The following is a 51,481-nucleotide window of genomic DNA, read 5'->3' as shown; positions in this document are numbered from 1 at the left end:
GCTCCTCGGTCGTCCACATGACCGGCGGCGTGGCCGCCCTGGCCGGCGGCATCGTGCTCGGACCCCGGCTTGGCAAGTTCCGCGAGGACGGCACTCCGGTGGCCATTCCCGGACACCACATCCCCATGGCCGTGGCCGGCTGCTTCATCCTGGCCTTCGGCTGGTTCGGCTTCAACGCCGGCTCGACGCTCGCCGGCACGGACCTGCGCATCGGCGTCGTGGCCACCAACACCATGCTGGCCTCGGCCGCCGGCGCCTTTAGCGCCATGCTCTACATGTGGACCTTCTACGGCAAGCCCGACATCTCCATGGTCGCCAACGGCCTGCTGGCCGGTCTGGTCGCCATCACCGCCCCCTGCGCCTTCGTCAACTCCGTTTCGGCCGTCATCATCGGCGCCATCGCCGGCGTGCTCCTTTGCCTCAGCGTCTTCTTCGTCGAACGCACGCTCAAGATTGACGACCCGGTCGGCGCCATCTCGGTCCACGGCGTCAACGGCGCCTTCGGCGTGCTCTCGGTCGGCCTTTTCGCCGACGGCACCTACGGCGACGGGTTAAACGGCGTGACCGGCACGGTCAAAGGCCTCTTCTACGGCGACGGCGGCCAGCTCATGGCCCAGATCCTCGGCATCTGCACCAACTTCGTCTTTGTCTTCATCGTCATGTACGCCTTCTTCAAGGTCCTGGACCTCGTCATCCCGCTTCGTGTAAAGCCCGAGCACGAACTCGAAGGCCTGGACCAGCACGAAGTGGCCGTGTCCGCCTACCCGGAATTCGTCCTGCAGAAAACGCACCGATAACACGCGGGGGATGCCATGAAAAAAATCGAAGCCATCATCAAGCCGTTCAAGCTCGACGAAGTCAAAGACGCCCTGGACAAGCTCGGCATCCACGGCCTGACCGTCACCGAGGTCCGCGGCTACGGCCGCCAGAAAGGCCACGTCGAGGCCTATCGCGGCATCGAGTACCAGGTGCAGTTCAACGCCAAGGTCAAACTCGAAGTCGTGGTCTCCGACAGCCTGGCCGAAAAAGCCGTGACCGCCATCCGCGACACGGCCAACACCGGCAACATCGGCGACGGCAAGATCTTCATCTACCCGCTCGAAGGCGTGGTCCGCATCCGCACCGGCGAATCCGGCGACGCGGCTATTTAAGAGAAGAAAAGACGTGGGAGGAAACGCTTTTGAAAAGCGTTTCCTCCCACACCCTCCTTCGAAACAAGGGGACGGGCGATTGTCCGTCCCCTTTTCGTTTGTTGGGGCGGATGCGGTTGTCGGCAGGAGGGAGAGGGAGGGACGCCATGGGCATGATTCGGTTTTTGACTTAGGTCATACCTGGGCACGTCCGGATTCGGGCAGGCTGCCCGCAGGAGGAACGACCATGGCTCACGAACACCCCCGGGCCGTCGGCCCGGACGCCCTCGCCGTCGAGGACATCCTCGACGCCATGCGCCACATCGGCGGCTACATCGACGTGTCCCCGGCCGACGCCCTGGCCCTCTACCGGCTGGCCTACGCCCATGCCGCGGCCCGGCTGGCCCGCGATCTGCCGGTCGCCGACATCATGACCCGCGACGTGGTGACGACCGGCCCCGGCCGCACCGTGCTCGAGGCGGCAAGGGCCATGGCCCGGGCCGGCGTGTCGGGCCTGCCGGTCACGGACGGTCCGGCCGTGGTCGGGGTCCTGTCCACCAAGGACCTGCTCGGCCTGCTCGGCCTCGACGCCGCGGCCCGGCCGGCCGCCCTGCTCGCCCGGCTCCTCGATCCGGACGCCTGCCAGGCTCCGGCCGTTTCGGGACGCGGCGACACCCGGGTGGCCGAGGTCATGACCGCCCCGGCCCTGACCGTCGGCCCGGACAGGCCCCGGTCCGAGGCGGCGGCCCTCATGGCCGAACGGCAGGTCAACCGGCTGCCTGTCCTCGATGCCGGCGGCCGGCTCGTTGGCATCGTCAGCCGGGGCGACGTGGTCCGGTCCTGCCGGGGCATCCTCGGCGGGACCGGCGAAAGCGCGGGGTGTCCGGCATGAACTTTTTCCAAAAGATGCGCGGCGCGGGCCAGAGTCCGCCCCGGGTCGGCTGGTCGGAAATCGTCTGGTCGTTCGCGGGGGCCTTTGGCGGCATCGGGGCCGTGGCCTGGCTGCACCAGGCCGTGGCCGATCCGGCCGGGCTGTCCATGCTGATCGGCTCGTTCGGGGCCTCGGCCGTGCTGCTATACGGCGCGCCCAAAAGCCCGCTGGCCCAGCCGAGAAACCTGCTCGGCGGGCATGTCCTGTCCGCCCTTTTCGGGGTCACGGTCCGGCTGGCCGTGCCGGGTCCGGCCTGGCTGGTCTGCGCCCTGGCCGTGGCCGGGGCCATCGCCCTCATGCACGCGACCAAGACCCTCCATCCGCCGGGCGGGGCCACGGCCCTCATTGCCGTGACCGGCGGCCCGAAGCTGGCGGCCCTCGGCTACCTCTACGTCCTTATGCCGGCGTTAAGCGGCGCGGCCGTCATGCTGGTCGTGGCCCTTCTCGCCAACAACCTGGCCCGTGGCCGGCGCTATCCCGAATACTGGCTCTAGCCCCGGACCGCTCCCCATGCCGTAAAGGCTTGCCACGCCCCGCCCCCGGGACTATCCCACCCAAGAGCGCACCGCCGGGGCGCGCTCTTTTTTCCGTCACGCCTCCCCCGACCCGGGGAAAAGCCGCACCCGCCCTTAAAAAAAGAAAAAAATGGATTTCACCTCCCCTGCCCAACTTGTCGGCTACGTCGCCTTCGTGCTTGGCGTGGCGGCCTTTGCCCAGCGCATCGACTGGCGGCTCAAGCTCCTGGTCGCCACCGAATGCGCCGTCTACACCCTGCACTTCTACCTGCTCGGCAACAACGCGGCCTCGCTCTCGGCCGGGCTGTCGACGCTTCGCATGTTCGCCTCGCTCAAAACCCGCTCCCCCTGGGTGGCGGCCTTTTTCCTGGTCTCCAACATCGGGCTCGGCGCGGCGCTCGCCACCTCGGCCATGAGCTGGTTTTCCATCGCGGCCGGGGTGTGCGGCACGGTGGCGGTCTTTTTCCTGACCGGCATCGGCATGCGGGCCGTGCTCTTCCTGGCCACGCTGTGCTGGCTGGCCAACAATATCCTGTCGGGCTCGATCGGGGGAACGCTGCTCGAATCGATCATCGCCGTGGTCAACGGCGCGACCATGCTGCGGCTGTGGCGGGGAAGGCGCTCGCGGCCCAAAGCAAAGACGCGGGGGAAACGCTTTTAAAAAGCGTTTCCCCCGCACCCCCTTCGAAACGACGGGACGGACGTTCGCGGTCCCGCGAAGGCGCCCCCTCCCCTTTCCAGGGGGTCCGGGGGGGTGTGACGCCCCCCGGCGGAGAGGTCCAGGAGAGGCAGAGCCTCTCCTGGCCGCCGGAGGCATCTTCCTTCTTACAACACCGGGTCCATGGGCAGGATAAAGAAGAAGTTGTTGCCAAGCGACGTGGCTTCGTAGCCTTCGACCCCGCCGTGCAGGCGGACCACTTCGCGGATGAAGTAGAGGCCGTGGCCGGTGCCGTATTCGCCCGAGGCGTTCTCGCCCCGGACGCCCTCCTCGAAGAGGTGGGCGGCGGTTTCCGGCGGGATGGGCGGGCCGGACGTGAAGACGTTGAGCTTTATGCCGTCGCGGCCCGGGCCGAAGAAATTTTCCTTGCGCTCCCAGCCAAAGGAGATGAACCGCCGCTTGCGGCCGGTGGCGTCGGTCACCTCGCGGGTGTACTTGACGGCATTGGAAAAAAGGTTGGCGTAGACCTGGCTGACGAGCCCTATGTCCACCACCACCTCGATCTCCTGGTCCGGCACCCCGCCCAGGGAGGTGTCGATCTCGATGCCCCGCTCCTCGAACCGGGGCCGGTAGCGTTCGAGCTGCAGGTCGATGACCTGCTTCTTGAAGTTGCAGGCCCGCTTTTCCAGCACGTACCGGCCTTCCTCGAAGTGCGACCGCCGCAGGAGCGTCTCCAGAAAGAGGCTCGTCTGCTCGTAGTGGGTGAGGATCTGGCGGTACTGGTCCATGAGGCCTTCATGGATATAGCCGAGATCCCGCAGGAGCTTGTCGTGGGCGGGACTTAACGCCTCGCCGGGCGGCGTCTCGCCCTCGAAAGTCTGCTTGAGCTTCCACTCGAAAAATTTCAGCAGGTCGATCTTGGAGCGCAGCCGCTTGTAGTAGAGCTTGAAATAGATGTTGGGGACAATGACGTTGTGCCCGATGTCTTTCACCAGGCTGCGGATGAACTGCAGGTGCTCCTTGTTCTTGTTGGCCAGGATGCGGTTGTGGAGCTGGTAGCCGAACCGGTTGGCGTAGCGTTCGAAAAAGAGCCGGTCGTGCTCGGTCAGCCGGCTGACCGGAAAGATCTCCAGCATGCCGAAGACATCCTCGCGGGGCGTGAACGGCAGTTGGGAAATGAGCTCGTGGTTGCCCTTGATGGGAATAAGGAGCCGGTCCTCGCGGATCACGGTCTTCTGGGGAAAGGGCAGATCGGCCAGCTCCCCGGCGTCGGCGTCCAGGCACCGGTAGGCGCAGCGCCGGATGGCCCCGCTTTTGTTGTCCAGGACATAGAGGTTGCACTCCATGTCGAAAAACATCTTCGGAATGAGCAGGCACACGGCATACAGGTGTTCGACGGTCGGGAACTCCTGGGCCAGGTCGAAAAAGATGTTGAGCGAGATGCTCTGGAGGGCCGTGAAGCTGTAAGCCTCGTAGTCGTCCATCTTCTTGTGGATGCGCCGGGCCACGGCCTCGAGCACATGCCGGTCGAGCACGGAGGGGTCATCCGAAGCGCCGGCGCTCAGGACCGTGAGGGTGTCGACGACGTCCTTGGCGCTCATGCGGCTCCTCCGGGAAACAAATGCGGTCTCATCCCCCATACCCGCGATATCCGGTGAAGACAATACGCCTTTCCGGCGCACGCGGGAAAAGCCCGGGCGGATCGGGACGCCGCCGGCCAGCCGATTCCCGACTGGCCGGCGACGCCTCCCCACCCGCCGGCGACCCGGGGTCAGCCGATGCGGATGGTGATCGGGCCCGGGGAAAAGCCCTTCAGTTCGGACAGCAGGCCCCGGATGCCGGACCGCAGGATGCGTTCCACAAAGGGGTTGAGTTCCAGGGACCGGTCGCCGACGGTGACGGTCATGGCGGCGGCCCGGGTGGCGCAGTCGGCAACGGTCGCCCGGCCGGCCAGGATGTCGGCGGCGAGCGTCCCGCAGTCCTCGCGGCCGCAGGCCCCGCAGTCCAGGCCCGGCAGCACGAAGCCCCGCTCCAGGACCAACTCGGCCAGGGCGTCCACGTCGGTCATGTGGGGCAGCCCGGGCACGGCCACCGGGCCGAAGACGGCCAGGACCAGCCCCGGGTCCGACAGCTTTTCCGCCTCGGCCGCATCGTGAAGCACCAGGACCCGGGGAGCCAGGGCGTGCTCGCGGCCGCCTTCCATGACCAGGACATCGCCGGCCAAAAGCGATACCATGTCGGCCACGTCGCGCTGCCCCTGCCAGAAGATGGCGCTCTCCTGCCCGGCAATGGCCCCCACGGCCCGGCAGTGGGGCAAGAACCGGTCCGTGTCCGTGTCTTCCTTGTCCAGGCCCGGGTTGTGCGTGCACTTGAGCGCGCAGGCGGCCAGGCCCTTTTGGGCGAACCGCCGCAGCAGGTCCTCGCACAGGGTGGTCTTGCCGGATTTCTTGAATCCGAGAATCTGCACGCCTTTCATGGTTTTTCTCTCCCTTGGCTGTCGGTTGCGGCGGCCCGGCGCCCGGGCCCCCTGTCCCACTCGCCCGCCGGCGGGGCGGCCAGCGCGCCGTCGCGCAGCCACAGCATGTCGTCCTGGATGGCCCGCAGCCAGGGATGGTCGTGGCCGCTGACCACAAGGGTCGTGCCATGCTCCTCCCGGGCCGCGACCACGGCCTGGCGCACCAGCTCCGCGCTGTCGCGGTCCAGGTTGGCCGTGGGCTCGTCGAGCAAGAGCACCCGGGGCCGCAGGGCCAGCCGGGCGGCCAGGGCCACCCGTTTGACCTCGCCCCCGGACAGCTGGTGCCACAGCCGGCCGCCGAAACGGGCCGGATCGAGGCCCACGGCGACGAGCGCCGCGTCCACCCGGGCCCGGGCGTCCGGCACGCCCCGGATGGCCAGCCCGTAGCCCACGTTGGCCCGGACCGAGCGCTTGAGCAGATACGGTTCCTGGGGGAAATAGGTGACTTCCCCGCGCAGGTCGAATTCCCGGCCGGCCGTCTCCCGGCCCTGGTAGCGGATGGTTCCCCCGGCCGGGGCTTCGAGAAAGGCGAGCAGGCGCAAAAGCGTGCTCTTGCCGCCGCCGTTGGGGCCGGCCAGGCAGGTGATGGTGCCCGGGGCGATGGACAGTGCGGGGATGCGCAGCACCTGCCGGCCGCCGTAGCGTTGCGTCACGTCCGTGAGTTCGTAGAGGGCGGTCATGCGGCCGACCTCCGGCGAAAGGCCGTGGCGGCCAGGTTGACCAGGAAGGCGATGGCCATGAGCACCATGCCAAGCGCGATGCCGGTGGCGAACTCGCCCTTGCCGGTCTCAAGGGCGATGGCCGTGGTGATGGTGCGGGTGTCCCACTTGATGTTGCCGCCAAGCATCATGGAAATGCCGATCTCCGAGACGATGCGGCCGAAGGCGGCGGTGGTGGCCAGGAGCATGCCGAAGCGGGCCTCGGACAGGGTGGCGAAGAAGACGTGGCGCGGCCTGGCCCCGAGCGTCAAAAGCGTCGGCCGCAGCCTGGCGTCCAGGCTTTCCACGGCCTGGGCGGTCAGGGCGATGACGATGGGGAGCCCGAGGATGGTGAGGCCGACGGCCATGCCCGGGACCGTGAAGAGAAGCCCCCAGTCTCCGAGCGGCCCCCGCCTGGAGATCAGGGCGTAGACCACGAGGCCGATGACGACCGTCGGGAAGGACAAAAAGGTCTCCACGCAAAGCCGCACCGCCCGCTTGCCCGGAAAGTCGGCATACCCGAGCAGGAACCCGGCCGGGGCCCCGAGCGCAAGCGTCGCGGCCATGGCCTCGAAGGTGGTGGCCAGCGTGGTCCAGACCGCGGAAAAGGTTTCCGGATCGCCGTGCAACAGCAGCACGAACGCCTGATACAAACCGCCTAGGATATAGTCCATGGGTGTCTTTGGCGGTCCGGCCGGCCCAGGCGAAAGCGGCCGGCCGGACGCTGGCATGCGCCGTTACGGCTTGGCGGCGTTAGGCGTGAAAAGCGGCTTGCCCTTGAGCGTGAAGGCGCCGACAACCTGCTGCCCCTTGGCCGAGGCCAGCCACTTGCGGAACGTTTCGGCCGCCTCGAACTTGACGGCCTTGCACTTCTCGGGATTGACCGAGAGGACGCTGTACTGGTTCAGAAGCGGCTTGTCGCCCTCGACCAGCACGACCAGGGCCGGCTTGCCCTTGGCCTGGTCCTCGTAGGCGATGTAGGTGCCGCGGTCGACCAGGGTGTAGGCCCCGCGCTCGCCGGCCATGGTCAGCGTGGCCAGCATGCCCTGCCCGGCCGAGGCGTACCAGGACTCCTTGTCCGGCAGGGGCAGGTTCGCGACCTTCCACAGGGACTGCTCCATCTTGTGGGTGCCGGAATCGTCGCCCCGGCTGACGAACGAGGCCTTGGCCCCGGCGATGGCGGTTAGCCCCTCGGCCGTGGTCTTGCCCTTGATCTTGGCCGGATCGGCGGCCGGGCCGACCAGGACGAAATCGTTGTACATGACCTGGGTCCGGTTGATGCCGTAGCCCTCTTCCACGAACTTCTTCTCCGCGCCCGGGGCATGGACCAGGAGCACGTCCACATCGCAGTTCTTGCCGTGCTCGAGCGCCTTGCCCGTGCCCACGGCCACCCACTTGAGTTCGATGCCCGTGTCCTTCTTGAAGGCCTCGGCCATGACCGGGAGGAGTCCCGTGTCGTCGGTGCTGGTGGTGGTGGCCATCATCAGCACCTCGTCCTTGGCCGTGGCGGCCGCCGCCGGCCCGGCACACACAAAGACCAGGGCAAGTCCCAGCAAAAGCCACTGCGTGGTTTTCAAGCGCATTGTGTCCTCCTCTGTTTTGTTTGACTTAGCATAACAATTACTATGACATGCCCGCTTTTCCCAGGCAAGGCGGGTGGCGGGTGGAAATGTGCCGGCCCGGGAAAACTTTTGGGAAAAAGCCCTAAAGGGTTTTCGCGGCAGGCCGATAAGAAGGCTGAACAAGCCTTGTTCTGCAGTATTGCCGTCCTCCCCCTGCAGTATCGCCACAACACCCTCATATTTCACGCACCACCCCAGTCCATTCCCGCAAAATCCCGGGCCTTGCCCTGGATACGGAATCCTTGTGGCCATTTTCCCTCCAAAAAAATCATGCATTTTTTCCTAAAGGGTTTTCGCAGGGGGCCGATAAGGGAGTCAAAGCTGCCGCGAATGAAAGCAACGCCGCAGAAAAGATTTCCTGGCAAAGGAGGCTCACCCGAATGTTCACCCAATGGAGCAGGCCGGCGCAAGCCACAAACCGAACCGTCTGACCCCCATGCCGCCGGCGAGCTCTTCGCCTTCATGGGCAACTAGCTGGATGCACAATCTTTTCACGGAGGAAAAGCCATGTCTCTCGTAATCAACCACAATATGATGGCCGCCACCGCTTCCCGCAACCTGTCCAACTCGTACAGCGCCCTGGCCACCTCGACCAACCGCCTGTCGTCCGGACTGCGCATCACCACCGCGGCCGACGACGCCGCCGGCCTGGCCATCCGCGAACTCATGCGCTCGGACATCGCGGCCACCAACCAGGGTGTCCGCAACGCCAACGACGCCATCTCCATGATCCAGACCGCCGACGGCGCGCTCCAGGTCGTGGACGAAAAGCTCATCCGCATGAAGGAACTGGCCGAGCAGGCCGCCACCGGCACCTATACCTCGGACCAGCGCCTGATCATCGACTCGGAATACCAGGCCATGGCCTCGGAAATCACCCGAATCGCCAATGCCACGGACTTCAACGGCATCTATCTTTTGAACGGCAACCTGTCCGGAGCCACCCACAGCGGCGCCGGCCTCAATGCCACCGGCAAGATGAAGGTCCATTTCGGTGCCAGCAACAACAGCGCCGAGGACTACTACTACGTCCAGATCGGCACCTCCACGGCCTCGGCCCTGGGCGTCGGCATCGGCGCGGCCTCGTCGGCCGCGGGCCGCAGCATCTCCACCCAGGAACTGGCCCAGAAGGCCCTTGACGCCATCACCTCGGCCATCGTGTCCAAGGACAAGATCCGGGCCAACCTGGGCGCCTTGCAGAACCGCCTGGAGAACACCATCTCCAACCTGCAGATCCAGAGCGAAAACCTGCAGGCGGCCGAGTCCCAGATCTCGGACGTGGACGTGGCCACGGAAATGACCCAGTTCGTGCGCAACCAGATCCTGACCCAGTCGGCGGTGGCCATGCTCTCCCAGGCCAACTCCCTGCCCAAGATGGCCATGCAGCTCATCGGCGGCTAGTGAACCGCTTCCGCCTCGATCCAACAAAAAAGGCCTGCTCCGGAATTCCCGGGCAGGCCTTTTTTCATGGGCAGCGGCTGTCACAGCTCGCAGCAGGCGGCCAGAAAAAACCGCAACGCCGGGAACATGTAGCGCCGCCCGTGGTGCACGGCGTAAAAACTGCGCCGCATGTCGAGCTCCGGGGCCGCGAGCAGGGATACCGTCCCGCGATCCAAATAGGCCCGGGCCGCCATGTGGGAGACGACCGAAACGCCGAGCCCGGCTTCGACGCACTCCAGCACCGCCAGGGAGGAATGGACCTGGAGCACGGCGCGCAGGTCCCGGATGTCGATGTCGGCCTGGGCCAGGGCCCGCTCCAGGGCCAGCCGGGTGCCGGAACCGGACTCGCGCATGACCCAGGGGAGCCGCACCAGCCTGGCCCGCCAGTCCCCGCCGTCCAGGGACACGGCCCCCATGTCCTTGGGCGCCACCAGCACCAGGGAGTCTTCCAGGATCGGCCGGCTGACCAGCTCCGGCTGGGCCGCCGGCGCGCCGACGATGCCGAGATGCGCGTCCCCCGCCACGATCATGGCCGTGATCTCCCGGGTGTCGCCGCCCTTGAGGTCGATGCGGACTTCGGGGTAGGCGGCCAGGAACCCGGCCACCAGCTTGGGGATGATGTACTGGGCCGGAATCGTGCTGCCGCCGACGGCCAGTTCCCCGGCCACCCGCTTGGACAGGGCCAGGATGTCGGCCCGGGCGTGGTCGAGCTGGCTGAAGATGGTGGTGCAGTACCGGTAGAGGACCTCGCCGGCCTGGGTCGGCAGGACGGTACGGCCGAGCCGGTCGAACAGCTGGGTGTCGAGCTCTTCCTCCAGGGCCAGGATATGGGCGCTGATGGTCGGCTGGGACAGCAGCAGGTCTTCGCCCGCCCGGGAAAAGCTGCGCAGGTCATAGACCTTGGCAAAGGCCTGGAGCCGGCGAACATCCATAGACTATATTCTTTCCATAGATAAAAACTATAGTACGGAACAAAAAAAAGCAGGGTCCAAGGGACCCTGCTTGTGCTTACGCCTGGGGAGCGGTCTCGGTCGGAGCAAGGGAAGCCTGCTGCTCGACCGGGGCCTCTTGGGGAGCCTTGGCCGGGGCGGTTTCGCCGGCCATGCGGGTCAGTTCGATGACGGCCATGGGGGCGCAGTCGCCGGCCCGGGGCAGTCCCATCTTGACCACGCGGGTGTAGCCGCCGGCCTGCCCGCGGAAACGGGGGCCGATCTCGTCGAAGAGCCGGGCCACGAGCTGGTGGTTGGCCAGGAACTTGTAGGCCAGCCGGCGGGCGTGGAGGCTGTCGGTCTGGGCCAGGGTGATGAGGCGTTCGACAACGCCGCGCAGTTCCTTGGCCTTGTGTTCGGTGGTGCGGATGCGCTCGTGGATGACGAGCGAACGGGCCATATTGCGCAGCATGGCCTCCCGGTGGGAGGAATTCCTGCCGAATTTGCGTCCGGATTTCTTATGTCTCATCGACCTGCTTCCTCTTCAGCCATTCCTGGTATTTTTGTTCGAAGTTCTCGATGCGCATGCCGAATTCAAGGCCCATGTCCTCAAGGACCCGGCGGATTTCCTCAAGGGATTTCTTGCCGAAGTTCTTGGTCTTGAGCATCTCGTTTTCGGTTTTCTGCATCAGCTCGCCAACGGTCTGGATGTTGGCGGATTTGAGGCAGTTGGTGGCGCGCACGGAAAGCTCAAGCTCGTCGATGCTCTTAAACAGGCTGGGATTGAGTTCGATGTCGTCACGGCGGCGCGCCTTGTCCGCTTCGGATTCCTTCTCGTCGAAATTGATGAAGACCGTGAGCTGGTCCTTGAGGATCTTGGCGCTGTAGGAGATGGCGTCATCGGGCGAGATGGAACCGTCGGTGCCGACCTCGAGCACGAGCTTGTCGTAGTTGGTCATCTGACCGACACGGGCCTGCTCGATGGTATAGGCCACCTTCTTGACCGGCGAGAAGCTGGAATCGAGCAGAATGAGCCCGATCTCGGAATCCAGTCCCTCGTGCATGTCGGCCGGGACATAGCCCTTGCCCATGCGGACCTCGAGGTCGATGCGGAAATCGCGGTCCTCGGACAGGGTGGCGATCAGCACATCGTCGCTTAAGACCGTGACGTTCTGGTTGCCCTGGATGGCGCTGGCCAGGACTTCGCCCTTCTGGTTGGCGAACAAGGTCAGGCGCTGGGGGTCCTCGGTGGTCATGGCCAGGCGGACCTGCTTGAGGTTGAGGATGATCTCGGTCACATCCTCGATGACGCCCGGAATGGTCGAGAATTCGTGCTGCACTCCCTCGATGCGGGCGGCCACGATGGCCGCGCCCTGCAGGGAGGACAACAGCACGCGCCGCAGCGCATTGCCGAGGGTCGTGCCGAATCCACGTTCCAGGGGCTCGCAGACAAACCGGCCGAACGTGTCCGTGGCGCCGGGGTCCTTCTCGAGCTTTTCCGGCTTGACCAGTTCGGTCCAGTTGCGGGAGTTGATGAGCCTTTGGCCGTTACGAATCAACATGGCGTCACCTTATGCAAAGCGTACTTTGCCGATTACTTGGAGTAAAGCTCGACGATGAGCTGCTCGTTGATCGGGAACTGCACGTCCTCGCGGGTGGGCAGGGCATTGACCTTTCCCTTGAGCTTCTCGCCGTCCACTTCGAGCCAAGCCGGGCAGCCGCGACGGGCGATGACCTGCTGGGCCTCCAGAATGATGGGGGACTGGCGATTTTTCTCGCGCACTTCGATGACGTCCCCGACCTTGACCTGGAGCGACGGGATGGTCACGCGGTGGCCGTTCAAGACGAAAAGGCCGTGGCGCACGAGCTGGCGGGCCTGGTTGCGCGAATTGGCGAAACCCAGGCGGTAGACGACGTTGTCCATGCGGCGTTCGAGGAACGACAGCAGGTTTTCGCCGGTGACGCCCTTTTTCATGTCGGCCCGCTGGAAATAGGCGCGGAACTGGCCTTCCAGGATGCCGTACATGCGGCGGGTCTTCTGTTTTTCGCGAAGCATGACGGCGTAATCGCTCATCTTCTTACGGATGCGGCCGTGCTGGCCGGGCGCGTAGGGCCGGCGCTCGTAGGCGCACTTATCGGTGTAGCAGCGGTCGCCCTTCAAAAAAAGCTTGCCCCCTTCCCGGCGGCAAATGCGGCATTTCGCTTCTGTATAACGTGCCAAGGTAGTTCCTCCTCCGTGTGCCGCGGTCCGTCGCGCGCTGGCGCGGTCCCGCTATCTGTCCGTTTCGTCCAAGCGGGCCGGCCGTTGGCCCCGCGGCGAACCGAATAACAATCCAGGCCTCGCGTCGAGGCCTGGCCTTTCAATCACCATGTTGCCGCCGGCGCAGCCCGCCGGACGCACTTCGCACTAGACGCGACGCCGTTTGGGCGGGCGACAGCCGTTGTGGGGGATGGGCGTGATGTCGCGGATGAAGCTGACCTTGAATCCGGCGTTGTGGATGGCGCGCATGGCCGCCTCACGGCCGGAGCCCGGACCCTTGACCAGAATACCGACGGTGCGCATACCGTTTTCCTGGGCCTTGCGCGCGGCATTCTCGGCGGCGACCTGGGCGGCGAACGGGGTGGACTTGCGCGACCCCTTGAATCCCGCTCCGCCGGAGGTGGCCCAGCTGACCACGTTGCCCTTCTGATCGGTGAAGGTCACGATGGTATTGTTGAACGTGGCCTGGATGTGGGCAACTCCCACGGGAATATTCTTCCGTTCCTTTTTGCCGGTGCGGCGCGGTTTCGCCATACGCGTATCTCCAGAAAGCCCGAGTCGGGCATTTTACCGGGTTAGCTCCGGCGCCCGTTGCCGGGCGCCGGCATCATCTACTTCTTTTTCTTGGCCATCACGCCGCGACGCGGGCCCTTGCGGGTGCGTGCATTGGTGTGGGTGCGCTGGCCGCGGCAGGGCAGCCCGCGGCGGTGGCGCAGGCCACGAAAGCAGCCGATGTCCATGAGGCGCTTGATATTGGCGGTCACATCACGCCGCAAATCGCCCTCGACCTTGTGGTTGGCCTCGATTTCCTTGCGGATGGTGTTGGTTTCCTCAGGGCTGAGGGCGTCCGAATTCTTGGTCCAATCGACGCCGGTCACCTCAAGGATACGAAGGGCCGTTGTCCGGCCGATTCCGTAAATGTAGGTCAGCGCGATATCCATCCGCTTGTTCTTCGGAAGGTCGACTCCCGCGATTCTGGCCACGACGTTCCTCCGTTATCCCTGGCGCTGTTTGTGCCGGGGGTTCTCGCAGATCACCCGCACTACGCCGTGGCGCCGGATGACTTTGCACTTGGGACAAAGTTTTTTGACCGAGGGTTTCACTTTCATCTTGTTGCTCCGTCTCCTGGCGACGGCAACGGCAGGCGCCCGTGGCGTCCGCCGCGTCAATCAGCCAGGCTTAAAATCCGAGGACCGTTTTTGGTCACAGCCACCGTATGCTCGAAATGGGCGGACAGGCTGCGGTCCTTGGTCACGGCCGTCCAATTGTCGGACAGCACTTCGACGTCCGGTCCGCCGGCAGTCACCATGGGTTCAATGGCCAGCACCATTCCGGGCAAAAGCGGGACCCGGGGTGCCCCCTTGGGCTCGAAATTGGGGATCTCCGGCTTTTCGTGGAGTTTCCTCCCGATGCCGTGCCCAACAAATCGTCTTACAACACTCAGGCCATGCTCTTCAACATATTTCTGCACGGCTCGCGAAATGTCGTACAGGTCGTTGCCGGCCCGGGCTTCGGCAATCCCGGCTTCGAGCGACTCCTTGGTCACCCGCAGGAGCTTCTCCCGGTCGCCGTTGACTGCCCCGACCGGGACCGTGGTGGCCGAGTCCCCGTAGAACCCGTCGTAGACCACCCCCATGTCGAAGCTGACCAGATCCCCGTCGACCAGCACGCGTTCCGAGGGGAACCCGTGCACCACTTCTTCATTGACCGAGCAGCACAGGGCATAGGGGAAGCCGTACATGCCGAGAAAGGCCGGCTTCACCTTGAAATCGTCGCACCGCTTGCGCGCGATTTCCTCAAAGACCATGGTCTTGACCCCGGGCTTGACCGCTTCCCGCAATTCGCGCAAAATGATGGCCACAATGCGGCCGGCTTCGCGCATGGAAGCGATTTCAAGGTCGTTTTTGAGGAAAATCCCCCTGACCTTTTTCAACGCTATTGCCTGCCCTTGATTCTCCCCTTCTGCATGAGACCTTCATACTGACGGGAAATCAGGTAAGACTCGATCTGCGACATGAAGTCCATGGCCACGCCGACCACGATCAGAAGCGACGTGCCGCCGAAATAGAACGGCACGTTGAACTGTTGGATAAGGACCATGGGCAAGACGCAGACAACGGATATGTAGAGCGAACCCCAGAGCGTGATCCTGGCCAGAACCTTGTCGATGTATTCCTTGGTCTTGGCCCCGGGCCGGATGCCCGGGATGAAACCGCCCTGCTTGCGGATGTTCTCCGCGATGTCGGCCGGATCAAAGATGATGGCCGTGTAGAAATAGCAGAAGAACACGATCAGGGCCACGAACACGACGTTGTAGGTCATGGTCTGGGGACTGAAAAACGAGGCAACGCTTTTGAGCCACGGCACATGGGAGAATTCCCCGAGGGTGGCCGGGAAAAGCAGGATCGAGGAGGCAAAGATCGGCGGAATGACGCCGGCCGTGTTGACCCGAAGCGGCAAATGGGTGGTCTGCCCGCCGTACATCTTCCGCCCGACCATCCGTTTGGCGTACTGGATGGGGATGCGCCGCTGGCCGCGCTCCATGAAGACGATGGCGTAAAGGACCCCGATCATGAGTGCCCCGATCAGGAGCAGGACAAAGAGCGACAGCTCCCCGGCCTTCACGAGGTCGATGGTCGAGAGGACCGCCCGCGGCAGGCCGGCCACGATACCGGCGTAGATGATCATGGAGATGCCGTTGCCGATGCCCTTCTCGGTCATCTGCTCGCCAAGCCACATGAGAAAGACCGTGCCTGCGGCAAGCGTGATGATGGTCATCAGACGGAAGGCCCAGCCAGACATGAGCACTACCGGCGCGCCCGTGGGGCTGGCCATGCTCTCCAGGCCCACGGCAATGCCGAAGCCCTGGATGACGGCGATCAGCACCGTGCCGTAGCGGGTGTACTGGGTGATCTTCTTGCGGCCGGCCGCGCCCTCCTCCTTCTGCATCTTGGCCAGCTCGGGGCTGACGACCGTCAGCAGCTGGATGATGATGGAGGCGGAGATGTAGGGCATGATCCCCAGGGCGAAGATGGAAAGGTTTCGGAGCCCTCCGCCGGAGAACATGTCGAACAGGCCAAACAGCGTATTCTTGGCGCTCTCGAAAAAATCCGCCAAGGCGGCCGAATCCACGCCGGGCACGGGCACGTGCACCCCGATGCGGTAGACGGCCACGAGCAGGAAGGTCCAGAGGAGCTTTCGTTTCAGCTCCGGCAGACGGGCCAGGTTTTCGACTCCGGTAAGGGCCACGTTGACTTCCGTTATTCGGTTGGGGTTTCGTCGCCGGATTCGACGGCGCCGAGGGTGACGGCCTTGCCGCCGGCGGCGGCGATCTTCTCCAGGGCCTTGGCGCTGAAGCGGTGGGCCTCGACCGTGACCGCGGCGGCGACTTCCCCCTGGGAGAGGATCTTGACCAGAGCCCCGGCCTTGGCCAGGCCGCGTTCGTAGATGTCGTCCAGGCTGATGGCGTCCTGGCCGGCGAAAGCCTCCAGCAGGCGATCCAGGTTCAGCGGCTGGTAGACCACCTTGAACGGGTAGTTCTTGAAGCCGCGCTTGGGCAGCCGGCGAGCCAGCGGCATCTGGCCGCCTTCGAACCAGGGGCGTTCGCTCACACCCGCCCGGGCGTTCTGGCCCTTGTTGCCCTTGCCCGCGGTGCAGCCCTGGCCGGTGGCCCGGCCGCGGCCGATGCGCTTGCGATTGACCCGCTCCTCGGGGAAGGGGTAGAGTTCGTGCAGCTTCATGACTCGGTCACCTCGACCAGGTGCTTGACCTTGGCGATCATGCCGACAACGGTGTCGGTCTTCTCGTAGGATCGTTCCTGATGGATTTTCTTGAGACCCAGGGCGGCCAGGGTTCCCCGCTGCTTGGGCGTATTGCCGTAGCGGCTGCGGGCCAGCTTGACGGTAATGGTTGCCATGGCGGAATTCCTTATTTGCGCGGCGTGGCCAGGGCCTTGCCGCGCATGGTGCCGACGACGTCGGCGCTGCGCAGCGAGGCCAGGCCTTCCATGGTGGCGCGCAAGACGTTGTGCGGGTTGTTGGTGCCGATGGCCTTGGTCAGGATGTCATGGACGCCGCAGGCTTCCATGATGGCCCGCACCGGGCCGCCGGCGATGATGCCGGTACCCTTGGAGGCGGGTTTGAGCATGACGCGGCCGGCGCCGAACTGGCCGAGCACCTCGTAGGGCAGCGTGCCGTCGAGGAGAGGGATGCGGATCATGCCCTTCCTGGCCTGCTCGGTGGCCTTGCGGATGGCTTCCGGGACTTCGTTGGCCTTGCCCAGGCCATAGCCCACGGAACCCTTGCCGTCGCCGACCACGACCAGGGCGCTGAAGCTGAACCGCCGGCCGCCCTTGACGACTTTGGCCACGCGGTTGAGGTACACGATCTTTTCGATCTGTCCGAGATCGGACTGCTGGTCCATGCCGTCTTCCTTCCCGCGCTTAGAATTTAAGGCCGCCATCCCGGGCTCCGTCGGCGAGGGCTTGAATCCTGCCGTGGTAAATGTAGCCGTTGCGGTCGAACACCACGGCTTCGATATTGCGTTCCAGGGCCTTTTGCGCCAGATCCTTGCCGACCTTGGCGGCGGCGTCCTTGTCGGCCTTGAGCGCTTCCCCTGCCTTGGACAGGGTCTGGCTCGAGGAAGACACCAACGTCTGGCCGGTGAGGTCGTCGATCACCTGGGCGTAGATGTGCCGGTTGGACCGGTACACGACCAGACGGGGACGCTCAGCCGTGCCGGCCAGCTTCTTGCGGATGCGGACTTTCCGGCGCGCGCGCGCCAGGGTCTTGGTCATCTTCATATGCGGTCCCTATTTCTTGCCGCCGGACTTGCCGGCTTTGCGACGAATGACTTCGGTGTCGTATTTGATGCCCTTGCCTTTGAACGGCTCGGGCGGCCGCACGCGGCGGATCCGGGCCGCGGTCTCGCCAAGCACGATCTTGTCGATTCCGGACAAGATGAGCTTGTTTCCTTCGACCTTGGCCTCGATCCCGGCCGGGAGCTTGAAGTCCACCGGGTGCGAGTAGCCGACGTTTAAGGTCACGGTGTCGGCCGAGGCCGCCACCTTGTAGCCGACGCCGATGACTTCGAGCGTCTTGCTGAACCCTTTGCTCACGCCTTCGACCAGATTGGCCAGAAGCGTGCGGCGCAGGCCGTGCTGGGCCCGGGCCATGCGGGTCTCATCGACCCGGGTCAGCTGGACCTTGCCGTCCGTCACCGCGTAGACGATCTTGGGATGGGTCGGCGTGGTCAGCTGGCCTTTGGGGCCTTTGACCGTCACCGCCTCGGGAGCCACCTCGACGGACACGCCGGAGGGAAGCTCGATTTCGCGTTTGCCTATCCTGGACATGACATCTTCTCCGCGACTTGTCTTCTTACCAGATTTCGCACAGGAGCTCGCCGCCGACATTGAGCTCCCGGGCCTTGCCGCCTTCGAGGATCCCCCGAGAGGTGGACAGGATGCTGATGCCCAGGCCGTTTTGGACTTTGGGGATGGCCTCGGCTCCGACGTAGACACGCCGGCCGGGCTTGCTGATCCTTTTGAGTCCGGAGATGAGCGGCTTGCCGCCCTGGTACTTCAGGTTGATGGACAGGCTTGCTTCGCTCACGGAAAAATCGGCGATATAGCCTTCGTCCTTTAATATGACGGCAATAGCGGCCTTGAGTTTCGAGGCCGGAAAAGCCAGATCCGCGTGCAGGGCCCGATGGGCGTTGCGTATACGGGTCAGCATGTCCGAAATGGGGTCGGTCACCGACATGGCGTCCTCTCCTTGCTACCAGCTCGACTTGCGCACACCGGGCATCTCACCGGTCAGCGACATGTTACGGAAGCAAATACGGCACACGCCGAACTTGCGCAGAAACGCCCTGGGACGACCGCAGATGGGACAGCGGTTATACGCTCTGGTGGAAAACTTCGGCTTGCGGCTGGCTTTCACCCTCAACGATTTACGGGCCACGGCCGTTCTCCTTACTTTTTAAACGGCATGCCGAGGAGGTCGAGAAACATCTTGCCCTCCTTGTCGGCCCGGGCCGTTGTGACGATGGTAACGTTCATGCCCTTGACGTGTTCGACGCGATCCACGTTGATTTCCGGAAAAATCGTGTGCTCCCGGATGCCGAGGGTAAAATTGCCGCGTCCGTCGAACCCGCGGTCGGGCACGCCGCGAAAGTCGCGGACCCGAGGCAGGGAAAAATTGATCAGTTTGTCCAGGAAGTCCCACATCCGTTCCCGGCGCAGCGTCACGCGACACCCCACCGGCATGCCCTCCCGGAGCTTGAACGCCGCAATGGACTTCCTGGCCCGGGTCACCACGGCCTTCTGTCCGGAGATGGCGGTCAACTCAACCACGGCTTCCTCGATGAGCTTATTGTTGTTGCTCGCTTCGCCCAAACCCATGTTGAGCGAAATGAAGGAAAGCCGGGGGATTTGCATGCTGGAGGTGTACCCGAACTCCTTTTTCAGCTCCGGGGCTACCTTCTCGGCATAAATTTGTTCCAGGCGGGTCATACCGTTTCCTTTTAACTCAAGCGATTTCGTGGTTGCACTTCTTGCAGAAGCGCACCTTTTTGCCGTCTGCGGTCTCTTTGTAGCCGACCTTGGTCGGCTTGGCGCAGGCGTCGCACAAAAGCGCGACGTTCGAGATGTCAAGCGGGGATTCCTTTTCGACAATCCCGCCCGCGATCTTGGCGTAGGGATTGGCCTTGGTGTGGCGCTTGACCATGTTGACCTTTTCCACCAGCACGGCATTCTTCTTGGGCAGGATCTTGAGCACCTTGCCCACCTTGCCCTTGTCCTTGCCGGCGGTGACCATCACCTTGTCGTCTTTGCGTATCCGATACGTTTTCATGGCGTCCCCGTTGGCGCGGTGCGTAAGTCCTACAGGACTTCAGGCGCCAGCGACACGATTTTCATGAAGTTTTTCTGCCGCAGTTCCCTGGCCACCGGTCCGAAGATGCGGGTGCCGACGGGCTCGCCCTGGGCGGACAAGAGGACGGCGGAATTGGAGTCGAACTTGATGTAGGAGCCGTCGGGACGCCCGACTTCCTTTTTCGTCCGCACCACCACGGCCTTCATCACCGAGCCCTTTTTCACCTTGGAATTGGGCAGGGCGTCCTTGACCGACACCACGATGATGTCGCCCACCGAAGCGTACCGGCGGCGCGAGCCGCCGAGCACCTTGATGCAGAGGACTCTCTTGGCGCCGGAATTGTCCGCCACGTCGAGTTGGGTTTCAACCTGGATCATGACCTGGCTCCTAGACCGCTTTTTCCATGATTTTCACAAGGTGCCAGCGCTTGCGGGCCGACAGCGGACGGTGTTCGATGATGCTGACCGTATCGCCCATGCCGCAGTCGTTTTGCGGATCGTGGGCCATGAACTTCTTGCGGCGACGGATGTATTTTTTATACAGCGGATGCTTGACCAGGGTTTCGACCATGACCACGATGGTCTTGTCGGCCTTGTCGGAAACCACGACACCGGTCAGAACCCGACGGTTGCTTTTATGTTCTTCCATGGCGAACCCCGATTACGCTTGGCGCTTTTTTTCGTTTTGCACCGTAAGGAGCCTCGCGATGTCCTTGCGGACCTGACGCAGGCGGTGCGTTTTTTCCAGCTGCGCCGTGGCGTGCTGGAAGCGCAGCTTGAAGAGCTCCTCGCGGGTCTCGCCGAGCTTTTTGGCCAGGCCTTCGGCGTCGAGTTCGCGCAGTTCAGCGGTCTTCATGGCTAGACGCCCTCCTTGGCCACGATCTTGGTCTTGATCGGCAGCTTGTGCTGGGCCCGGGTCAGCGCTTCCTTGGCCGTGGCCAGGTCGACGCCCTTGATCTCGTAGAGCACGCGGCCCGGTTTGACCGGGGCGAACCAGCCGACCGGCGCGCCTTTGCCTTTGCCCTGCCGCACTTCGGCCGGCTTCTCGGTCTTGACCCGGTCCGGAAAGACGCGGATCCAGACTTTTCCGCCGCGCTTGATGTGGCGCATGATGGCCACGCGGGCGGCCTCGATCTGCTGGCTGGACAGCTTGCCGTGCTCAAGCGCCTTGATGCCGATGTCGCCAAAGTCGATGGAGGCGCCCTTGGTGGCCGGGCCGCGCAGGCGGCCTTTCTGCATCTTGCGGAATTTGGTTTTTTTGGGAGCCAACATTACGCTTCCACCTCATGATCCAAAATCTCGCCTTTGAAAATCCAGACCTTGACGCCGATCACGCCGTATGTGGTCTTGGCGATGGCATAGCCGTAATCGATGTCGGCGCGAAGCGTCTGCAGGGGCACCCGTCCGTCGCGGTACCATTCGGACCGGGCGATTTCCGCTCCGGCCAGGCGGCCGGCGCAGGAGACCTTGATGCCCTCGGCGCCGAACTTGCGCGACAGGCCGACCGTACGCTTCATGGCCCGGCGGAAGGCCACGCGGCGCTCGAGTTGCAGCGCGATGTTCTCGGCCACCAGCTGGGAGTCGATCTCGGGGCGGCGGATCTCGTTGACCTCGACCGTGAACTCGCGGCCGAAACGCTGCTTGAGGTCGCCGCGGACCTTCTCGATCTCCGTGCCCTTGCGGCCGATGACGATGCCGGGACGGGCGGTGTGGATGATCAACCGGATCTTGCCCCCGGCCCGCTCGATTTCAATTTTCGAGATCCCGGCGTGGTACAAGTTCTTTTTCACGAACTTGCGAATCTGATTGTCCTCGAAAACGAACGCGGGATAATCCTTTTTGGAAAACCAGCGGGACAGCCAATTCTTGTTGTACCCGAGCCGAAACCCGTAGGGATGTACTTTCTGGCCCATGTGTCGCTCCTAATTCTCGGCCACGACGACGGTGATATGGCTCGTGCGCTTGACGATCCGGAAGGCGCGGCCCATGGAACGCGTCATGATGCGCTTCCAGGTCGGCCCGGGATTGACGATCACCTGTTTGACCGTAAGGTTGTCGATGTCCACCCCGGAGATCTGTTCGGCATTGGCAACGGCGGAGTGCAGGACTTTGCCGATGATCTTGGCCGACTTCTTGGGTGTGAACTTCAGTATATTCATGGCCTCCTCGACCGGACGGCCAAGGATGTTGGCGGCAACGAGCCTCGCCTTCTGGGGCGACACGCGGATGAATTTGGCTATGGCTTTGGCTTCCATGACTGTGTCCCGACGGGGTTCGTCCCCGACTACTTTTTCACTTTGCTTTTCTTGTCCGCGGCATGGCCGTGGAAGGTCCGCGTGGGGGAGAATTCACCGAGTTTGTGGCCGACCATATTTTCGGAAACAAAGACCGGGATGAATTTCTTGCCGTTGTGGACGGCGAAGGTCAGTCCCACCATCTCGGGCAGGATCATGGAACGGCGCGACCAGGTCTTGATCACGCGGCGATCCTTGTTCTCCAGGGCGTAGCTGACCTTTTTTTCCAGATGCCCGTCAACGAACGGACCCTTTTTGAGCGACCGAGGCATAGGCGTTCCCTCTTACTTTTGTCCGCGCCGCTTGGCGATAAGCTTGGACGAGGCCTTTTTCTTGTTGCGGGTTTTGTAGCCCTTGGTCGGCGTGCCCCAGGGAGTGACGGGATGCCGGCCGCCCGAACTTTTGCCCTCGCCGCCGCCATGCGGATGGTCGACCGGGTTCATAGCCACGCCGCGAACCTTGGGCCGGTTGCCGAGCCAGCGGTTGCGGCCGGCCTTGCCGATGGAGATGTTCTCGTGCATCACGTTGCCGACCTGGCCGACGGTGGCCAGGCAGGAGGCCAGGATGTTCCGGACTTCGCCGGAGGGCAGGCGCAGGAGCGCGTACTTGCCTTCCTTGGCCACGAGCTGGGCGTAGGTCCCGGCGGCGCGGCAGATCTGGCCGCCGCGGCCCGGATTGAGCTCGATGTTGTGCAGCAGCGTGCCGACGGGGATCTTTTTGAGCGGCAGGGCGTTGCCGGGCTTGATGTCCGCGCCTTCACCGGCCGTGATCATGTCGCCAACCGAAATTCCAACCGGCGCCAGAATGTAACGTTTCTCGCCATCGGCGTAATGCAAAAGCGCAATACGCGCGCTACGGTTCGGGTCGTACTCCACGGAGAAGACCTTGGCCGGGACCTCGAACTTGTCGCGCTTGAAGTCGATGATACGGTACAGGCGCTTGTTGCCGCCGCCCCGCCGCCGCGAGGTGATCCGGCCATAACAGTTGCGGCCGGAAGCGCGGGGAAGCCCCTCGACGAGGGACTTTTCGGGCTCGGTCCGGGTGATCTCCTCGAAGGTGGAGACCGTCTGGAACCGGCGGCCGGCCGACGTGGGCTTAAGCTTGCGGATGGACATGACTAAACCCCTTCGAAGAACTCTATTTTATCACCCTGCGCCAGGGTCACGTAGGCTTTCTTGTAGCCCGGAATCCGGCCGGTCACCTTGCCCATGCGCGAGCGGGCAAGCGGGCGGCGGCGCACCACGCGCACGGCGTCGACCGTGACCGAAAACGCCTTTTCCACGGCCTTGGCGATCTCGATCTTGTTCGCCTCGGGGTGGACATAAAAAACCACCTGGTTGGCGGCTTCCTTGATCATCGTGGCCTTTTCGGAAACCAGGGGCCTAAGCAGTATGTTAGCGTACTCCATGACCGAGCCTCTCCTGGACCTTCAGGGCCGCATCCTTGACCATGACCAGATGGTCGTGGCGCAGGATGTCGTAGACGTTTAACATGTCCTCGCGGACAACCTTGATGCCGGGAATGTTCCTGGCGGAAAGCTCGAGATTGTTATCCGAAGCAGGCAGAACAATCAAGGCTTTTTTCAAGCCGAAGTCGGAAGTCACCTTGACCATGAGCTTGGTCTTGACTTCGGGCACGGCCAGGGTGTCGACCAGGACCAGGGACGCGTCCCCGAGCTTGGCCGAAAGGGCCATGCGCAGGGCCAGCTGGCGGACCTTGCGGTTGACCTTGAAGGTGTAGTCCCGGGGTTCGGGACCGTGGACGACGGCGCCGCCGCGCCACAGGGGCGAGCGGGTGGAACCGGCGCGGGCCCGGCCCGTGCCTTTCTGGCGCCAGGGCTTTTTGCCGCCGCCGCTGACGAAGGCCCGGGTCTTGACCGAGTGGGTGCCGGCGCGCTTGGCGGCCAGCTGGGCCCGGACCACCAGGTGCAGCAGTTCGGGCTGAACCTCGACTTCGAAGACCTCGGGATCCAGTTCGACGGTGCCGATTTCCTGGTTACCCTGGTCGTAGAGCTTTATGTTTGCCATGGTTATTCCCGTTATCCCTGCTTGCGCACCATGACCACGCAATTGCGGGGCCCTGGCACCTGGCCTTTGACCAGGATCAGGTTCATTTCCGGGCGGACGTCCACGATCTCGATGCCGAGCATGGTCACGGTGCGCGCGCCCATGTGGCCGGCCATCTTCTTGCCCTTCATGACCTTGCCCGGCTCGGTGTTGTTACCGATGGAGCCGCCGGAGCGGTGGGCTTTTTCCGTACCGTGGGTCTTTTTGAGACCCGCGAAGTTCCAGCGCTTCATGACGCCGGCAAAGCCCTTGCCGATGGAGGTGCCGGTCACCTTGACGGTCTCGCCCGGGGCGAAAATGTCGACGGTCACGTCCATGCCCTGTTCGAAGGCCGAGGGGCCGTCGAGGCGGATTTCCTTGAGCACCCGGTAGTAGCCGCGGCCGGCCTTGTCCAGATGGCCCTTCTCGGGCTTGTTGACCTTGCGTTCCGGGATCTGGTCGAACCCGATCTGCATGGCGTTGTACCCGTCTTTTTCCGCGGTCTTGACCTGCGTGACGGGACAGGGGCCGGCCTCGATGACCGTGACCGGAATGATCGATCCGTCGTCGCCGAAAATCCGGGTCATGCCCAGTTTGCGGCCGAGTATTCCAAGCGTGGCAGCCATGCCAACCTTCCTTAGAGCTTGATTTCCACGTCAACGCCGGCGGGCAGGCTCAGTTTCCCGAGCGCGTCCACCGTCTGCTGGGTGGGCTCCATAATGTCCAGGAGACGTTTGTGAACCCGCATCTCGAACTGCTCGCGGGACTTCTTGTCCACGTGCACGGAGCGGTTGACCGTGACCTTGTGGATGTCCGTCGGCAACGGGATCGGGCCGGCAACGCCAGCCCCGGTGTTGCGGGCGGTATCCACGATCTCGGCCACGGCCTTGTCGAGAATGCGGTAGTCGTAGGCCTTCAACTTGATGCGAATGCGGTCATTTTGCATGGAAACCATGATATTACTCCACGATTTCCGACACGACGCCGGCGCCGACGGTGCGGCCGCCTTCGCGGATGGCGAAGCGCAGGCCCTTTTCCATGGCAATGGGGGCGATCAGCTCCACGTTGAACGTGGCGTTGTCACCCGGCATCACCATCTCGACCCCTTCGGCCAGGGTCACGACGCCCGTGATGTCGGTCGTGCGGAAATAGAACTGGGGACGGTAGCCGGTGAAAAACGGGGTATGGCGGCCGCCCTCTTCTTTGTTGAGGACGTACACCTCGGCCTTGAACTTGCGGTGCGGGGTGATCGAACCCGGCTTGGCCAGCACCTGGCCGCGCTCCACGTCGTCACGCTTGACGCCGCGCAGAAGCACGCCCACGTTGTCGCCGGCCTGGCCCTGGTCCAGGATCTTGCGGAACATCTCGACACCGGTGCAGGTCGTCTTGACCGTGTCCTTGATGCCGATGATCGCCACTTCGTCGCCGACCGTGACGATGCCGCGCTCCACGCGTCCGGTCACCACGGTGCCGCGGCCGGAGATGGAGAAGACGTCCTCAATGGGCATGAGAAACGGCTTGTCGATGTCGCGCTTGGGCTCGGGAATGAACGAATCGCAGGCGTCGAGCAGCTCGAAGATAGGAGCGGCCTCGGGGCTGTTGACATCGGCGGCTTCGAGGGCTTTGAGGGCCGAACCCTTGATGACCGGAATGTCGTCGCCCGGGAACCCGTACTTGGAGAGCAGCTCGCGGACTTCGAGCTCGACCAGCTCGAGCAGTTCCGGATCGTCGACCAGGTCGACCTTGTTCATGAACACGACCAGCTGGGGCACGCCGACCTGACGGGCCAGCAGGATGTGCTCACGGGTCTGGGGCATGGGGCCGTCGGTGGCCGCGACCACCAGGATGCCGCCGTCCATCTGGGCCGCGCCGGTGATCATGTTCTTGATGTAGTCGGCGTGGCCGGGGCAGTCGACGTGGGCGTAGTGCCGCTTGTCGGTCTGGTACTCGACGTGGGCCGTGGCGATGGTGATGCCGCGCTCTTTCTCTTCCGGCGCCTTGTCGATCTGGTCAAAAGGAATATACTCGCCAAAACCCTTCATGCTGGCCAGACGCGTGATGGCCGCGGTCAGCGTGGTTTTGCCGTGGTCGATGTGACCAATGGTGCCGATGTTTACGTGCGGCTTGTTCCGCTCGAATTTCGCCTTGCCCATGTCGTCCCCCTGAACTTCCGCGCTTGCGGTTCGTTGTTGCTACACCCTCGCCCGATGTGCCGCGGGCGTTATTTCTTCTTCATTATTTCCTCGGCCAGACTGGCCGGAACCTTCTCGTAGTGGTCGAACTGCATGGTGAAGGTGGCCCGGCCTTGCGACTTGGAGCGCAGGTCCGTGGCGTACCCGAACATGGCGGACAGGGGCACGTGGGCGGTGATGATCTGGGCTCCGGCCCGGGAATCCATCTTGGCGATGCGGCCGCGACGGCCGTTTAAGTCGCCCATGACGTCGCCCATGTACTCTTCCGGCGTGACCACTTCGACGGCCATGATCGGCTCGAGCAGCACAGGGCCGGCTTTTTGTACGGCTTCCTTGAAGCACTGCGAGGCGCAGATGAAAAACGCCTGCTCCGACGAGTCGACTTCATGGAAGGAGCCGAAGACCAGCTTGGCCCGGATGTCGACCAGGGGGAAGCCGGCGATGACGCCGCCCTTCATGGCATTCTGAATGCCTTTGTCAACGGCCGGGATGTATTCCTTGGGGATGACGCCGCCGACGATGTCGTTGACGAATTCGTAGCCGCCGTCTTCCTTCGGTTCGATCTCGAGCACCACGTGGCCGTACTGGCCGCGGCCGCCGGTCTGCTTGACGTAGCGCAGATCGTTTTTGAGCGGCTTGGTGATGGTCTCGCGGTAGGCGACCTGGGGCGCGCCCACGTTGGCGTTGACGCCGAACTCGCGCATCAGGCGGTCAACGATGATCTCCAGGTGCAACTCGCCCATGCCGGCGATCAGGGTCTGGCCGGAGTCCTCGTCGGTCTTGACCCGGAAGGACGGATCCTCCTTGGTCAGCTTGCCAAGGGCCTGGGACAGCTGGTCGCGGTCGGCCTTGGTCTTGGGCTCGATGGCCACTTCGATGACCGGCTCGGGAATGTCCAGGGACTCCAGGGCGACCGGGCGGTTTTCCGCGCACAGGGTGTCGCCGGTGGAGGTGATCTTCATGCCGACGGCGGCCACGATGTCGCCGGCTTCGGCTTCCTTTATCTCTTCACGCTTGTTGGCGTGCATCTTGAGCAGACGGCCGACGCGCTCCTTTTTCCCGGTGTTGGAGTTGAGCACGGTCATGCCCGACTCGATCCGGCCGGAATAGAGGCGCAAAAACGTCAGGTGGCCGATGAAGGGGTCGCTCATGAGCTTGAAGGCCAGAGCGGCCAGCGGCTGCTTGGGATCGCAGTCGCACACGATCTCCCGCTCCTTGTTGTCCGGATCGCGCCCGACCATGGCCGGGATGTCGACCGGGGACGGCAGGAAGTCCACCACCGCGTCGAGCAGGGGCTGCACGCCCTTGTTCTTGAAGGCGGACCCGCACAAGACCGGGCAGATGGCCAGGCTGATGGTCGCCTTGCGGATGCCGGCGATGAGCTCGTCGGGAGTCAGTTCCTCGCCGCCGAGGTACTTCTCCATCAGGGCCTCGTCTTCCTCGGCAATGGCTTCGAGCATCTGGTGGCGCAGGTCTTCATAGACGTCGAGCAGGTCCTCGGGAATGTCCTTGTAGACATAGTCCCGGCCCTGGCTTTCGGTGTCGAAGTAGACGGCCTTGCCCTGGATCATGTCCACGATGCCCTGGAAGTTCTCCTCGTTGCCGATGGGGATCTGCAGGGGCACGGGCTTGGCGCCGAGGCGGTCGCGGATCATGTCCACGCACCGGAAGAAGTCGGCGCCGGTCCGGTCCATCTTGTTGACGAAGCTCATGCGGGGAACGCGGTACCGCTCGGCCTGGCGCCAGACCGTCTCGGACTGGGGCTCGACGCCGGAAACAGCGTCAAAGACCGCGACTGCCCCGTCGAGGACACGCAGGGAACGCTCCACCTCGATGGTAAAATCCACGTGACCGGGCGTGTCGATGATGTTGATACGGTGGTCGCGCCAGTAGCAGGTGGTGGCAGCCGAGGTGATCGTGATGCCCCGCTCCTGTTCCTGGACCATCCAGTCCATGGTGGCTTGGCCGTCATGGACTTCGCCTATCTTGTGCGACACCCCGGTGTAAAAGAGAATACGTTCGGTGGTGGTCGTCTTTCCGGCATCGATGTGAGCCATGATGCCGATATTGCGTTGCCGCTCAATGGGTACTGTCTTAGACACGACGCTATCCTTGTGCGACTACCACCGGTAGTGGGCAAACGCTTTGTTCGCGTCCGCCATACGGTGCGTATCCTCTTTCTTTTTCACGGCCCCGCCGCGATTGTGATAGGCGTCCAGCAGTTCGCCCGACAATTTGTCCGCCATGCCTTTTTCGCCGCGCGCCCGGGCGATCCCGACCAGCCAGCGCAGGGCCAACGTGAGCTGCCGCTCAGGCCGGACTTCCATGGGCACCTGGTAGGTGGCGCCGCCGACCCGGCGGGGCTTGACTTCCATGTGCGGCTTGACGTTGGCAATGGCCTTTTCGAAGGCCTTCAAGGGGTCTTCGCCCGACTTTTCAGCCAGGACGTCCACGGCCTGGTAGAAAATACCTTCGGCCACGCCTTTGTTGCCATCATACATGAGGCGGTTGATGAACTTCGTCACCAGATGGCTGCCAAACTTCGGGTCGGGCAGCACCGACCTCTTGGAAACTGGGCCTTTACGCGGCATACGCGTCCTCTCCTTGCACCGAAATTACTTGGGCCGCTTGGCGCCGTACTTGGAACGGCCCTGGCGACGATCGGACACGCCGGCGGTATCGAGCGTGCCGCGGATGATATGGTACCGGACACCGGGAAGGTCTTTCACACGGCCGCCCCGGATCATCACCACGGAGTGTTCCTGCAGGTTGTGGCCTTCGCCCGGGATGTAGGACGTCACCTCGATGCCATTGGTGAGGCGCACGCGGGCGACCTTGCGCAAGGCCGAGTTGGGCTTTTTGGGCGTGGTGGTGTACACGCGGGTGCACACGCCCCGACGCTGCGGGCAGGCCTGCAGGGCGGGCGTCTTGCGGCGCTTGGCCACCTGGGCCCGTTCCTTGCGGATAAGTTGATTGATCGTGGGCATAGCCGTCTCCGTTCAAGAAAATCATAGTGTATGGCAAAGACAGAGGCATATAGACCCATTAAAATGCCGTGTCAAGCGGCAATGGGCAGGCCGAAAAAAAAACGAGCCCTCCCACCCGGTGCGGGCGGGAGGGCTTGATCTGTTACCCTAGTTGCCGACGTTTGTCAGCCTAGAATGTGTTTGGCAGCCTAGAAAGTGAAGCGGAGGGCCGCATGGCCGCCCCAGGCGTCCAGGCCGTGGCTGTCGAAGCCGATCCGCTGGTAGCGGCCGGTGACTTCCAGGGCCATGTTCGGGGTGAAGGCCACGGTGAAGCCGATGTCGGCCGGGACCGTCAGATTGGCCTCGCTGCCGCGCCCGCCGTTGGAGTAGTACGGGATGCGGTCGCTCGAGAACAGGCCGCCGATACCGGTGCCGATGAAGAAGGCCGCCGTATCGGTGCGGACCGGGTAGTACCTGACCAGGCCGTTGAAGCCGAAGGCCCAGGGGTTCTGGGAGTAGCCGTCGCTGCGCACCACGTGGTAGAGCGCGTTGCCGGACGGGGTGCTGCGGCTGATCTTCTTCTGGTCGAACGAATAGGCCAGGGCCTCGGCGCCGATCGACAGGCCGTCGATGATGAAGTAGCCGCCGCTGCCGCCAAAGGTGATGATCGAATTCACGGCCTTCTGGCCGGTCCCGTACACGCCGAATTCAGGCTGCACGTAGAACGTGCCCGCTTCGCCGATGGCGAAGGAGCGGGCCGGCAAAGCCGCCAAGCCGATGCACACCGCCATCAGAAGCACCAGGATCTTTTGCAGTTGCGCCTTCATGGCCTTCCTCCTTGCAATCTCGTCGTTTCGCGTTTTCCGTTGGCGATACGTCCAGGCCCGTCTGGGGTGACCCCCCGGGACCCCGGGGTCCGGCGCGTCTGGAGCACAACATAAGTCGCCTTCGGTCCTTGACCAGGGGCGGGGCCCGCATTTCCTCCCTCGGAAGGGAAGCCCCGCCGGACAACTTTCCTGTAACCCCAATAGCAGACCGGGATACGGGGTGCAAGCGGTCTCGACGGCTCCGGATATCTTGCGGTCGCCTTCCCCTTCCGCTATCGTTGTTGCCATAGCCACGATCCAGGGAGGACGCCATGGACGAAAAAAAGCCGTTCGGCGTGGATATGGAAGAACAGCTTGCCGCGTACAAGGCCAGGATCGAGCAGGTCCGGGCTTCGGCCCGGGAAAAGGGGCCGGACTATTTCGACCGCTGGGCCGGCGACCTCGAACACCTGCTCGAAAAATACGACAAGGCCCGCTACAAGCTGACCCTGCTGCGAAAAGGCGGCGAAGGGGCCCTGGCCGAGCTCAAGGAAGGGTTTGACAGCGCCCTGGCCGATCTGAAGGCCGCCCTGGCCCGGGCCAGGGAAAAGTTCTAAGCCCGCCTGGCCGGGCTAGAAGCCCGGCCAGGCTCCCCAAAACCGCCCCGCTTCCCAGACGATGACCGCCAGCCAGAAGAGGATGGCCATGCCGGCCGCGGCCGCGGCCATGTCCTTTATGGCCTTTATCCGCCGGTCCTCCTTGTTGGCGAGCAGATCGCACACCCCTTCGATGGCCGAATTGATGAGCTCGGCCGCCAGCATCTGGCCCGTGGCCACCAGGACCAGGGCGAAATTCAGCCACGACCCGCCAAGGGCGAAGGCCGCCAGCACCAGGCCCGAGACCGCCACCTTCCAGGCCACGCTGGCGTCGTAGACCACGGCGAAGCGCAGTCCCGAAAGGACCACCAGGACCTTGCGCCAGGGGTTCCAGCCCGGTTCCCCGGTCCCCAGAAACTTGTTGCGCATCCCCCCTCCTTGTCCCGTCTCGCCACAGCCCTACCCGAGCGGCAGCCCGGCCGCAATCCCGGGCCGACGCCGGGGCACGGATCCTGGGCGGCCACGCAAAAAAAAGGCGGCCCCCGGGAGCCGCCTTGGATATTTCCTGGCCGGCCGGCCCGGCCGTCAGGCCTCCACGGACAGGCCGGAGCCCTGGGACGTGTCGCTTCCCGTCGTTTCCTGGCTGGCGTACCGGCCTGCGCCGTAGCGGCTGGAGGCGTACTGGCCGACGAGATCGGACAGGCCCTGCCCCTTTTGCAGGGACGAGCCGAAAGCCTGGCCGTCGGCGGTGGCGGAAAAGGGGATCTCCTTGGTGCTTTGGCTGACGATATTGCCGTCCGGGTCGGTGACGGTGGTCGTCTCCTCGATGCCTTCGGAGGTGAAGGTCATGGTCACGGTGGTGGTGTTGTCGCTGCTTGACGAGCCCGACGAACCGGAGGACGCGGTGGACGCGGACGTGCCCGTGGACGCGGACGCCAGGTCCGTGCCCGTGGGCGAGCCCGTGGCGCCGGTTGTGGCCGCCGTGCCGGCCGTCACCGTGGTGGTGGAGGCAATCAGGTTGCCGTCGGCGTCGTAACTGGCGCTTTCGGTCACCGACCCGCCGTCCGGCCCGTTTCGGGTCATGGTGCTGGTCATGGTGCCGTCGGCGGCCGTCACTTCGGTGCCGGAAGCCAGGACGGTTCCGTCGTCGCCGGTCAGGGTGTTGGCGCCCGTAAAGCCGTCGTCGGTATTTTCCCCGGTGACGGTGCGGGTGGTGGTCCGGCCATCGGGCATGGTCCGGGTGAAGGTCGAGGTGAACGACCCGTCGGCGTTTTTGGTGGTGTCTTCGGTCCCGACGACGTTGCCGTCGGCATCGGTCATGGTGGCCGTGATCGAGGTCGAACCGTCGTCGTTTTCCGTTTCCGTGGCGCTCCGGGTCAGGCCGGCGCCCTCCCCGCCTTCCATGGGCGGCGGGGGCGGCGGCGCCGGGGCGTTCCCGGTCGCGGCGTCCGAAGAACCCGAGGCGCTCGACGCACCGAGCGTCAGCGAGCCGGTCGACATGTCGTAGGACAGGCTGCCGTTGCCGGCCAGGAGTGCTGTCAGGATGTCGCTAAAGCTGCCGGCCGCGCTCGAGGAGGAGGACGACCCGGAAGAAGTTGCCGCTGTCTGGTCCGTGGAATCGCTGCCAAGGGACAGCAGGCTCGACATCGCCGAGTCGGAGCCGGTGGCGGACGACTGGTTGGCGTAACTGGCGAGCAACTGCTGCAGCCAGTCGTTGCTCCCGGTTTGCCCGATGGATTGCACGCTCATGCCAAACCTCCCGGGGGGCGGAAATTTTTGCCGGGCGAGACGCTCCCCAGGGAGGGTATGGCAAGGGCCATGCCGTTTTGGCGGAAGAAACGGCCGACGCGGCGGGCGTCAGTCGGTTACAAGCAAAGGAGATGCCATGAAAAAAGCCCGGCCGGGCAGAGCGCCGGCCGGGGAGTAAGCGGGAGGCAATCGGATCGGGGCTCTGCTCCGATCCCGGGGAAGGAAGATGCCTCCGGCGGCCGGGGGGGATTTTCCAGCCCCCCCGGACCCCCTGGGCGGGAGTTGGGGAAGCGGGTGGCAGGGGTGGTCTTTGGCGACGGGGCGAGGTTAAGAACAGATAACGGACAAGAGGCGAAAAGCCCGCCGCGCGTCCGGCCATACGGCCACCCCATTCGGGTGGGTCCGGGAGGGGGTGACCCCCTCCCGGCCGCCGGAGGCATCTTCTTCCCCTCGGGGCGGCGCGTCGCCCGGCCTTAGCCGCCGAGGTAGGCCTTTTTCACTTCCGGATCGTGCTTGAGTTCCTCGGCCGTGCCCGAGGCCTTGATCTCGCCGGTGTCGAGGACGTAGCCCCGGTGGGCGAAATTGAGCGCCACCTTGGCGTTCTGTTCGATCAGGAGAATGGTCAGTCCGAGCTCGTTCAATTTCTTGAGCGTGCGAAACATCTCGTACATGAGCAGCGGCGCGAGGCCCATGCTCGGCTCGTCGAGGAGGATGAAGTCGCAGCCCGTCATGATGGCCCGCCCCACGGCCAGCATCTGCTGCTCGCCGCCGGAGAGGGACTCGCTGCGCTGCTTCTTGCGCTCGGACAGGCGCGGGAAAAGCGACAAGACCCGGTCGAGGTCCCGGGCGATGATGTCGTCCCCGTCCTTGCGGGCGTAGGTGGCCAGCACCAGGTTCTCCATGACCGTCAGGTTGCCGAAGATGCGCCGGCCTTCCGGAGAGAGATCCATGTGGAGCTTTCGGACCACGTCGTGGGGCTCCATGCCGAGGATGGAGGCGCCTTCGTACAGGATGTCCCCTTCCACCACCTTGGGCGCTTCGGGAGGGGGCAGGCGCATGATGGACAGGAGCGTTGTGGTCTTGCCCGCGCCGTTGGCCCCGATAAGGGTCACGATCTCCCCCCGGTTCACATGGAAGGAGATGCCGTGCAGGGCCTCGATGTTGCCGTACTTGACCCGGAGGTTGGAAACGGAGAGCAGCATCAGATTGTATCGTCTCCCAGGTAGGCTTTGATGACCTCGGGGTTGTTCTGGATGGCCGTCGGCGTGCCTTCGGCGATGGTGGCCCCGAAATCGATGACTTTGATCCACGAACACAGGCTCATGACCACGTCCATCTGGTGCTCGATCATCCAGATGGCCAGGCCGTAGTCCTTATGGATGTCGCCGATAAGCCGGATCAGCCCCTCGACATCGGAGGAGTTTAAGCCCGCCGCCGGTTCGTCGAGCATCAAAAGGGCGGGCTTTATGGACAGGGCCCGGGCGATCTCCACCAGCCGCTGCACGCCGTAGGGCAGGTTTTTCGGGAATTCCCCGGCCACGTCCCGAAGCCCGAGGCGCGAGAGGACCTCCATGGCGTGGTCCTCGATGTCGCGCTCGCGCTTCATGTAGCGCGGGGTGCGCAGGAAACAGTCGAAAATACCGTAGCCAAGGGCGTGGTGCTGGGCGATGCGGATGTTGTCGAGCACCGTCATGTCGAACCACAGCCGGATGTTCTGGAAGGTGCGGGCGATGCCCCGGGCGGTCACTTCGTGGGGCTTTAAGCCCTTGATGGACCGGCCCTTGAAAAGGATCTCCCCCCGCGTCGGCGTGTAAAAGCCGCTTATGAGGTTGAAGACCGTGGTCTTGCCCGCGCCGTTTGGGCCGATAAGCGCCACGACCTGGCCCTCGTCAAGGGCCACTGAAAACTCCGACACGGCGCACAGCCCGCCGAAGTACTGGGTCATTTCATTTACGTCCAGCAGCGCCACGGCCTACCCCTTGAACTTGTAGAATTTTCGCAGTCCCGGGAACACGTCGGACAGTTCCCGCCGGCCCATGATGCCCTCCGGCCGAAACTGCATCAGAAGGACGAGCAGAAGCGGGATCAGCACCCACTTCCAGACCTGCGTCACCTCGTAGGAATCCGGGATGACGGAGACGAAGTGCAAAAAGGAGTTGATGAACCCGAAGGCGTCCCGCAGGTATTCGATCAGAAGCGTCATGAGGATGGCGGCCAGGACCGAGCCCGAAAGCGAGCCCATGCCGCCCAGATAGACCATGACCATGATTTCGGTGGATTTGAGGATCGTAAACGTGCCGGGGTTCACGTAGCCGAGGATGTGGGCGAAAAGCCCGCCGGCAAGGCCCGCCAGGCCGCAGGAGACCATGAAGGCCACCAGCTTCACGTGGTTTGTGTTCACGCTCATGATCTCGGCCGCGATCTCGTCCTGGGCGATGGCGTCCACGCCCTTGCCGAAGGTCGAGTAGATGAAGCGGCGGATCAGCCACACGGAAAAGACCGTGCCGACAAAGACCCAGATCATGATCCAGGGCAGGTCGGCCGTGGCGGTCATGGCGGACATGACGCCGCCCATGCCCATGAACCCCCGGGCCCCGCCGATGATGCCGATGTTCTCGATGGTCGATTTGACGATGTAGGCGGCGGCGATGGTGATGATGGCCAGATAGTCGCCCCGGGTCTTAAAGGACGGAATGGCGACGAGAAGCCCCACCACCGAGGCGGCCAGGGCCCCGGCCAAAAGGATCACCGGGAACAGCCACACCGCCAGATCCGGCGGCAGAAGCGGTCCGCCAAAGGCCGCGCTCTTGGTGAAAAGGGCCACGGACAAGACCGAGGAGACGTAGGCGCCAACGGCCATGAAGCCGGCATGGCCGCAGGAAAACTCGCCCATGTTGCCGTTTATGATGTTGAGGCTCGACGACAGGATGATGTTGATGCCCATGAACATGATCACGGACTGCCAGTAGACGTTCAACACTCCGGTCATGCTGACCCAGAGAAGCACTCCGAGCAGGACGGCCAGCAGGACGGGAACGGTCAGGCGCTTCATCGGTATCCCCCTTGCCGGCCCTAGATTTTGGTCCGCCGGGCCACGCCGAAAAGTCCGGTGGGCCTGATGGACAGGATGAGGAGCAGGATCGAAAACGCGATGAGATCCCGGTAGGTGGACGGGAAAAAGGCCACCACCATGATCTCCACGAACCCGAGCAGAAAGCCGCCGGCAAAGGCCCCGGCAATGGAGCCGATGCCGCCGACCACGGCCGCGATGAAGGCCTTCCATCCGATCAGCGCCCCCATGTAGGGGTCGATGACCGGATAGGTCATGGCGAAAAAGAGGCCGGCCAGACCGGCGAACCCGGAACCGAGAACAAAGGTGAAGACGATGACCGTGTCGACAGGAATGCCCATCAGGGGCACGGCGAAGTGGTCATAAGAGATGGCCCGCATGGCCATGCCGATCTTGGTCCGGGTGACGATGAAATGGAGCAGCAGAAAGGACAGGATGGCCACGCCGATGACCATGAGCTTGATGTTGGTGAAGCTGACGCCCGCCACCTCGAAGACCTTGGTCGGGATGAGGGTGGGAAAGCTTTTGCGGCTGGCCCCGAGCAGGGCCAGGTTGCCGTTTTCCAGGATCAGCCCGCACATAAGCGCCGTGATGACGACGTAGAGGCGGTTGACCCCCTTGCGCCGCAGCGGCCGGTAGGCGATGCGCTCGAGCGTCACGCCGACCGCGGCGGTCAGGATCATGGTCAGCGGCACGGCCAAGGTCAGGACCAGCCAGCCGGGCAGCCCCGGAATGGCCCCGAACTTGCCGAGGAAAAAGGCGCACACGAAAAAGGCGATATAGGCCCCGACCATGAAGATGTCGCCGTGGGCGAAGTTTATGAGCAGGAGCACGCCGTAGACCAGGCAGTAGCCAAGCGCGATCAGGGAGTAGAAACTTCCCCACTGCAGGGCGTTCAAAAGATTTTGCAAAAGACTTTGCAGCAACGGAAGACCCCCTTGGCGCTACGGTTTCCCCGCCCGGCCGCAAACGGCCAGGCTGTCTGGCCTGGATGCTCGGGTTTGCAGCCGGCTTCCCCGGTCGGGGGGAAGCCGGCTGGTCGCGCCGGCCGCACGGCCAGCGCGTTCAGGACGGTGCCTAGGGACAAACGGACTTGTAGAAGGCGAACTTGCCGGCGTCGTCGATCTTGACGATGACGGCGCACTTGATCGGGTCGTGGGCCCCGGTCGCCGGGTAGGACATGTCGCCGGTGATGCCTTCGAACTTCTTGATGCCGGCCATGGCCTTGGTCAGGGCCTCGCGGTCCTTGGCCATGTCGCCGGACAGGGCGCCCATGGACTGGATGGCCGACAGCATCAGGTTGGCGCCGTCCCAGGTCAGGGCGGCCACGTCGTCGGGGGTCTTCTTGTAGAGCTTGGTGTACTCGTCGATGAACTCCTTGGTCTTGCCCTTGGCGCCGGCGGCGGCGTAGTGGGTGACGAAGAAGTTGCCCTTGCAGTCGTCGCCGCAAAGGCCCATCAGGTCGCCGGAGCCCCAGGAGTCGCTGCCGAGCACGGGCTTGTTGAAACCCATGGACTTGGCCTGCTTCACGATGAGCGGGACCTCGTTGTAGTACTGGGGAACGAAAAGGACGTCCGCGCCGGACTTGGCGATATTGGTCAGCTGGGCGGAAAAGTCGACGTCCTTGGTGGTGAAGGTCTCGAAGGCCACGACCGAGCCGGGGCCGTTGATCTTCTCGAAGGCGGCCTTGAAGTCCTCGGCCAGGCCCTTGGGATAGTCGGAGGCGATGTCGTAGAGGACCGCGGCCTTCTTGGCCTTGAACTCTTCGGTCGCGAACTTGGCGGCCGTCGGGCCCTGGAAGGTGTCGAGGAAGCAGCCGCGGAAGACGTAGGGCCGGTCCTTGGTGGTGTTGGGGTTGGTGGACCAGGGGGCCATCATCGGGGTCTTCAGGTCATTGGCGGCTTCGCCGGCCGGCACGGCCTGCTTGCTCGACTGGGGGCCGACCATGCCGAGGACGCCGTCCTGGGTGATGAGCTTTCTGGCCGCGGACAGGGCGGATTCGGCCTTGGACTCGTTGTCCTCGTAGATGAACTCCACCTTGTACTTCTTGCCGCCAACATCGAGGCCGCCCGCGTCATTGATCTTTTTCTTGAGCATTTCCGCGGCGTTCTTCGACGATTCGCCGACATCCGGAATGTCGCCGGTCAACGGGATGTTAAATCCCAGTTTGATGGTGTCCGCCGCGCGGGCCGGAGCAGCCATGCCGAGAATCAGAAAAAGGGCAATCAGCCAGGACCTTTTCATGCACGCCTCCTGTTTGCAGTCAATTTCAAGCACTTACACAAGGACTTCAGGTTCAGAGGCAATACCTCAACTTGCCGCCAAAGGGAATCCCCCCGGCCGGGCCAAACCACATTTTTGTGAATCGGCCAGCCCGGGCGGCGTGCGGTCCGCCCGGGCGCAATCATTGGACAATCTAGGCCAGGGCGTCGGCCAGGGCGGTCAGCGGCAGGTCGCAGGCCTCGGCCACGCCGGCGAAGGTCAGCTTGCCGGCAACGGTGTTGAGGCCAAGGGCCAGGGAGCAGTCCTCGCGCAGGGCGTCCAGGCCCTTGGCCGCGAGCCTGAGGGCATAAGGCAGGGTCTGGTTGCAAAGCGCGTAGGTCGAGGTGCGGGGCACGGCGCCGGGCATGTTGGCCACGCCGTAGTGGACCACGCCGTCGATGACGTAGGTCGGGGCGGCGTGGGTGGTGGCCTTGATGGTCTCCACGCAGCCGCCCTGGTCCACGGCCACGTCCACGATGACCGAGCCTTCCTTCATGGTCGGCAGCATGTCCCGGGTGACCAGATGCGGGGCCTTGGCCCCGGGAATCAGCACCGCGCCGATCAGGAGGTCGGCGTAGGTGACGGCCTTGCGGATATTGGCCTCGTTACTGGCCATGGTCACGATGCGGCCCTGGTAGATGTCGTCCAGGTACTGGAGGCGGGCGTGGTTGACGTCCAGGACCGTCACCTGGGCGCCCATGCCGACGGCCAGCTTGCAGGCGTTGGACCCGACCACGCCGGCGCCGACCACCACCACCGAGGCTTGCGGCACGCCCGGCACGCCGCCAAGGAGCACGCCCCGGCCGCCCTGGGACTTTTCCAGGGCGTGGGCCCCGACCTGGGGCGCCATGCGGCCGGCCACTTCGCTCATGGGCACCAAGAGCGGCAGGGTGCCGTCCGGGAGCTGCACGGTTTCGTAGGCCACGCCGGTGGTGCCCGAAGCCAGCAGCGCGTCGGTCAGCGGCCGGTCGGCGGCCAGGTGCAAATAGGTGAAAAGAAGCAGGCCCTTTCGCAGGTACTGGTACTCGCTGGCAATCGGTTCCTTGACTTTGATCACCATGTCCGCGCCCCAGGCCCCGGCCGCATCGACCATTTTGGCCCCGGCCGCGGCGTACTGCTCGTCGGACAGGCCAGATCCCAGGCCCGCGCCGGCCTCGACCAGCACAGTGTGCCCCCGGCGGGCCAGCGACGCGACCGCCCCCGGGGTCATGGCGACACGATTTTCCAGCGTTTTGATTTCCTTGGGGATACCAATGATCATGAGCGCACCTCGTTGGGAACGATTTCTAAAGTTGGGCTTCCCTTCGGCCAAGGCGCGCTCGAAGCGGGGGCGCGCTCGGAAAGGTGGGTCCAACGTAAATGATTTTGCGGAAAATGACAATATTGTCCGAATAATATTTGGCGGGACCGGGTTGGCGTCAAAAACCGTTCTGGGTTATGGCCTTTTCCCCGTCGTTTCCCGCAAACGGCGATTCCACACAAAGGATACCCCCATGGTCGCAACCGCCCGACTCTGCATCACCTGCCCCGACCGGCCCGGCATCGTCTCGGCCGTGACCACGTTTCTCTATACCCACGGCGCCAACATCATCGATCTGGACCAGCATTCCACCGACCCCGAGGGCGGAACGTTCTTCCTGCGCCTGGAGTTCTACACGCCCTATATGGATGTTTCCCGCAGCGCCCTGGAGGCGGCTTTCGGCGAAGTGGTCGGGGGCCGGTTCTCCATGGACTGGCGGCTGTCGTATTCCGACGAGCCCAAGCGGGCGGCGCTGTTCGTGTCGCGCCACGACCACTGCCTGATGGAGCTCTTGTGGCGGTTCGCCCGCAAAGAGCTGCCCTGCGACATCGCCATGGTGGTCAGCAACCATGAGGACCTGCGGGCCAGCGTCGAGGGCTTCGGCGTGCCGTTTCATGCGGTGCCGGTGGGGGACGGGGGCATGGCCGAGGCCGAGGCCAAGATGGCCGAGCTTTTGGGCGACAATACGGACCTCATCGTCCTGGCCCGGTACATGCGGATCCTGTCCGGGGATTTCCTGCGGCCCTACGAGCACCGGGTGATAAACATCCACCACTCGTTTTTGCCGGCCTTCGTCGGGGCCGATCCCTACCGCCAGGCCCACGAAAAGGGGGTCAAGCTGATCGGGGCCACGGCCCACTACGTCACGGCCGAACTCGACGCCGGCCCGATCATCGAGCAGGACACGGCGCGGGTGACGCACCGCTTTTCCGTGGCCGACCTCAAGGCCACAGGCAGCGATCTCGAACGCAACGTCCTGGCCCGGGCCGTCAAATGGCACCTGGAGGACCGGGTGATCGTGTTCGGCAACAAGACCGTGGTGTTCCGCTAGCCGCACAAGGGCCGGGCGAGCGGGGGCCAGGAGCGAAAGGGAAGCCTCCGGCGGCCAAAGGGCTGGCGCCCTTTGGAATCCCGCAGAGGGGACGGACCGCCCGGATGTCCGGAAGAGCGTTGCCGGCGCCGGTCTGCCGCGACTGCCCGCGCTCGATGCGGCGGCGCCCGGCGGTCAGGCCGGGTCGGCCGGCGGGGCCGGGGCCGCCCTGGCCGCCTTTTCGGCCGCCCGCTTGAGCTTGGCGGCGATGATGAAGCCCGGGTTTATCGCCAGGCACCGGTCGGCCTCGACCACGGCCTCGGCGAAATTCCCCCTCTCGAAGTGGATGCGGCCGAGGTTGAAGTGCAGGTTCTCGTCGGCCTCGGAGGCGGCCAGGGCCTTTTCGTAGTAGGCCCGGGCCATGTCGAGGAGCCCGTGCTTGCGCATGCGGATGCCGAACTCGTTGAAGAGAAACTTGTTCTCCGGACCGAAGGCCAGGTCCAGGGACATGATCTTCTCGAAGATCTCCCGGGCCTCCTCCATCTTGCCGGCCGTGAGATAGGCGTTACCAAGGCCAAAGATGGCCCGCAGGTTCTCGGCGTCGTAGGCGAGCGCCTTCCCGAACGCGGCCTCGGCCTTGTCCGTGCGCCCGGCCTCCAGATGCTTCTCCCCCTTGGCCAGCTCGGCCAGCATCGCCTCCATCCGGGGCTTGACCTGATTGTAATAGATGAGCGGCTCGGGCTTGTAACGCTCGAAAAATTCCGCCTCCGCCACCACGGTCTTCTCGCCGCTTGGCACGCTGTTGGCGTTCAGGGCCTGGACCTGGATGCCGGATTCGGGTGTTTTTTCCGCGTAATAGTAGAGGATCCGCTCGCTTTCCGTGGTGGTGCCGCCAAAGCCGGTCTTGTAGGACTCCCGCAGGGAAACCGCCACCGCGAACCGGTCGGTGCGAAACGTCTGCGCCATGACCTTCCTCCATCCCCTGCCGCGCCCGGGCCTTTGCAGCGGCCACGCCTTGTACCACTTTTGGCCGCCAAACGCACCCCGGCCCGGGCACCCGGGCCGCATCGTCCCGCCGGCCGCCATCACAGCCGGGACACGGCCGGGCCATGGCCGGAATATTCCGGAAGACCGGTAAGCATTCCAGGTTGAAACACGGGAAAGGAACATTTTTCCCTTGCCAGCCTATCGGGGTTTCGCTATTTTTTTGCATCTTCGCCAAAGCCGCAAGGCTTCCCGCGCCTGGAACGGAACGGCGCCTGCGGACTTTCGCGAACGACTCGCCTCTGGAGTTGCAAGAGAGTGCGCGCCGACCGTTTTACACCGCCTCGATGCCAAAACCGACGGATGCACTCCAACTATCGGGCCATTCCGGCCGCACGGCCGATGGAATCGTCCTGGGAAGGAGCGTAGCCGGCGGTTTGTTGTCCGACGGACCTCCGTAGACGCTTCGTGTTCGCACTGACGTCAACCGCTTGGGAGTCCGTGTCTCATGTCCAAGAACATCTACGTTGGCAACCTGCCTTTCCGCACCACAGAGGACAGCGTGCGCGACCTGTTCGCCCGCTATGGCGAAGTCCAATCCGTCAAACTGATCTCCGACCGCGAAACCGGCAAACCGCGCGGCTTCGGATTCGTGGAGATGGACGACGACGCCGCCGCCGACGAGGCCATCAAGTCCCTGGACGGGGCCGATTTCGAGGGCCGCAACCTCAAGGTCAACGAGGCCAAGCCCCGCGAGGCCCGGCCTCCCCGCCGCCAGGCCTGGTAGACCGCCCCCGAACCGTCTTTCCCCCGGGGCCGCCTTTTCCAGGCGGCCCCGGGACTTTTTTTCTCCGCGACTGGCCTATATCTTGCTTCTTCTTCCCGATCCCTGCGGAGGCATGCATGCACGTCAAATTTCTGATCATCGGCGCCGGGCCGACCGGCCTTGGCGCGGCCTGGCGGCTGGCCGGGCACGGCGAAAACGACTTCCTGGTCCTCGAGCGCCACGCCCACGTCGGCGGCCTGGCCGCCAGCTTCACCGACCGGGCCGGGTTCACCTGGGACGTGGGCGGCCACGTGGTCTTTTCCCACTACGGCCTCTTCGACCGGCTTTTGGACGAGCTTTTGGGCGAGGCGGTCCTGCGCCACCAGCGCGAGTCCTGGATCCGGGTGGCCGGCACCTTCGTGCCCTACCCCTTCCAGAACAACATCCGCCGCCTGCCCCCCGAGCTGGCCTGGGAGTGCGTGGAGGGCCTGCTGGCCGCCGGCCGCGACGCCGCCGCCGGGGTCCATCCGGACGCGCCGGCCCACTTCCGGGCCTGGATCGACCGGGTGTTCGGCCCGGGCATCGCCCGGCTCTTCATGGTGCCCTACAATTTCAAGGTCTGGGCCCACCCGGCCGAGGCCATGTCCCACCGCTGGATCGGCGAGCGGGTGTCCGTGGTCGATGCCGGCCGGGTGATCAAGAACATCATCTTCGGCGCGGACGACGTGGCCTGGGGCCCCAATAACACCTTCTCCTTTCCGCTTCGCGGCGGCACGGGCGAGATCTTCCGCCGCCTGGCCGCCCGGTTCGCCGACCGCATCCGCCTCGGCGCGGCCGTCGTCTCCATCGACCCGGCCGCCAAAACCGTGTGCACCGCCTCGGGGGAGACCATCACCTACGGCCGGCTCCTCTCGACCGGGCCCCTGGACCGGCTGGTGGCCGACCAGCTCGTCGGGGCCCCCCCGGCCCTTATCGAAGCGGCGGGCCGCCTCAAGCACAACGGTGCCTTCATCCACGGCCTCGGCTTCGACGGGGCCCCGCCCGACTCCCGGTGCTGGATGTATTTCCCGGAGAGCGACTGCCCCTTTTACCGGGTGACCAACTTCCACAACTACTCGCCCTTCAATACCCCGGACCCGGACGGCATGCGGCCAAGGCTTCGGGCCCTCATGACCGAGACCAGCTTTTCCGGCTACAAGCCCGAGGACCCGGCCACCCTCCTCGACCGGACCGTGGCCGGCCTGGCCGCCACCACGCTGACCGCCCCGGACGACGCCGGCCGGCTGGTTTCCACCTGGGAGATGGCCGTGGACTACGCCTACCCCATCCCCTGCCTGGAACGCGACGCCGCCCTCGGCCTCATCCAGCCGGCCCTGGAGGCCATGGGCATCTTTTCCCGGGGCCGGTTCGGCGGCTGGAAGTACGAGGTCGGCAACATGGACCATTCGCTCATGCAGGGCGTGGAGTGGGCCGACCGGATGGTGGCCGGCTCGCGGGAAACGGTCTACACCCTGTGACCCGGCCGGGGCCGGCCGGTTGACGGACGCCGCCCGATCTGAAACACCACCGGCCATGGGCGGCACTGCCCGACCCAGGGAACCAAACGCCGGAACGGACAAGGAGCGGGCGGACATCGTGACCACGACCATGGACCAGGACATTTTCGCAGCCCGGCGCGACCGGCTGCGGCAGCGGCTTTCGGCGATGGGCCACCAGGCCCTCCTCGTCACCCACGCGGCCAACCGGTTCTATCTTTCCGGCTTCGAGCTGCACGATCCCCAGTGCAACGAATCGGCCGGCTGCCTCGTCGTGGCGGAAAACGGCCGGGACGCCCTTTTCACCGACTCCCGCTACCGCGACGCGGCCCTTCGCCTGTGGCCCGAGGCCGACCTTTGCATCTACGGCAGCGGCCGGTTCGCCACCATCGCCGATTTTCTCCGGGAACGGGGCCTCGTCCATCTGGCCTTCGAGGCCGCGTCCATGCCCTTCGAAACCCACGCCCACCTGTCGGCCCACATCGGCCTGACCCCGGTCCGGCAGGCCGTGGAGCCCCTGCGGCTCATCAAGGACGCGGCCGAGATCGAGCGCATGCGCCGCTCGGCCGCGGTCAACCACGCGGTCATGGAGCGCCTGCCGGACGTGCTCGTGCCCGGCCGGACCGAGGCCGAGGCGGCCTGGGAGATCGAAAAGCTCTTCCGGGAGTTCGGGGCCAGCGAGCTGGCCTTCGCCCCCATCGTGGCCGTCGACGCCAACGCGGCCCTGCCCCACGCCATCCCGGGCCGGACGGTCATCACCGACGGCTGCCTGGTCCTGGTCGATGTCGGCGGCCGGCGCGACGACTACTGCTCGGACCAGACCCGCACGGTCTGGGTGGGGAAAAATCCGCCGGACCGGTTCCTGACCATGCTCGACCGGGTCAAGCGGGCCCAAGCCGCGGCCCTGGCCGGCCTGCGCCCGGGCCTGCCGTTTCGTGCCGCCCACGCCCTGGCCCGACAGGTCTTCGAGGCCGAAGGCGTGGCCGCGCATTTCACCCACTCCCTCGGCCACGGCGTGGGCCTCGAGACCCACGAGGGCCCAAGCCTCAATCCGGCCGCCGACGGGACGCTTGCCCCCGGCATGGTGGTGACGGTGGAGCCGGGGCTCTACTATCCGGAATGGGGCGGGGCGCGGTGGGAGCACATGGCCCTCATTACCGAAGACGGCTGCGAGACCCTGTGAGGCGGCGTCCCCGGCGGCAGCCGCCCTACGTCCCGCCCCGGACCTCGGCCCGGCTCTACGTGCGCCTTTTGCCGCGCCACGTGGCCATGCTGCGGTTTCTGCTCGAGGCCGAGGACAACCTGGCCCTGCCGACCGTGGTCGACCGGTTCGCGGCCGTGGTGCGCCTGACCTATGCCCCGGACGCGGCCGGCCGGGTGGAGGGCTTTGTCCGGGACCTGGCCGCCGTCTGTCCGGAAGCGGCCGTCTGCCTGCGGCCGGCCGATTTCGGGGTTGCCAACCGTTCCCCGCTTGTCTAAGTACGGCCAGGATCCTTGCGAGGTTTGCTGGACTCGGGGCGCGCCCGCCGCGCACCCTCCACCCACAACCGGGAACCTGCCCATGCCCAGCACCGCCCAAAGGCCCCGCATCCTGCTGGTGGACGACAACGCCGACAATCTGGCGCTCATGCGCCTGTTTCTCGGCGGCCCCTACCGGACGGACAACGCGGAAAACGGCCGCGAGGCCGTGGCCCTGTTCGCGGCCGCGCCCTACGACCTCGTCTTCATGGATCTGGAAATGCCGGTCATGGACGGCTACGAGGCCACCCGGGCCATGCGGGCCATGGAACGCGGCCGGCCCGGGCCGCCCGTTCCCATCCTGGCCCTGACGGCCTACGGCCTGGACGAATTCCGCCTGCGGTGCGAGGCGGCCGGGTGCACGGACTTCCTGGTCAAGCCCGTGGGCAAGGCCCTGGTGCTCGACACCGTGGCCCGGCATCTGGGGGAAAACGCCCCCCGGACGAGGCCGGCCCCGCAACCGCCGGTCTCGCTCCAGGCGGCCGACAGGCCGGACGCGGACATGCTGCGGCCGCTGTTGCCGCTTTTTTTCGCCACGGCCGGCGAAACCCTGGATACGGCCCGGCGGGCCCTGCAAGCCGAGGATCTGGAAGTGGTGCGGGCCCAGGGCCACAAGCTCAAGGGGGCGGCCCTGTCCTACGGATTCGCCGACCTCGGCCAGGCGGCCAGGACCCTGGAACTGGCCGGCGGCCAGGGCGATGCCGCGGCGGCGGCCACCTGCATGGCCCTGGCCCGGGAACTCCTGGCCCGGGCCCAAAGAGGCTTCGCCGGCTGAGGTGGACGGATCAGCCGGCGGCCGTGCCGATCAGGGCGGCGGTCTTTTCGAGGAGCCGGGCCGCGCCGAAAGGCTTTTCCAGCACCGCGTCCGCTCCGAAGATGGTGGCATGGTCCAGCAGGTCCAGGCCGATCTTGGCCGAACCGCCGGATATGGCCATGACCTTGCAGGACTGGCACTGGTCGCGCAGCACTTGGAGCACCTCCAGGCCGTCCATCTCGGGCATGAAGATATCGAGCACCACCAGGTCCACGGGCTGCCCGGCCAGGGCCGACATGGCCAGCCGCCCGTCCGCCGCCTCGATCACGGCATAGCCCGCTCCCTCCAGATACAGGCGAATCAGCGCACGGATGCTCGGGTCGTCGTCCACGACCAGTACGGTTTTCACGGGGCGGCCTCCCGGAACGGTTTGCACGGCATGGGGTTTTCGAAAAGGAAACCGATACTTTTATTGATAGACTGCCACGACAACGGCGTCAACAATCCCCCGCCTCCTTCGAAGGACAGGGGATGCCGGTCGCCCGGCCGCGTCGGGCTCAGGCGAAATCGTACATGTCGAGGAGCTTGCCGTCGCGGCCGACGAGCAGCGGGTCGATCATGTTCTTGCCCCGGGAATCGCCGCTTTCCATGGACAGCCGCCGGCCGTCGTAGGCCAGACCCGTGACGACGGCTTCCTCGCAGTAGAGGTCCGAAAGGCGGTCCACCTGGAGGACGAGCTTGTCCGGGTCAAAGGGGCCGGTGAAATCGGGCAGGGAAAAAACCATCTCGCCCTTGTCCACGGACCCGAGCAGACAAAGCACCTCGTCCTCGCCGAGCCGGCCGAGGTAGTCCCCGAGCTGCGGCCGGGTCTCGAGCACCGGGATGCCGACCGAGGAGAGGGTCGACGCCTCGCCGTCCGCCCGGACGGCAAGCGTCAGGCCGTGCTCGTAGGACGAGCCGGTCCGGTGGTAGAATTTGTCGACCGAAAGCCAGCCCCGCCAGAGAAGGCCCAGGTCCTCGGCATATTTTCCGGCCAGCCGTTCGTCGAAATAGAGCACGCCCCGAAAGCAGTTGCCGGCAAAGTAGGGGGTGTTGTTCTTGCCCCAACAGTGGCGGTAGATCTTCTGCACAAAGGCCCGCGGCAGCGAGGAGACGATGATCTGGTCGATGTCGCCTTGGGTGGTGATGTAAAGAGCCATATCCGTGCCTTCCCCCGGGATGTTGCGTGGTTGCTGCGGCAGTGTAGCCGGCCGCCGGATTTTCGGCAAGTCGCCGGGATCCCGTGGCGGCCCTGGGCGTGAAACCGGCTAGAGCCCGAAAAAACGCCGGGCGTTGTCGCCGGTCGCCTGCCAGACGGCGGCCACGTCGCGGCCCGTGAGTTCGGCCACCCGGGCGGCGGTGAAGGCCAGGTAGGCCGGCTCGTTGCGCTTGCCGCGCCAGGGCTCGGGCGAGAGAAAGGGCGCGTCGGTCTCAAGGAGCACCCGGCCGAGGTCCATGGCCGCCACGGCTGCGGCCAGATCGGTGTTCTTGGGATAGGTGACGGGTCCCGGAATGGAAACCTGCCACCCCCGGGACAGGACCTCCCGGGCCAGGTCGGCCCCGCCGCCGAAACAGTGCCACACCAGGGGCCGGTCCCGAAACCCCAGGTCGTCCAGGACCGAGAGGGTGTCGGCCTCGGCCTCCCGGCTGTGGATGGCCACGGGAACGTCGAGGGACCGGGCCAGGGCCAGCTGGTCGCCAAGGACCTGCCGCTGCACGGCCTTGGTCTCCTGGTCCCAGTAATAGTCGAGCCCGATCTCGCCCATGGCCCGCAGCCGCGGCTCGGCGCGAAAGGCCGCCTCCAGGGCCGGCAGGTCGCCGGGCGCGGCCTTGGCCGCATCGCAGGGATGGATGCCGCACAGGAAAAAGACCTCGGGCCGGTCGTCGAAATACTGCCGGTGGGCGGCAAAGGCCGCCGGCCCCAGAAACACGTTCCCCACCCGGGCCACGCCGGCCGCTGCCGCCCGGTCGAGGACCGGTCCGATCTCGCCGGCCTCGTATTCTCCCATGTCCAGGTGGGCGTGGCTCTCCACCCCCACCCGGGCCAGCCCCAGGCTGGCCGGATCCGGCCGTTCCCGTTTCTTTTTGGACACCTTGCTGCTCCCTTTCCGCACCATGGCGGCGGCCGCGTTGACGCCAGGGCACAGGCCACGTAGGAGGGCGGAAACCCGAGAAGGAGCCGCGCCCCTTGTTCCCCGGTCTGTTATCCCTGCCCCCGGGCCTGTCCGACTTCGGCCGCCTCGTGCTGACCTTCGGCATCCGGCTGGCCGCCTTTGTGGCCGCCTTTCTGGCGATCTCGGCCGTGCTCGGCCTCCTGCGCCGCCGGGGGGTCATTAGCCGCTCCCTGGGGGGGCTCGTCAAGTGGCTTGCCGGCCTCGGCCTCCTGTGGGGCCTGCACGGCAGCCTCGCGCCGCAGGCCCGGACCCAGGCCGAGCGGGCCTTCATCCTGCTCTCCCTGGCCATGGCCTGGATGGCCGGCGGCCACGCCGTGGATTTCCTCTACGCCAAGCTCCTGCCGGGCCGGGCCCTCGGCAAACCCGGCCGCCACATCCTCCAGGACCTGCTCAAGTTCTGCCTCCTGGCCGTGCTCCTGGGCCTGGCCCTCAGTCAGCTCTTCGACATCCAGCTCGGCTCGCTTTTGACCTCCTCGGCCATCCTCACGGCCGTCATCGGCCTGTCCATGCAGGACACCATCGGCAGCCTCTTTTCCGGACTTTTGCTCCAGATCGAAAAGCCCTTCCAGGAAGGCGACTGGATCCGGGTCGGGGACGTGGACGGCCAGGTGACGGAAGTGACCTGGCGCTACACCAAGGTCGTGACCGCCGACGGCAACGAGGCGCTGTTGCCGAACAACACCGTGGCCAAGGACCGGCTCGTCAACTACGACCGGCCCGACTCGACCCTGCGCCAAGTCCTCTACGTGCCGGCCCCCCTGGACGCCCCGCCGGTCAAGGTCAAGTCCGCCATCCTGACGGCCCTTGGCCGGGCCGAGGGCGTGGTCAAAAGCCCCGCGCCCGTGGCCCGGCTCCACGAGATCCAGGCCGACCGGCTCGTCTACGCCGCCTCCTATAGCGTCACGGGCTATGGCGGCCGGCTGCCCGCGGCCGACGCGGTCCTGTCCACGGTCTGGTACCAGTTCCTGGAGCGCGGCATCGAGATCCCGGCCCCGGCCCGCCGCCTGCTCAAGGGCAAACCGGCCGGCGAGGACGCGCCCGGCACCGACCTCGCCGCCCTGGCCGGCGTGGAACTGCTCGCCGGCATGGCCGAGGCGGACCTCGCCATGCTGGCCCGGGTGTCGGTGCCGCGCCGCTTCTCCCCGGGCCAGACCATCATGGCCAAGGGCGAGACCGGGACCACCATGTCGATCATCCTGTCCGGGCTCGTGGCCGTGGTCCTGGACGGCAAGGAGGTGGCCAGGCTGGCGCCGGGCCAGATCTTCGGCGAGATGGCGCTCTTGACCGGCGAGCCGCGCCAGGCCGACGTGCGGGCCGTGGAAACGACCCGGTGCCTGGAAGTGGACCGGGAGGCCTTCCGCATGGTCCTGTCGCGCAATCCCGAAATCGTGGACCGGGTGCGCGGCATCTTCGCCGCCCGGGCCGCCGCCAACCGCAGCGCCACCGCCCCCCAGGCCGTGGACGAGGCGACAACCCTGTTTGCCAGGTTCTGCAAGCTCTTTTTATGACGCACCCCTCCGACCACGCCGGCCCGTCCGGCCCAGGCGGCCACGCCGAACATACCGGCCGTCCCCTGCCGGCCGCCCTTGCCCTGGGTTTCGCCGGCACGGCGCTTACCTGCCTGCTTTTGCGGGAACACCTGCTCCTTTTTTGCGGCAACACCCTGGCCATGGCCGCGTCCCTGGCCGTGCTCCCCCTGGCCATGGCGGCCGGGACCGTCCTTGGCCGCCGCCGGCCGGCGGGCCGCGATCCGGCCGACCAGCTCGCCCCGCTCCTGGGGTTTCTCGCCCTGTGCCTGCCCGCCACCCTGGCCCTGGCGAGCCTTGTCCGGCCGGGTCTGGCCCGTCTGGCCGGCACGGCGCTCGCGCCCCTTGCCGTCCTCGGCTCGGGGCTGGTCGCCTTCCTGCCGGTGGGCCTTTGCCTCGGCATCGGCCTGGCCCTGGTGGCGGACGTGGCCGGACGCAAAGCCCCGGCCCCGGCCGCCCGGCTGCCCCTGCCCCTGGCCGTGCCCCTGGCCGGGGTTTTGGGCGCGCTCTTTGTCCAGTTCGTGGCCATCCCCAAGCTTTCGCCCCTAAACGCCTGTCTGGACATCGGCATCGGCTGCGCCGGGGCCGGGCTTCTCTGCGCGGCCGGGGCCCCGGGCGGGCGACGTCTGGAATCCTGGCTGTCGCTCTTGGCCCTGCTCTTCGTGCTGCTGCTGCCGGTCTCGGGACTCATTGACGCCAGGTTGCAGGCCTTTGCCTGGCAGTGCCCCATCGACGCCATTCCGGCCACGCCCCGGGCGGCCCAGGTCCTGGCCCGTCAGGAAGCGCCCGGCCGGCCGTCGCCGACCGGCCTGCCCACGGGGCTCGCCGTGGCCGCGCTCCTGGCCGGAGCCCTCGTGGCCCTGGGCGACCGGAAACGCCTGCCCGGCCTCTCCCCGGACGCGGCCCGGGCGGCCGCCGCCGGCCTGGCCGAAGCCGCCGCCTTGGTCGGCCTGCTGCTCCTCTACGACCTCTACGCCGGGGCCCTGTTCGTCCATCTCCCGGCCCTGGCCGCCGCCTTCCTGGCCGGCGAGACCCTGGGCGTGTGCCGGGGCCTGGGCCGCCGGGAACCGTCCGGCCTACCCGCCCCCGCCCTTGCCCCGCCATGCCCCGCCGCCCTGGCCGGCGCGGCCGCGGGCTGTGTCCTGGTGCCGCTCGTCTCGGCCCTCCTTTCCTAGCCCCCGCGACCGCACAACCGGCGGTTGCCGCACGCAAAAGTCTCCCGTGCGGCAACCGACGGCGGGCGGGAATCCCTTTACGCCCCCGTTCGGGCCTGCTATGTTCGTCGTACTTTTTTTCACAAATACAGGCCCGGATATCACCATGCAAATAGCCGATATCATGCGAACAAACGTCATCAAGGTACGCGCCGAGGCTCCGGTCGGCCATGTGCTCATCTGGTACGGCGGCATGGCCCACATCTTTCGCAACACCTACGTGGTGGACCACTGCGACCGGCTGCTCGGCGTGGTCACCATCCACATGCTCCTGTCCGTCATCGTGCCGCCGCCGGTCATCGAACAGGCCAAGGCCGGCCGGCTCGACGGCCGCGAGGAACTCCTCGACGCCCTGCGCCACAACATGGCCGCCATCTCCGACACCAGCGTCGGCAGCCTCATGGACGCGGACTACCCCTTCGCCCACCCCGAAGACCTCTTCGTCATGGCCAGCGAACTGATCGTCACCAAGGGCATCACCGCCCTGCCGGTCATCGACCCCAACGGCGTCCTCGTCGGCGAAATCAGCCGGCGCATGATCCTCCACTTCCTGGTCCAAAACCTCTAAGGAAGCACCCATGCGAAGCATCATCCTTATCACCCTCCTGGCCCTGACCCTCACTGTTGGCCTCTTCGCCGTGGCCAAGGCCGCCCCGGCCGACGCCCTGGCCGCCTTCGCCCTCGACCCCCAAAGCGGCGTCGGCTGCGGCTGCCCGGGCTGCAGCTGCGTCAGTTGCAATTGCGGATAGTACGGGAAGAGAAGAGCGAAGATGCCTCCGGCGGCCGGGGGGATCATCCCCCCCCGGACCCCCTGAAAGGGAGAGATGGGGGAGCTTGGGCGATCAGTCGTCGGTGGGGGCGGTGGTTGCCGAGGCGTCGAGGGCGGGAAGCGTGGCCGCGTTCAAGGCCCGGTCGGTCAGGATTTCCAGGCGGGGGCCGTCTTCGCGGCCCGGGCGCAGGGCGAAGACGCGGCGGGCCTGGTCCGCAAACAGATCCACCGGGTGGTGGCTGATGTAGAGGACCTGGATGCCGAGCCGGTCGGCGATGGCGGAAATGAGGCGCACGAACCCGGGCACCAGGTCGGGTTTGATC

General features: G+C 65.3%; 70 protein-coding genes (2 of these 70 only partly in view). 17 read left to right on the top strand and 53 right to left on the bottom strand.

Annotation, left to right across the window (positions count from 1 at the left end; translation table 11 throughout):
- The 5 genes from DFW101_RS16100 to DFW101_RS16080 all read left to right on the top strand — a co-directional run.
- Positions 1 to 797, top strand: partial view of an ammonium transporter gene (locus tag DFW101_RS16100; protein ID WP_009182576.1) — the 3' portion only. The gene continues 784 nt to the left of window position 1, outside the view; the window shows 797 of its 1,581 coding nt (coding positions 785–1,581); the start codon falls outside the window, past its left edge; the stop codon is at positions 795 to 797.
- 15 nt (positions 798 to 812) lie between these two features.
- Positions 813 to 1,151 carry a P-II family nitrogen regulator gene (locus DFW101_RS16095; protein WP_009182575.1) on the top strand — a complete coding sequence of 113 codons (339 nt, stop codon included), beginning with the start codon at positions 813 to 815 and terminating at the stop codon, positions 1,149 to 1,151.
- A 226-nt stretch (positions 1,152 to 1,377) separates the two neighbouring features.
- Entirely contained in the window at positions 1,378 to 2,022 is a 645-nt protein-coding gene (locus DFW101_RS16090; protein WP_009182574.1) for a CBS domain-containing protein, read from the top strand.
- Positions 2,019 to 2,555: an HPP family protein gene (locus tag DFW101_RS16085; protein ID WP_009182573.1), complete on the top strand. Its 537-nt coding sequence runs from the start codon at positions 2,019 to 2,021 to the stop codon at positions 2,553 to 2,555. Before DFW101_RS16090 ends, DFW101_RS16085 begins: the two co-directional genes overlap by 4 nt.
- 151 nt (positions 2,556 to 2,706) lie before the next feature.
- Positions 2,707 to 3,237 carry a YgjV family protein gene (locus DFW101_RS16080; RefSeq protein WP_009182572.1) on the top strand — a complete coding sequence of 177 codons (531 nt, stop codon included), beginning with the start codon at positions 2,707 to 2,709 and terminating at the stop codon, positions 3,235 to 3,237.
- Positions 3,238 to 3,401: 164 nt separating this feature from the next.
- Here the strand turns inward: DFW101_RS16080 and DFW101_RS16075 are convergent, their stop codons facing one another.
- The 5 genes from DFW101_RS16075 to DFW101_RS16055 all read right to left on the bottom strand — a co-directional run bounded on the left by DFW101_RS16075 (position 3,402) and on the right by DFW101_RS16055 (position 8,030).
- The gene (locus tag DFW101_RS16075) at positions 3,402 to 4,835 is read right to left on the bottom strand and encodes a sensor histidine kinase (RefSeq protein WP_009110274.1); all 1,434 of its coding nucleotides are present in this window, start codon (positions 4,833 to 4,835) and stop codon (positions 3,402 to 3,404) included.
- A gap of 170 nt (positions 4,836 to 5,005) precedes the next feature.
- The gene (locus tag DFW101_RS16070; RefSeq protein ID WP_009182571.1) at positions 5,006 to 5,710 is read right to left on the bottom strand and encodes a molybdopterin-guanine dinucleotide biosynthesis protein MobB; all 705 of its coding nucleotides are present in this window, start codon (positions 5,708 to 5,710) and stop codon (positions 5,006 to 5,008) included.
- Positions 5,707 to 6,429 (bottom strand): energy-coupling factor ABC transporter ATP-binding protein, encoded by a 723-nt coding sequence (locus DFW101_RS16065; RefSeq protein ID WP_009182570.1) that lies wholly within the window; start codon positions 6,427 to 6,429, stop codon positions 5,707 to 5,709. The genes DFW101_RS16070 and DFW101_RS16065 overlap by 4 nt, the downstream gene beginning before the upstream one ends.
- Positions 6,426 to 7,121, bottom strand: coding sequence for an ABC transporter permease (locus tag DFW101_RS16060; protein WP_009182569.1), 696 nt, complete (start codon positions 7,119 to 7,121; stop codon positions 6,426 to 6,428). The genes DFW101_RS16065 and DFW101_RS16060 overlap by 4 nt, the downstream gene beginning before the upstream one ends.
- Before the next feature lie 63 nt (positions 7,122 to 7,184).
- Positions 7,185 to 8,030 (bottom strand): ABC transporter substrate-binding protein, encoded by an 846-nt coding sequence (locus DFW101_RS16055; protein WP_009182568.1) that lies wholly within the window; start codon positions 8,028 to 8,030, stop codon positions 7,185 to 7,187.
- Positions 8,031 to 8,576: 546 nt separating this feature from the next.
- Here DFW101_RS16055 and DFW101_RS16050 point away from each other — a divergent pair.
- On the top strand, positions 8,577 to 9,470 hold the full coding sequence (locus tag DFW101_RS16050) for a flagellin N-terminal helical domain-containing protein (protein WP_009182567.1): 894 nt from the start codon (positions 8,577 to 8,579) through the stop codon (positions 9,468 to 9,470).
- An 80-nt stretch (positions 9,471 to 9,550) separates the two neighbouring features.
- Here the strand turns inward: DFW101_RS16050 and DFW101_RS16045 are convergent, their stop codons facing one another.
- From DFW101_RS16045 to DFW101_RS15880, 35 genes are all read right to left on the bottom strand, one after another.
- Complete coding sequence (locus DFW101_RS16045) at positions 9,551 to 10,441, bottom strand: selenium metabolism-associated LysR family transcriptional regulator (RefSeq protein ID WP_009182566.1); 891 nt, start codon at positions 10,439 to 10,441, stop codon at positions 9,551 to 9,553.
- A 76-nt stretch (positions 10,442 to 10,517) separates the two neighbouring features.
- The gene (rplQ, locus tag DFW101_RS16040; RefSeq protein ID WP_009182565.1) at positions 10,518 to 10,967 is read right to left on the bottom strand and encodes a 50S ribosomal protein L17; all 450 of its coding nucleotides are present in this window, start codon (positions 10,965 to 10,967) and stop codon (positions 10,518 to 10,520) included.
- Positions 10,957 to 12,000 (bottom strand): DNA-directed RNA polymerase subunit alpha, encoded by a 1,044-nt coding sequence (locus DFW101_RS16035; protein WP_009110282.1) that lies wholly within the window; start codon positions 11,998 to 12,000, stop codon positions 10,957 to 10,959. The genes rplQ and DFW101_RS16035 overlap by 11 nt, the downstream gene beginning before the upstream one ends.
- A gap of 32 nt (positions 12,001 to 12,032) precedes the next feature.
- Positions 12,033 to 12,659 carry a 30S ribosomal protein S4 gene (gene rpsD, locus DFW101_RS16030; protein ID WP_009110283.1) on the bottom strand — a complete coding sequence of 209 codons (627 nt, stop codon included), beginning with the start codon at positions 12,657 to 12,659 and terminating at the stop codon, positions 12,033 to 12,035.
- Between the two features lie 186 nt (positions 12,660 to 12,845).
- A complete protein-coding gene (rpsK, locus tag DFW101_RS16025; RefSeq protein WP_009110284.1) occupies positions 12,846 to 13,232 on the bottom strand; it encodes a 30S ribosomal protein S11 in 387 nt (128 codons plus the stop codon).
- A 77-nt stretch (positions 13,233 to 13,309) separates the two neighbouring features.
- Positions 13,310 to 13,681 carry a 30S ribosomal protein S13 gene (rpsM, locus tag DFW101_RS16020; RefSeq protein WP_009182564.1) on the bottom strand — a complete coding sequence of 124 codons (372 nt, stop codon included), beginning with the start codon at positions 13,679 to 13,681 and terminating at the stop codon, positions 13,310 to 13,312.
- Between the two features lie 12 nt (positions 13,682 to 13,693).
- Positions 13,694 to 13,807: a 50S ribosomal protein L36 gene (gene rpmJ, locus DFW101_RS16015; RefSeq protein WP_009182563.1), complete on the bottom strand. Its 114-nt coding sequence runs from the start codon at positions 13,805 to 13,807 to the stop codon at positions 13,694 to 13,696.
- Between the two features lie 56 nt (positions 13,808 to 13,863).
- Positions 13,864 to 14,631, bottom strand: a complete 768-nt coding sequence (gene map / locus DFW101_RS16010) for a type I methionyl aminopeptidase (RefSeq protein ID WP_009182562.1) — start codon at positions 14,629 to 14,631, stop codon at positions 13,864 to 13,866.
- Between the two features lie 2 nt (positions 14,632 to 14,633).
- Positions 14,634 to 15,947 carry a preprotein translocase subunit SecY gene (gene secY, locus DFW101_RS16005; protein WP_009182561.1) on the bottom strand — a complete coding sequence of 438 codons (1,314 nt, stop codon included), beginning with the start codon at positions 15,945 to 15,947 and terminating at the stop codon, positions 14,634 to 14,636.
- Between the two features lie 11 nt (positions 15,948 to 15,958).
- Positions 15,959 to 16,438, bottom strand: coding sequence for a 50S ribosomal protein L15 (gene rplO / locus DFW101_RS16000; RefSeq protein WP_009182560.1), 480 nt, complete (start codon positions 16,436 to 16,438; stop codon positions 15,959 to 15,961).
- On the bottom strand, positions 16,435 to 16,614 hold the full coding sequence (rpmD, locus tag DFW101_RS15995) for a 50S ribosomal protein L30 (RefSeq protein ID WP_009182559.1): 180 nt from the start codon (positions 16,612 to 16,614) through the stop codon (positions 16,435 to 16,437). The genes rplO and rpmD overlap by 4 nt, the downstream gene beginning before the upstream one ends.
- An 11-nt stretch (positions 16,615 to 16,625) precedes the next feature.
- The gene (gene rpsE / locus DFW101_RS15990; protein ID WP_043643003.1) at positions 16,626 to 17,120 is read right to left on the bottom strand and encodes a 30S ribosomal protein S5; all 495 of its coding nucleotides are present in this window, start codon (positions 17,118 to 17,120) and stop codon (positions 16,626 to 16,628) included.
- A gap of 19 nt (positions 17,121 to 17,139) precedes the next feature.
- Positions 17,140 to 17,499, bottom strand: coding sequence for a 50S ribosomal protein L18 (gene rplR, locus DFW101_RS15985; protein WP_009110291.1), 360 nt, complete (start codon positions 17,497 to 17,499; stop codon positions 17,140 to 17,142).
- A 9-nt stretch (positions 17,500 to 17,508) separates the two neighbouring features.
- Positions 17,509 to 18,048 carry a 50S ribosomal protein L6 gene (gene rplF / locus DFW101_RS15980; RefSeq protein ID WP_009182557.1) on the bottom strand — a complete coding sequence of 180 codons (540 nt, stop codon included), beginning with the start codon at positions 18,046 to 18,048 and terminating at the stop codon, positions 17,509 to 17,511.
- A gap of 25 nt (positions 18,049 to 18,073) precedes the next feature.
- Complete coding sequence (gene rpsH, locus DFW101_RS15975) at positions 18,074 to 18,457, bottom strand: 30S ribosomal protein S8 (protein ID WP_009182556.1); 384 nt, start codon at positions 18,455 to 18,457, stop codon at positions 18,074 to 18,076.
- 15 nt (positions 18,458 to 18,472) lie between these two features.
- Positions 18,473 to 18,658 (bottom strand): type Z 30S ribosomal protein S14, encoded by a 186-nt coding sequence (locus tag DFW101_RS19225; RefSeq protein ID WP_009110294.1) that lies wholly within the window; start codon positions 18,656 to 18,658, stop codon positions 18,473 to 18,475.
- 11 nt (positions 18,659 to 18,669) lie between these two features.
- Positions 18,670 to 19,209, bottom strand: coding sequence for a 50S ribosomal protein L5 (gene rplE, locus DFW101_RS15970; RefSeq protein WP_009110295.1), 540 nt, complete (start codon positions 19,207 to 19,209; stop codon positions 18,670 to 18,672).
- A 16-nt stretch (positions 19,210 to 19,225) separates the two neighbouring features.
- Complete coding sequence (gene rplX, locus DFW101_RS15965; protein ID WP_009182555.1) at positions 19,226 to 19,549, bottom strand: 50S ribosomal protein L24; 324 nt, start codon at positions 19,547 to 19,549, stop codon at positions 19,226 to 19,228.
- 29 nt (positions 19,550 to 19,578) lie between these two features.
- Positions 19,579 to 19,947 (bottom strand): 50S ribosomal protein L14, encoded by a 369-nt coding sequence (gene rplN, locus DFW101_RS15960; RefSeq protein ID WP_009182554.1) that lies wholly within the window; start codon positions 19,945 to 19,947, stop codon positions 19,579 to 19,581.
- A 10-nt stretch (positions 19,948 to 19,957) separates the two neighbouring features.
- Positions 19,958 to 20,218 carry a 30S ribosomal protein S17 gene (gene rpsQ / locus DFW101_RS15955; RefSeq protein WP_009110298.1) on the bottom strand — a complete coding sequence of 87 codons (261 nt, stop codon included), beginning with the start codon at positions 20,216 to 20,218 and terminating at the stop codon, positions 19,958 to 19,960.
- A 12-nt stretch (positions 20,219 to 20,230) separates the two neighbouring features.
- Positions 20,231 to 20,425: a 50S ribosomal protein L29 gene (rpmC, locus tag DFW101_RS15950; protein WP_009110299.1), complete on the bottom strand. Its 195-nt coding sequence runs from the start codon at positions 20,423 to 20,425 to the stop codon at positions 20,231 to 20,233.
- A 2-nt stretch (positions 20,426 to 20,427) separates the two neighbouring features.
- Entirely contained in the window at positions 20,428 to 20,841 is a 414-nt protein-coding gene (rplP, locus tag DFW101_RS15945) for a 50S ribosomal protein L16 (RefSeq protein WP_009182553.1), read from the bottom strand.
- Positions 20,841 to 21,482 carry a 30S ribosomal protein S3 gene (gene rpsC, locus DFW101_RS15940; RefSeq protein ID WP_009182552.1) on the bottom strand — a complete coding sequence of 214 codons (642 nt, stop codon included), beginning with the start codon at positions 21,480 to 21,482 and terminating at the stop codon, positions 20,841 to 20,843. The genes rplP and rpsC overlap by 1 nt, the downstream gene beginning before the upstream one ends.
- Positions 21,483 to 21,491: 9 nt before the next feature.
- Positions 21,492 to 21,824 (bottom strand): 50S ribosomal protein L22, encoded by a 333-nt coding sequence (gene rplV, locus DFW101_RS15935; RefSeq protein ID WP_009110302.1) that lies wholly within the window; start codon positions 21,822 to 21,824, stop codon positions 21,492 to 21,494.
- A 29-nt stretch (positions 21,825 to 21,853) separates the two neighbouring features.
- Entirely contained in the window at positions 21,854 to 22,135 is a 282-nt protein-coding gene (gene rpsS / locus DFW101_RS15930) for a 30S ribosomal protein S19 (RefSeq protein ID WP_009110303.1), read from the bottom strand.
- Positions 22,136 to 22,147: 12 nt separating this feature from the next.
- Positions 22,148 to 22,978, bottom strand: coding sequence for a 50S ribosomal protein L2 (gene rplB, locus DFW101_RS15925; RefSeq protein ID WP_009110304.1), 831 nt, complete (start codon positions 22,976 to 22,978; stop codon positions 22,148 to 22,150).
- A gap of 2 nt (positions 22,979 to 22,980) precedes the next feature.
- Complete coding sequence (rplW, locus tag DFW101_RS15920; protein ID WP_009110305.1) at positions 22,981 to 23,271, bottom strand: 50S ribosomal protein L23; 291 nt, start codon at positions 23,269 to 23,271, stop codon at positions 22,981 to 22,983.
- Entirely contained in the window at positions 23,258 to 23,890 is a 633-nt protein-coding gene (rplD, locus tag DFW101_RS15915; RefSeq protein ID WP_009182551.1) for a 50S ribosomal protein L4, read from the bottom strand. The genes rplW and rplD overlap by 14 nt, the downstream gene beginning before the upstream one ends.
- An 11-nt stretch (positions 23,891 to 23,901) precedes the next feature.
- Positions 23,902 to 24,534, bottom strand: a complete 633-nt coding sequence (gene rplC / locus DFW101_RS15910) for a 50S ribosomal protein L3 (protein ID WP_009182550.1) — start codon at positions 24,532 to 24,534, stop codon at positions 23,902 to 23,904.
- Positions 24,535 to 24,545: 11 nt separating this feature from the next.
- Positions 24,546 to 24,863 carry a 30S ribosomal protein S10 gene (rpsJ, locus tag DFW101_RS15905; protein ID WP_006920465.1) on the bottom strand — a complete coding sequence of 106 codons (318 nt, stop codon included), beginning with the start codon at positions 24,861 to 24,863 and terminating at the stop codon, positions 24,546 to 24,548.
- 4 nt (positions 24,864 to 24,867) lie between these two features.
- Positions 24,868 to 26,061: an elongation factor Tu gene (gene tuf, locus DFW101_RS15900; protein WP_009182549.1), complete on the bottom strand. Its 1,194-nt coding sequence runs from the start codon at positions 26,059 to 26,061 to the stop codon at positions 24,868 to 24,870.
- 68 nt (positions 26,062 to 26,129) lie between these two features.
- Complete coding sequence (gene fusA, locus DFW101_RS15895; RefSeq protein ID WP_009182548.1) at positions 26,130 to 28,202, bottom strand: elongation factor G; 2,073 nt, start codon at positions 28,200 to 28,202, stop codon at positions 26,130 to 26,132.
- An 18-nt stretch (positions 28,203 to 28,220) separates the two neighbouring features.
- Positions 28,221 to 28,691, bottom strand: coding sequence for a 30S ribosomal protein S7 (gene rpsG / locus DFW101_RS15890; protein WP_009110310.1), 471 nt, complete (start codon positions 28,689 to 28,691; stop codon positions 28,221 to 28,223).
- 24 nt (positions 28,692 to 28,715) lie between these two features.
- Positions 28,716 to 29,087, bottom strand: a complete 372-nt coding sequence (gene rpsL / locus DFW101_RS15885) for a 30S ribosomal protein S12 (protein WP_009110311.1) — start codon at positions 29,085 to 29,087, stop codon at positions 28,716 to 28,718.
- A gap of 188 nt (positions 29,088 to 29,275) precedes the next feature.
- Positions 29,276 to 29,893, bottom strand: coding sequence for an outer membrane beta-barrel protein (locus DFW101_RS15880; RefSeq protein WP_009182547.1), 618 nt, complete (start codon positions 29,891 to 29,893; stop codon positions 29,276 to 29,278).
- A gap of 311 nt (positions 29,894 to 30,204) precedes the next feature.
- On the opposite strand from DFW101_RS15880, the gene DFW101_RS15875 reads away from it, so the two are divergent.
- Positions 30,205 to 30,489 (top strand): sll1863 family stress response protein, encoded by a 285-nt coding sequence (locus DFW101_RS15875; RefSeq protein WP_043643001.1) that lies wholly within the window; start codon positions 30,205 to 30,207, stop codon positions 30,487 to 30,489.
- A 15-nt stretch (positions 30,490 to 30,504) separates the two neighbouring features.
- Here DFW101_RS15875 and DFW101_RS15870 read toward each other — a convergent pair whose 3' ends face one another.
- From DFW101_RS15870 to ald, 8 genes are all read right to left on the bottom strand, one after another.
- Positions 30,505 to 30,897 carry a diacylglycerol kinase gene (locus DFW101_RS15870; RefSeq protein ID WP_009182546.1) on the bottom strand — a complete coding sequence of 131 codons (393 nt, stop codon included), beginning with the start codon at positions 30,895 to 30,897 and terminating at the stop codon, positions 30,505 to 30,507.
- Between the two features lie 156 nt (positions 30,898 to 31,053).
- On the bottom strand, positions 31,054 to 32,217 hold the full coding sequence (locus tag DFW101_RS15865) for a hypothetical protein (RefSeq protein WP_009182545.1): 1,164 nt from the start codon (positions 32,215 to 32,217) through the stop codon (positions 31,054 to 31,056).
- Positions 32,218 to 32,690: 473 nt separating this feature from the next.
- Positions 32,691 to 33,419: an ABC transporter ATP-binding protein gene (locus DFW101_RS15860; RefSeq protein WP_009182544.1), complete on the bottom strand. Its 729-nt coding sequence runs from the start codon at positions 33,417 to 33,419 to the stop codon at positions 32,691 to 32,693.
- Positions 33,419 to 34,186 (bottom strand): ABC transporter ATP-binding protein, encoded by a 768-nt coding sequence (locus DFW101_RS15855; RefSeq protein WP_009182543.1) that lies wholly within the window; start codon positions 34,184 to 34,186, stop codon positions 33,419 to 33,421. Before DFW101_RS15855 ends, DFW101_RS15860 begins: the two co-directional genes overlap by 1 nt.
- A gap of 3 nt (positions 34,187 to 34,189) precedes the next feature.
- Positions 34,190 to 35,269 carry a branched-chain amino acid ABC transporter permease gene (locus DFW101_RS15850; protein ID WP_009182542.1) on the bottom strand — a complete coding sequence of 360 codons (1,080 nt, stop codon included), beginning with the start codon at positions 35,267 to 35,269 and terminating at the stop codon, positions 34,190 to 34,192.
- A 20-nt stretch (positions 35,270 to 35,289) separates the two neighbouring features.
- Positions 35,290 to 36,213: a branched-chain amino acid ABC transporter permease gene (locus DFW101_RS15845; RefSeq protein ID WP_009110318.1), complete on the bottom strand. Its 924-nt coding sequence runs from the start codon at positions 36,211 to 36,213 to the stop codon at positions 35,290 to 35,292.
- Positions 36,214 to 36,364: 151 nt separating this feature from the next.
- Positions 36,365 to 37,531, bottom strand: coding sequence for an ABC transporter substrate-binding protein (locus tag DFW101_RS15840; RefSeq protein ID WP_009182541.1), 1,167 nt, complete (start codon positions 37,529 to 37,531; stop codon positions 36,365 to 36,367).
- A 172-nt stretch (positions 37,532 to 37,703) separates the two neighbouring features.
- Positions 37,704 to 38,810, bottom strand: a complete 1,107-nt coding sequence (ald, locus tag DFW101_RS15835; protein ID WP_009182540.1) for an alanine dehydrogenase — start codon at positions 38,808 to 38,810, stop codon at positions 37,704 to 37,706.
- A gap of 232 nt (positions 38,811 to 39,042) precedes the next feature.
- Here ald and purU point away from each other — a divergent pair, with 232 nt between their 5' ends.
- A complete protein-coding gene (gene purU, locus DFW101_RS15830) occupies positions 39,043 to 39,900 on the top strand; it encodes a formyltetrahydrofolate deformylase (RefSeq protein ID WP_009182539.1) in 858 nt (285 codons plus the stop codon).
- Between the two features lie 174 nt (positions 39,901 to 40,074).
- Here the strand turns inward: purU and DFW101_RS15825 are convergent, their stop codons facing one another.
- Positions 40,075 to 40,845, bottom strand: a complete 771-nt coding sequence (locus DFW101_RS15825; protein ID WP_009182538.1) for a tetratricopeptide repeat protein — start codon at positions 40,843 to 40,845, stop codon at positions 40,075 to 40,077.
- A 526-nt stretch (positions 40,846 to 41,371) separates the two neighbouring features.
- Here DFW101_RS15825 and DFW101_RS15820 point away from each other — a divergent pair.
- The 5 genes from DFW101_RS15820 (at position 41,372) to DFW101_RS15800 (ending at position 45,457) form a co-directional block, all read left to right on the top strand.
- Positions 41,372 to 41,650, top strand: coding sequence for an RNA recognition motif domain-containing protein (locus DFW101_RS15820; RefSeq protein WP_009182537.1), 279 nt, complete (start codon positions 41,372 to 41,374; stop codon positions 41,648 to 41,650).
- A gap of 116 nt (positions 41,651 to 41,766) precedes the next feature.
- Complete coding sequence (locus DFW101_RS15815; protein ID WP_009182536.1) at positions 41,767 to 43,146, top strand: protoporphyrinogen/coproporphyrinogen oxidase; 1,380 nt, start codon at positions 41,767 to 41,769, stop codon at positions 43,144 to 43,146.
- 130 nt (positions 43,147 to 43,276) lie between these two features.
- A complete protein-coding gene (locus DFW101_RS15810) occupies positions 43,277 to 44,347 on the top strand; it encodes a M24 family metallopeptidase (protein WP_043642999.1) in 1,071 nt (356 codons plus the stop codon).
- Positions 44,344 to 44,643 (top strand): DUF4911 domain-containing protein, encoded by a 300-nt coding sequence (locus DFW101_RS15805; RefSeq protein WP_009182534.1) that lies wholly within the window; start codon positions 44,344 to 44,346, stop codon positions 44,641 to 44,643. The genes DFW101_RS15810 and DFW101_RS15805 overlap by 4 nt, the downstream gene beginning before the upstream one ends.
- Before the next feature lie 82 nt (positions 44,644 to 44,725).
- Entirely contained in the window at positions 44,726 to 45,457 is a 732-nt protein-coding gene (locus DFW101_RS15800; protein WP_009182533.1) for a response regulator, read from the top strand.
- A 10-nt stretch (positions 45,458 to 45,467) separates the two neighbouring features.
- Here DFW101_RS15800 and DFW101_RS15795 read toward each other — a convergent pair whose 3' ends face one another.
- The 3 genes from DFW101_RS15795 to DFW101_RS15785 all read right to left on the bottom strand — a co-directional run bounded on the left by DFW101_RS15795 (position 45,468) and on the right by DFW101_RS15785 (position 47,568).
- Positions 45,468 to 45,845, bottom strand: a complete 378-nt coding sequence (locus DFW101_RS15795; protein WP_009182532.1) for a response regulator transcription factor — start codon at positions 45,843 to 45,845, stop codon at positions 45,468 to 45,470.
- 148 nt (positions 45,846 to 45,993) lie between these two features.
- Entirely contained in the window at positions 45,994 to 46,635 is a 642-nt protein-coding gene (locus DFW101_RS15790; protein ID WP_009182531.1) for a hypothetical protein, read from the bottom strand.
- A gap of 108 nt (positions 46,636 to 46,743) precedes the next feature.
- Positions 46,744 to 47,568, bottom strand: a complete 825-nt coding sequence (locus DFW101_RS15785) for a TatD family hydrolase (protein WP_043642997.1) — start codon at positions 47,566 to 47,568, stop codon at positions 46,744 to 46,746.
- Positions 47,569 to 47,663: 95 nt separating this feature from the next.
- Between DFW101_RS15785 and DFW101_RS15780 the strand changes: the two genes are divergently transcribed.
- The 4 genes from DFW101_RS15780 (at position 47,664) to DFW101_RS19835 (ending at position 51,138) form a co-directional block, all read left to right on the top strand.
- Complete coding sequence (locus tag DFW101_RS15780; RefSeq protein WP_009182529.1) at positions 47,664 to 49,157, top strand: mechanosensitive ion channel family protein; 1,494 nt, start codon at positions 47,664 to 47,666, stop codon at positions 49,155 to 49,157.
- A complete protein-coding gene (locus tag DFW101_RS15775; RefSeq protein WP_009182528.1) occupies positions 49,154 to 50,350 on the top strand; it encodes a hypothetical protein in 1,197 nt (398 codons plus the stop codon). Before DFW101_RS15780 ends, DFW101_RS15775 begins: the two co-directional genes overlap by 4 nt.
- Before the next feature lie 145 nt (positions 50,351 to 50,495).
- Positions 50,496 to 50,957 carry a CBS domain-containing protein gene (locus DFW101_RS15770; RefSeq protein WP_009182527.1) on the top strand — a complete coding sequence of 154 codons (462 nt, stop codon included), beginning with the start codon at positions 50,496 to 50,498 and terminating at the stop codon, positions 50,955 to 50,957.
- Positions 50,958 to 50,967: 10 nt separating this feature from the next.
- Positions 50,968 to 51,138: a hypothetical protein gene (locus DFW101_RS19835; protein ID WP_009182526.1), complete on the top strand. Its 171-nt coding sequence runs from the start codon at positions 50,968 to 50,970 to the stop codon at positions 51,136 to 51,138.
- Positions 51,139 to 51,231: 93 nt separating this feature from the next.
- Here the strand turns inward: DFW101_RS19835 and DFW101_RS15765 are convergent, their stop codons facing one another.
- On the bottom strand, positions 51,232 to 51,481 hold the 3' portion of the coding sequence (locus tag DFW101_RS15765) for an ATP-binding cassette domain-containing protein (protein ID WP_009182525.1). 482 nt of this gene lie beyond the right edge of the window; only the last 250 of its 732 coding nucleotides appear in the window; its start codon lies beyond the right edge, outside the window; it ends in the stop codon at positions 51,232 to 51,234.

It is taken from the genome of Solidesulfovibrio carbinoliphilus subsp. oakridgensis (assembly GCF_000177215.2).
GTDB lineage: Bacteria > Desulfobacterota > Desulfovibrionia > Desulfovibrionales > Desulfovibrionaceae > Solidesulfovibrio > Solidesulfovibrio carbinoliphilus.
This window is presented reverse-complemented; position numbering and strand designations above follow the sequence as displayed.

What these genes read in the sequence shown, in the direction of transcription:
- DFW101_RS16095 (WP_009182575.1), top strand. Translation starts at nt 813, where the DNA reads ATGAAAAAAATCGAAGCCATCATCAAGCCGTTCAAGCTCGACGAAGTC.
- DFW101_RS15810 (WP_043642999.1), top strand. Translation starts at nt 43,277, where the DNA reads ATGGACCAGGACATTTTCGCAGCCCGGCGCGACCGGCTGCGGCAGCGG.
- DFW101_RS16035 (WP_009110282.1), bottom strand. Translation starts at nt 12,000, where the DNA reads ATGTTGATTCGTAACGGCCAAAGGCTCATCAACTCCCGCAACTGGACC.
- DFW101_RS16060 (WP_009182569.1), bottom strand. Translation starts at nt 7,121, where the DNA reads ATGGACTATATCCTAGGCGGTTTGTATCAGGCGTTCGTGCTGCTGTTG.
- rplC (WP_009182550.1), bottom strand. Translation starts at nt 24,534, where the DNA reads ATGGCTGCCACGCTTGGAATACTCGGCCGCAAACTGGGCATGACCCGG.
- DFW101_RS19835 (WP_009182526.1), top strand. Translation starts at nt 50,968, where the DNA reads ATGCGAAGCATCATCCTTATCACCCTCCTGGCCCTGACCCTCACTGTT.
- rplX (WP_009182555.1), bottom strand. Translation starts at nt 19,549, where the DNA reads ATGAAAACGTATCGGATACGCAAAGACGACAAGGTGATGGTCACCGCC.
- rplV (WP_009110302.1), bottom strand. Translation starts at nt 21,824, where the DNA reads ATGGAAGCCAAAGCCATAGCCAAATTCATCCGCGTGTCGCCCCAGAAG.
- rpsE (WP_043643003.1), bottom strand. Translation starts at nt 17,120, where the DNA reads ATGGACCAGCAGTCCGATCTCGGACAGATCGAAAAGATCGTGTACCTC.
- DFW101_RS15825 (WP_009182538.1), bottom strand. Translation starts at nt 40,845, where the DNA reads ATGGCGCAGACGTTTCGCACCGACCGGTTCGCGGTGGCGGTTTCCCTG.
- DFW101_RS15840 (WP_009182541.1), bottom strand. Translation starts at nt 37,531, where the DNA reads ATGAAAAGGTCCTGGCTGATTGCCCTTTTTCTGATTCTCGGCATGGCT.
- DFW101_RS15820 (WP_009182537.1), top strand. Translation starts at nt 41,372, where the DNA reads ATGTCCAAGAACATCTACGTTGGCAACCTGCCTTTCCGCACCACAGAG.
- rpsL (WP_009110311.1), bottom strand. Translation starts at nt 29,087, where the DNA reads ATGCCCACGATCAATCAACTTATCCGCAAGGAACGGGCCCAGGTGGCC.
- DFW101_RS15880 (WP_009182547.1), bottom strand. Translation starts at nt 29,893, where the DNA reads ATGAAGGCGCAACTGCAAAAGATCCTGGTGCTTCTGATGGCGGTGTGC.
- DFW101_RS15770 (WP_009182527.1), top strand. Translation starts at nt 50,496, where the DNA reads ATGCAAATAGCCGATATCATGCGAACAAACGTCATCAAGGTACGCGCC.
- DFW101_RS16045 (WP_009182566.1), bottom strand. Translation starts at nt 10,441, where the DNA reads ATGGATGTTCGCCGGCTCCAGGCCTTTGCCAAGGTCTATGACCTGCGC.
- tuf (WP_009182549.1), bottom strand. Translation starts at nt 26,061, where the DNA reads ATGGGCAAGGCGAAATTCGAGCGGAACAAGCCGCACGTAAACATCGGC.
- rpmJ (WP_009182563.1), bottom strand. Translation starts at nt 13,807, where the DNA reads ATGAAAGTGAAACCCTCGGTCAAAAAACTTTGTCCCAAGTGCAAAGTC.
- rpmD (WP_009182559.1), bottom strand. Translation starts at nt 16,614, where the DNA reads ATGGCAACCATTACCGTCAAGCTGGCCCGCAGCCGCTACGGCAATACG.
- DFW101_RS16075 (WP_009110274.1), bottom strand. Translation starts at nt 4,835, where the DNA reads ATGAGCGCCAAGGACGTCGTCGACACCCTCACGGTCCTGAGCGCCGGC.
- rplR (WP_009110291.1), bottom strand. Translation starts at nt 17,499, where the DNA reads ATGAAGATGACCAAGACCCTGGCGCGCGCGCGCCGGAAAGTCCGCATC.
- rplP (WP_009182553.1), bottom strand. Translation starts at nt 20,841, where the DNA reads ATGTTGGCTCCCAAAAAAACCAAATTCCGCAAGATGCAGAAAGGCCGC.
- rpsC (WP_009182552.1), bottom strand. Translation starts at nt 21,482, where the DNA reads ATGGGCCAGAAAGTACATCCCTACGGGTTTCGGCTCGGGTACAACAAG.
- DFW101_RS15800 (WP_009182533.1), top strand. Translation starts at nt 44,726, where the DNA reads ATGCCCAGCACCGCCCAAAGGCCCCGCATCCTGCTGGTGGACGACAAC.
- DFW101_RS16065 (WP_009182570.1), bottom strand. Translation starts at nt 6,429, where the DNA reads ATGACCGCCCTCTACGAACTCACGGACGTGACGCAACGCTACGGCGGC.
- DFW101_RS16090 (WP_009182574.1), top strand. Translation starts at nt 1,378, where the DNA reads ATGGCTCACGAACACCCCCGGGCCGTCGGCCCGGACGCCCTCGCCGTC.
- DFW101_RS15865 (WP_009182545.1), bottom strand. Translation starts at nt 32,217, where the DNA reads ATGAGCGTGCAATCCATCGGGCAAACCGGGAGCAACGACTGGCTGCAG.
- ald (WP_009182540.1), bottom strand. Translation starts at nt 38,810, where the DNA reads ATGATCATTGGTATCCCCAAGGAAATCAAAACGCTGGAAAATCGTGTC.
- DFW101_RS15850 (WP_009182542.1), bottom strand. Translation starts at nt 35,269, where the DNA reads ATGAAGCGCCTGACCGTTCCCGTCCTGCTGGCCGTCCTGCTCGGAGTG.
- rplE (WP_009110295.1), bottom strand. Translation starts at nt 19,209, where the DNA reads ATGACCCGCCTGGAACAAATTTATGCCGAGAAGGTAGCCCCGGAGCTG.
- DFW101_RS15875 (WP_043643001.1), top strand. Translation starts at nt 30,205, where the DNA reads ATGGACGAAAAAAAGCCGTTCGGCGTGGATATGGAAGAACAGCTTGCC.
- DFW101_RS15815 (WP_009182536.1), top strand. Translation starts at nt 41,767, where the DNA reads ATGCACGTCAAATTTCTGATCATCGGCGCCGGGCCGACCGGCCTTGGC.
- DFW101_RS16050 (WP_009182567.1), top strand. Translation starts at nt 8,577, where the DNA reads ATGTCTCTCGTAATCAACCACAATATGATGGCCGCCACCGCTTCCCGC.
- rplN (WP_009182554.1), bottom strand. Translation starts at nt 19,947, where the DNA reads ATGATCCAGGTTGAAACCCAACTCGACGTGGCGGACAATTCCGGCGCC.
- DFW101_RS15870 (WP_009182546.1), bottom strand. Translation starts at nt 30,897, where the DNA reads ATGCGCAACAAGTTTCTGGGGACCGGGGAACCGGGCTGGAACCCCTGG.
- rplW (WP_009110305.1), bottom strand. Translation starts at nt 23,271, where the DNA reads ATGGAGTACGCTAACATACTGCTTAGGCCCCTGGTTTCCGAAAAGGCC.
- rpsK (WP_009110284.1), bottom strand. Translation starts at nt 13,232, where the DNA reads ATGGCGAAACCGCGCCGCACCGGCAAAAAGGAACGGAAGAATATTCCC.
- rpsQ (WP_009110298.1), bottom strand. Translation starts at nt 20,218, where the DNA reads ATGGAAGAACATAAAAGCAACCGTCGGGTTCTGACCGGTGTCGTGGTT.
- rpmC (WP_009110299.1), bottom strand. Translation starts at nt 20,425, where the DNA reads ATGAAGACCGCTGAACTGCGCGAACTCGACGCCGAAGGCCTGGCCAAA.
- DFW101_RS16055 (WP_009182568.1), bottom strand. Translation starts at nt 8,030, where the DNA reads ATGCGCTTGAAAACCACGCAGTGGCTTTTGCTGGGACTTGCCCTGGTC.
- rplD (WP_009182551.1), bottom strand. Translation starts at nt 23,890, where the DNA reads ATGGCAAACATAAAGCTCTACGACCAGGGTAACCAGGAAATCGGCACC.
- rpsH (WP_009182556.1), bottom strand. Translation starts at nt 18,457, where the DNA reads ATGTCGGTGACCGACCCCATTTCGGACATGCTGACCCGTATACGCAAC.
- DFW101_RS15790 (WP_009182531.1), bottom strand. Translation starts at nt 46,635, where the DNA reads ATGGCTCTTTACATCACCACCCAAGGCGACATCGACCAGATCATCGTC.
- DFW101_RS16080 (WP_009182572.1), top strand. Translation starts at nt 2,707, where the DNA reads ATGGATTTCACCTCCCCTGCCCAACTTGTCGGCTACGTCGCCTTCGTG.
- rpsG (WP_009110310.1), bottom strand. Translation starts at nt 28,691, where the DNA reads ATGCCGCGTAAAGGCCCAGTTTCCAAGAGGTCGGTGCTGCCCGACCCG.
- rpsS (WP_009110303.1), bottom strand. Translation starts at nt 22,135, where the DNA reads ATGCCTCGGTCGCTCAAAAAGGGTCCGTTCGTTGACGGGCATCTGGAA.
- DFW101_RS15775 (WP_009182528.1), top strand. Translation starts at nt 49,154, where the DNA reads ATGACGCACCCCTCCGACCACGCCGGCCCGTCCGGCCCAGGCGGCCAC.
- rplF (WP_009182557.1), bottom strand. Translation starts at nt 18,048, where the DNA reads ATGTCCAGGATAGGCAAACGCGAAATCGAGCTTCCCTCCGGCGTGTCC.
- rplQ (WP_009182565.1), bottom strand. Translation starts at nt 10,967, where the DNA reads ATGAGACATAAGAAATCCGGACGCAAATTCGGCAGGAATTCCTCCCAC.
- DFW101_RS15860 (WP_009182544.1), bottom strand. Translation starts at nt 33,419, where the DNA reads ATGCTGCTCTCCGTTTCCAACCTCCGGGTCAAGTACGGCAACATCGAG.
- DFW101_RS16070 (WP_009182571.1), bottom strand. Translation starts at nt 5,710, where the DNA reads ATGAAAGGCGTGCAGATTCTCGGATTCAAGAAATCCGGCAAGACCACC.
- DFW101_RS16085 (WP_009182573.1), top strand. Translation starts at nt 2,019, where the DNA reads ATGAACTTTTTCCAAAAGATGCGCGGCGCGGGCCAGAGTCCGCCCCGG.
- rplB (WP_009110304.1), bottom strand. Translation starts at nt 22,978, where the DNA reads ATGTCCATCCGCAAGCTTAAGCCCACGTCGGCCGGCCGCCGGTTCCAG.
- rpsJ (WP_006920465.1), bottom strand. Translation starts at nt 24,863, where the DNA reads ATGGTTTCCATGCAAAATGACCGCATTCGCATCAAGTTGAAGGCCTAC.
- purU (WP_009182539.1), top strand. Translation starts at nt 39,043, where the DNA reads ATGGTCGCAACCGCCCGACTCTGCATCACCTGCCCCGACCGGCCCGGC.
- rplO (WP_009182560.1), bottom strand. Translation starts at nt 16,438, where the DNA reads ATGAAGCTGCACGAACTCTACCCCTTCCCCGAGGAGCGGGTCAATCGC.